The organism is Xanthomonas bromi, from assembly GCF_900092025.1.
Lineage (GTDB): Bacteria > Pseudomonadota > Gammaproteobacteria > Xanthomonadales > Xanthomonadaceae > Xanthomonas > Xanthomonas bromi.
Map to the genome: position 1 here is coordinate 1 of NZ_FLTX01000059.1, position 41,957 is coordinate 41,957.

General features: G+C 63.8%; 33 protein-coding genes and 4 pseudogenes. 23 read left to right on the forward strand and 14 right to left on the reverse strand.

Annotation, left to right across the window (positions count from 1 at the left end; translation table 11 throughout):
• A pseudogene (locus tag XBLMG947_RS17015) lies at positions 1-898 on the forward strand (hypothetical protein); the annotation flags it as partial.
• A gap of 278 nt (positions 899-1,176) precedes the next feature.
• Here XBLMG947_RS17015 and XBLMG947_RS17020 read toward each other — a convergent pair.
• Both XBLMG947_RS17020 and XBLMG947_RS17025 read right to left on the reverse strand, forming a co-directional pair.
• Entirely contained in the window at positions 1,177-2,094 is a 918-nt protein-coding gene (locus XBLMG947_RS17020) for an SMP-30/gluconolactonase/LRE family protein (RefSeq protein ID WP_065469800.1), read from the reverse strand.
• Positions 2,094-2,612, reverse strand: coding sequence for a cupin domain-containing protein (locus XBLMG947_RS17025; RefSeq protein ID WP_065469801.1), 519 nt, complete (start codon positions 2,610-2,612; stop codon positions 2,094-2,096). Before XBLMG947_RS17025 ends, XBLMG947_RS17020 begins: the two co-directional genes overlap by 1 nt.
• Before the next feature lie 162 nt (positions 2,613-2,774).
• Between XBLMG947_RS17025 and glnE the strand changes: the two genes are divergently transcribed.
• Positions 2,775-5,600 carry a bifunctional [glutamate--ammonia ligase]-adenylyl-L-tyrosine phosphorylase/[glutamate--ammonia-ligase] adenylyltransferase gene (gene glnE, locus XBLMG947_RS17030; protein ID WP_065469802.1) on the forward strand — a complete coding sequence of 942 codons (2,826 nt, stop codon included), beginning with the start codon at positions 2,775-2,777 and terminating at the stop codon, positions 5,598-5,600.
• A 46-nt stretch (positions 5,601-5,646) separates the two neighbouring features.
• Here the strand turns inward: glnE and XBLMG947_RS17035 are convergent, their stop codons facing one another.
• Positions 5,647-6,207 (reverse strand): VUT family protein, encoded by a 561-nt coding sequence (locus XBLMG947_RS17035; protein ID WP_065469803.1) that lies wholly within the window; start codon positions 6,205-6,207, stop codon positions 5,647-5,649.
• Positions 6,208-7,077: 870 nt separating this feature from the next.
• Between XBLMG947_RS17035 and XBLMG947_RS17040 the strand changes: the two genes are divergently transcribed.
• On the forward strand, positions 7,078-8,955 hold the full coding sequence (locus XBLMG947_RS17040) for a S53 family peptidase (RefSeq protein WP_065469804.1): 1,878 nt from the start codon (positions 7,078-7,080) through the stop codon (positions 8,953-8,955).
• A gap of 298 nt (positions 8,956-9,253) precedes the next feature.
• On the opposite strand, the pseudogene XBLMG947_RS17045 reads toward XBLMG947_RS17040, so the two are convergent.
• From XBLMG947_RS17045 to XBLMG947_RS17055, 3 genes and pseudogenes are all read right to left on the reverse strand, one after another.
• Positions 9,254-9,767: pseudogene (locus XBLMG947_RS17045) on the reverse strand (hypothetical protein).
• On the reverse strand, positions 9,764-10,552 hold the full coding sequence (locus tag XBLMG947_RS17050; protein WP_167352039.1) for a DUF2145 domain-containing protein: 789 nt from the start codon (positions 10,550-10,552) through the stop codon (positions 9,764-9,766). Before XBLMG947_RS17050 ends, XBLMG947_RS17045 begins: the two are co-directional and overlap by 4 nt.
• A 123-nt stretch (positions 10,553-10,675) precedes the next feature.
• A complete protein-coding gene (locus XBLMG947_RS17055) occupies positions 10,676-11,623 on the reverse strand; it encodes a mitochondrial fission ELM1 family protein (RefSeq protein WP_065469805.1) in 948 nt (315 codons plus the stop codon).
• A 134-nt stretch (positions 11,624-11,757) separates the two neighbouring features.
• On the opposite strand from XBLMG947_RS17055, the gene XBLMG947_RS17060 reads away from it, so the two are divergent.
• The 3 genes and pseudogenes from XBLMG947_RS17060 to XBLMG947_RS17070 form a co-directional block, all read left to right on the forward strand.
• Positions 11,758-12,348: a malonic semialdehyde reductase gene (locus XBLMG947_RS17060; RefSeq protein ID WP_065469806.1), complete on the forward strand. Its 591-nt coding sequence runs from the start codon at positions 11,758-11,760 to the stop codon at positions 12,346-12,348.
• Positions 12,349-12,563: 215 nt separating this feature from the next.
• Entirely contained in the window at positions 12,564-13,298 is a 735-nt protein-coding gene (locus XBLMG947_RS17065) for a YceI family protein (protein WP_083993204.1), read from the forward strand.
• A 207-nt stretch (positions 13,299-13,505) separates the two neighbouring features.
• Positions 13,506-14,682 (forward strand): annotated as a pseudogene (locus XBLMG947_RS17070) (histidine-type phosphatase); the annotation flags it as partial.
• Between the two features lie 68 nt (positions 14,683-14,750).
• Here XBLMG947_RS17070 and XBLMG947_RS17075 read toward each other — a convergent pair.
• From XBLMG947_RS17075 to XBLMG947_RS17085, 3 genes are all read right to left on the reverse strand, one after another.
• A complete protein-coding gene (locus tag XBLMG947_RS17075; RefSeq protein WP_065469830.1) occupies positions 14,751-15,134 on the reverse strand; it encodes a hypothetical protein in 384 nt (127 codons plus the stop codon).
• Between the two features lie 185 nt (positions 15,135-15,319).
• Positions 15,320-16,105 carry a siderophore-interacting protein gene (locus XBLMG947_RS17080; protein WP_065469807.1) on the reverse strand — a complete coding sequence of 262 codons (786 nt, stop codon included), beginning with the start codon at positions 16,103-16,105 and terminating at the stop codon, positions 15,320-15,322.
• Between the two features lie 65 nt (positions 16,106-16,170).
• Positions 16,171-16,707 carry a PadR family transcriptional regulator gene (locus XBLMG947_RS17085; RefSeq protein WP_065469808.1) on the reverse strand — a complete coding sequence of 179 codons (537 nt, stop codon included), beginning with the start codon at positions 16,705-16,707 and terminating at the stop codon, positions 16,171-16,173.
• Between the two features lie 187 nt (positions 16,708-16,894).
• On the opposite strand from XBLMG947_RS17085, the gene mdcA reads away from it, so the two are divergent.
• The 9 genes from mdcA to XBLMG947_RS17135 all read left to right on the forward strand — a co-directional run bounded on the left by mdcA (position 16,895) and on the right by XBLMG947_RS17135 (position 25,382).
• Entirely contained in the window at positions 16,895-18,541 is a 1,647-nt protein-coding gene (mdcA, locus tag XBLMG947_RS17090) for a malonate decarboxylase subunit alpha (protein ID WP_065469809.1), read from the forward strand.
• A gap of 9 nt (positions 18,542-18,550) precedes the next feature.
• A complete protein-coding gene (mdcC, locus tag XBLMG947_RS17095; protein WP_065469810.1) occupies positions 18,551-18,868 on the forward strand; it encodes a malonate decarboxylase acyl carrier protein in 318 nt (105 codons plus the stop codon).
• A gap of 14 nt (positions 18,869-18,882) precedes the next feature.
• On the forward strand, positions 18,883-19,785 hold the full coding sequence (locus XBLMG947_RS17100) for a biotin-independent malonate decarboxylase subunit beta (RefSeq protein WP_181093296.1): 903 nt from the start codon (positions 18,883-18,885) through the stop codon (positions 19,783-19,785).
• The gene (gene mdcE / locus XBLMG947_RS17105; RefSeq protein WP_065469812.1) at positions 19,776-20,480 is read left to right on the forward strand and encodes a biotin-independent malonate decarboxylase subunit gamma; all 705 of its coding nucleotides are present in this window, start codon (positions 19,776-19,778) and stop codon (positions 20,478-20,480) included. The genes XBLMG947_RS17100 and mdcE overlap by 10 nt, the downstream gene beginning before the upstream one ends.
• 2 nt (positions 20,481-20,482) lie before the next feature.
• Positions 20,483-21,124 (forward strand): malonate decarboxylase holo-[acyl-carrier-protein] synthase, encoded by a 642-nt coding sequence (mdcG, locus tag XBLMG947_RS17110; protein WP_065469813.1) that lies wholly within the window; start codon positions 20,483-20,485, stop codon positions 21,122-21,124.
• Positions 21,121-21,990, forward strand: a complete 870-nt coding sequence (gene mdcB / locus XBLMG947_RS17115) for a triphosphoribosyl-dephospho-CoA synthase MdcB (protein ID WP_065469814.1) — start codon at positions 21,121-21,123, stop codon at positions 21,988-21,990. The genes mdcG and mdcB overlap by 4 nt, the downstream gene beginning before the upstream one ends.
• A gap of 229 nt (positions 21,991-22,219) precedes the next feature.
• On the forward strand, positions 22,220-23,140 hold the full coding sequence (gene mdcH / locus XBLMG947_RS17125; protein WP_065469816.1) for a malonate decarboxylase subunit epsilon: 921 nt from the start codon (positions 22,220-22,222) through the stop codon (positions 23,138-23,140).
• An 87-nt stretch (positions 23,141-23,227) separates the two neighbouring features.
• Entirely contained in the window at positions 23,228-24,583 is a 1,356-nt protein-coding gene (locus XBLMG947_RS17130) for an SLC13 family permease (protein ID WP_065469817.1), read from the forward strand.
• A 79-nt stretch (positions 24,584-24,662) separates the two neighbouring features.
• Positions 24,663-25,382 carry a GntR family transcriptional regulator gene (locus XBLMG947_RS17135; RefSeq protein ID WP_065469818.1) on the forward strand — a complete coding sequence of 240 codons (720 nt, stop codon included), beginning with the start codon at positions 24,663-24,665 and terminating at the stop codon, positions 25,380-25,382.
• Between the two features lie 168 nt (positions 25,383-25,550).
• On the opposite strand, the gene XBLMG947_RS17140 is transcribed toward XBLMG947_RS17135, so the two are convergent.
• Genes XBLMG947_RS17140 through XBLMG947_RS17150 form a run of 3 tightly spaced genes read right to left on the reverse strand, consistent with a single transcriptional unit; the run spans position 25,551 to position 28,419 of the window.
• Positions 25,551-25,970 (reverse strand): STAS domain-containing protein, encoded by a 420-nt coding sequence (locus XBLMG947_RS17140; protein ID WP_065469819.1) that lies wholly within the window; start codon positions 25,968-25,970, stop codon positions 25,551-25,553.
• Entirely contained in the window at positions 25,967-26,398 is a 432-nt protein-coding gene (locus tag XBLMG947_RS17145) for an ATP-binding protein (RefSeq protein ID WP_065469820.1), read from the reverse strand. The genes XBLMG947_RS17140 and XBLMG947_RS17145 overlap by 4 nt, the downstream gene beginning before the upstream one ends.
• Positions 26,395-28,419 carry a SpoIIE family protein phosphatase gene (locus XBLMG947_RS17150; RefSeq protein WP_083993205.1) on the reverse strand — a complete coding sequence of 675 codons (2,025 nt, stop codon included), beginning with the start codon at positions 28,417-28,419 and terminating at the stop codon, positions 26,395-26,397. Before XBLMG947_RS17150 ends, XBLMG947_RS17145 begins: the two co-directional genes overlap by 4 nt.
• Before the next feature lie 219 nt (positions 28,420-28,638).
• Here XBLMG947_RS17150 and XBLMG947_RS17155 point away from each other — a divergent pair, with 219 nt between their 5' ends.
• The 8 genes and pseudogenes from XBLMG947_RS17155 (at position 28,639) to XBLMG947_RS24035 (ending at position 39,382) form a co-directional block, all read left to right on the forward strand.
• Complete coding sequence (locus XBLMG947_RS17155) at positions 28,639-29,238, forward strand: hypothetical protein (protein WP_065469822.1); 600 nt, start codon at positions 28,639-28,641, stop codon at positions 29,236-29,238.
• The gene (locus XBLMG947_RS17160) at positions 29,235-30,557 is read left to right on the forward strand and encodes an XVIPCD domain-containing protein (RefSeq protein WP_065469823.1); all 1,323 of its coding nucleotides are present in this window, start codon (positions 29,235-29,237) and stop codon (positions 30,555-30,557) included. The genes XBLMG947_RS17155 and XBLMG947_RS17160 overlap by 4 nt, the downstream gene beginning before the upstream one ends.
• Positions 30,558-30,979: 422 nt before the next feature.
• Positions 30,980-31,981, forward strand: coding sequence for an arabinogalactan endo-1,4-beta-galactosidase (locus tag XBLMG947_RS17165; protein WP_065469824.1), 1,002 nt, complete (start codon positions 30,980-30,982; stop codon positions 31,979-31,981).
• A gap of 509 nt (positions 31,982-32,490) precedes the next feature.
• Positions 32,491-35,178, forward strand: a complete 2,688-nt coding sequence (aceE, locus tag XBLMG947_RS17170; RefSeq protein ID WP_065469825.1) for a pyruvate dehydrogenase (acetyl-transferring), homodimeric type — start codon at positions 32,491-32,493, stop codon at positions 35,176-35,178.
• Positions 35,179-35,332: 154 nt separating this feature from the next.
• On the forward strand, positions 35,333-36,478 hold the full coding sequence (locus XBLMG947_RS21835; RefSeq protein ID WP_245228234.1) for a DNA cytosine methyltransferase: 1,146 nt from the start codon (positions 35,333-35,335) through the stop codon (positions 36,476-36,478).
• Complete coding sequence (locus XBLMG947_RS21840; RefSeq protein WP_083993208.1) at positions 36,475-37,539, forward strand: DNA cytosine methyltransferase; 1,065 nt, start codon at positions 36,475-36,477, stop codon at positions 37,537-37,539. Before XBLMG947_RS21835 ends, XBLMG947_RS21840 begins: the two co-directional genes overlap by 4 nt.
• 54 nt (positions 37,540-37,593) lie before the next feature.
• Positions 37,594-38,556, forward strand: coding sequence for an HNH endonuclease (locus XBLMG947_RS21845; RefSeq protein WP_245228238.1), 963 nt, complete (start codon positions 37,594-37,596; stop codon positions 38,554-38,556).
• Between the two features lie 210 nt (positions 38,557-38,766).
• Positions 38,767-39,382, forward strand: a pseudogene (locus XBLMG947_RS24035) (transposase).
• 66 nt (positions 39,383-39,448) lie between these two features.
• Here the strand turns inward: XBLMG947_RS24035 and XBLMG947_RS17185 are convergent.
• Positions 39,449-40,144, reverse strand: coding sequence for a hypothetical protein (locus tag XBLMG947_RS17185; protein WP_065469827.1), 696 nt, complete (start codon positions 40,142-40,144; stop codon positions 39,449-39,451).
• Positions 40,141-41,517, reverse strand: a complete 1,377-nt coding sequence (locus tag XBLMG947_RS17190) for a hypothetical protein (protein WP_245228240.1) — start codon at positions 41,515-41,517, stop codon at positions 40,141-40,143. Before XBLMG947_RS17190 ends, XBLMG947_RS17185 begins: the two co-directional genes overlap by 4 nt.
• Positions 41,518-41,957 lie beyond the last annotated feature (440 nt).

The window sequence follows — 41,957 nt, forward strand, 5'->3', positions numbered from 1 at the left end:
TTTGCTGCCTGCGCTTGCATTACAGATGCAGCAGTTTTCGATCGCGCATCGCGATGCGCCAACGCGTCCGTTCGTGCAGGGCAGCGATTTGCGCCTGGATCTGCAGACACGCGCCGATGCGCGCAACCTGAGCAGCCTGCGCGATGCCACGCGCGCGCATCTGGTGTTCGCCGATGCCCGCGTGCCGGATCTGCGCGCATACAACCGTTATCTGCCGCAGCAGCAGCTGCGTTTCGATGGCGGTAATGGCGTGCTCAGCGGCGATCTGCAGATCGAGCCGGGCGGACGCATCGGCAAGGGCGGTTTGCGCATCGGTGCGCGTGCAGCGCGGCTGCAGTTTGCCGGTTTGGCATTGCGCGGCGATGTGGAAGCGGATCTGCGCCTGCAACGCGGCGATCTGCGTGCCGAAAATTTCAGTCTCGATGCCAGCAGCATCCAGCTGCGCAATGTCGGATTCACCGGCCCGGACGGACAGCGCCGCGATGGCTGGTGGGCGCGGATCGTGCTGGACGACACGCGCATGCAATGGCGACAACCGGTCGGGGTGGATGGGCGTGTGCGCATCCAGGTGCGCGATCTGGCGTTCTTGATGGCGTTGTATACACGCGACCGTTCGATTCCGGACTGGATGCTGCGGCTGGTTGATGCGGGGCAGGCACAAGTGACCGCACGCGCGCACTGGCAAGGGGAGACGGTCATCGTCGACCGGTTGCAGGCACACAACGAACGCTTTCAGGTCGATGCGCGTCTGCGATTGCAGGGCAGCCAGCGCAGTGGCAGCCTATTGGCACGCTGGGGAATGCTGAGTGCGGCGGTGGGCTTGCGCGGCGATGTGCCCGAATGGCATCTCCTGCGTGCGCCGGAGTGGTATCGCACACAGCCGGAGCTGTTGCGCTGACGGCCGCAGCGCTGGCTCGGATGTGAAGAAAAACACCAGTTCTGTACTGCTTAGTATTGTTTTGCAGTGCAGCGTGCAAGTCGGATTCGGGGCGCGCACTATGCTCCTGCATCCCGACGTGGGGGAGGGAGCAAAGCCCGCTGGCAGTTCGCTGCAAGCGGGCTTTTTATTGCCTGAACGTTGCCGGGTCGAGCGCTCACTCGCGCCAGAGCCTCAGCCAGAAACGCCGGTGACGCTCCACTGCCGGGCGCGCTGCAGTCGCCAGAGCCGAAGGCTTATTACTGCAGCTCCAGCAGCCACAGCGCGCTGCCGCCGGTGATGAACAACCGCCGTTGCTCCAGATCGAACGTGCAATTGGAGGCTGTCTGCGGTGTCGGCACCAGACCGAGCCGTTGGCCGTCGCTGTCGAAGATGCACACGCCGGCGCCGGAGCTGCTCCACAGCCAGCCCTGGCGGTCCACGCAGAAGCCGTCCGGCAGGCCATCGGGAACCACCGCGAAGCGGCGCCGGTGGTGCAGCGCCCCATCGCGCCAATCGAAGGCGGTGATGTCGGGCTCGCCTGAGCCGCCTTCGGGCGTCTGCGATACGTACAGCACGCACTCGTCGGGCGAGAACGCCAGCCCGTTGGGGTGATCCAGGCTGACCATGCACTGCAGGGCGCCGCCATCGGGCGGCAGCCGATAGACGCCGTGATGGTCCAATTCCTGCAGGCCAGGGCAGCCCTGGCTGGGCTTGCGCAGCCCGAACGGCGGGTCGGTGAACCAGATCGCGCCATCGCGCGCCACGATCAGATCGTTCGGCGAATTCAGCCGTTTGCCCTCGAAACGCCCCACCAGCAAATGCGCCCGGCCGTCGACATCGCTGCGGGTGATCGCGCGGCGCCCATGTTCGCAGTGCACCAGGCGCTGTTGCGCATCCACCGCATTGCCATTGGTGAAGGCGGTGGCGTCCAACAGCACGTCCACCGCGCCGTCCTCGCGCCAGCCAAGCACGCGGCGGCCCACCACATCGCTCCACACGAGCGTGCGCTGCGCTTCCCACCAAGCCGGGCCCTCGCTCCAGGTGGCCTGGTCGTAGAGGGTCTGCAGGCGCGCGTTGCCCAGCCGCGCCGCCAGCGCCGCGTGCTGCGAGGTGGGTGGCGGGCAATCGGCCGGCTGGGCTGCACCGGGGCAGCGGACGCGGCAGTGGCTGTCCATCAACGCGGCGCCGGATGGCCGAACGGATGCGCGGTCGCCGCCCCCGGCGATTGCGCGAACTGCACCATCATCTGCAGGCAGGGCGTATCGCCCAGCTGGCCGGAGCGGTGACCGCGCGCATCGGTGGTGCCCTGATCCTGGCCGAAGTGGATGTCGCCAGGACCCATTTCCACGCGTGTGCCGTCGCCGGTTTCGATGAACCAGCGGCCACGCAGCGGAATGACCCATTGCGGGTGCGGGCTTTCATGCCAGTCGCCCACCCAGCCCACCGGCAGCACCGCGAACTGGATGCCGAGCACCTCGCCCGGAAACGGTCGCAACCACTGCGGTGCGGCACCGCCACCCACGCTCTTGCTGCCGAAGCCGGGCAGCTGCGAAAGGTTGAGGCGGCTGTTGCCATCCGGTCCGGTCCACAGATGCAGGAAGGGCAGGCTGGGCGGCACTGCAGGATCGTTGCCATCGGTGTGCAGCGGGATCTGCGAGGGCAGCGACTGGGCGGCCAATGGAGTGGGCGACATGGCGGGGCCTCGTGCGAAAACCGCAGTGCAGCATGGGCGTCGTCAGGGCCGCGTAAGCGAGAGGTTCGAAGCGGCGAAATGCTGCATGCCATGTGGCCATCGCTGTGTGGCATGGCGCCCATGCGTGCACCACCTGTGCGGCAGGGATGCCAGAATCCCGCTATGTCGATGCCTACCGTTGCCCCGTCTCCTGCGCTCACCGCTCTGATCGAGCGGGCCGTGGCGCGTGTCCGTCAATCGCTGCCTGCCGAGCAGGAGTGGCCGGGAGGCGATTTCGATCGGCAGCTTGCGCAGGTCGCACTCGCCAGCGATTTCGCGCTCGACACCTTGGCGCGGCAACCGACGTTGTTGCAGCACCTGGCACACCCCGATCCGCCACCGCTGCCATTACCGCAGCTCGATCCAGCGCAGCCACAGCTGTGGCCTGCGCAATTGCGGCGCTACCGCAGCGCCGAATCCACGCGCCTGGTATGGCGCGATGTGCTCGATCTGGACAACGTGGACGCCACCCTGGCCGGCGCGACCCGGCTGGCCGAAAACTGCCTGCAATGCGGCCTGCACGCCTTGGAACTGCAATTCGACAGTCGCCATGGAAACGTCATCGCCGAAGACGGCAGCGTGCAACGGCTGGTGGTGTTCGGGCTGGGCAAGCTGGGCGGTGGCGAGCTGAATTTTTCATCGGACGTGGATCTGGTATACGCCTATCCGCAGGGCGGCCAATCCGACGGCGCGCGTCCATTGGCAGCAGAAGAATATTTCGCACGGTTGGGCCAGCAGCTGGCCAAATTGCTCGACGAAACCACCGCCGAAGGTTTCAGCCATCGTGTGGATCTACGCCTGCGCCCGTTCGGCACCGCCGGCCGCGTGGCGTTGTCGTTCACCGGCATGGACCAGTATTTCCAGCGCGAAGGACGCGATTGGGAGCGCTACGCCTGGCTCAAGGCACGCGCGGTGGCCGGCGATATCGACGCCGGCGAAGCGTGGCTGGAGACGCTGCGGCCGTTCGTCTACCGGCGTTATCTGGACTTCACTGCGCTGGACGGCTTGCGCGAAATGAAGGCGGCCATCACCGCCGAAGTGGCGCGCCACGATCGTCTGGACGACATCAAGCGTGGCCCCGGCGGGATTCGCGAGATCGAATTTCTGGCGCAATCGCTGCAACTGATACGCGGCGGGCGCGAGCCGAGTCTGCGCGAGCGCCGGCTGTTGCCCGCACTGCAGGCGCTGGTGGCGGCAGGCCAGATCGACCAGGAGAATGGCCAGGCGCTGACCACCGGATATCGTTTTCTACGCCGCCTGGAAAATCGCCTGCAGATGTTGCGCGATGCCCAGACCCACGCATTGCCGCAGGCGCCGCTGGATCGCGAGCGCATTGCGCTGGGCCTGGGCTACGCGGATTGGTCGGCCCTGCTGGACGCGCTGGCGCCGCAGCGCACGCGCGTTGCTGCCGAATTCGCCGAGCTGCTGGCTCCGCGCGTACGGGCCATCGCACCGGACGCGCTGGCCGACTACTGGCGCGCGCTACCGCAGGGCGATGCAGCGCCGTTGTCGGGGATTGGCTTGAACGATCCTGGCGGCGCGCATCAGGTGCTGGCCGACTTTGCGCAGTCGTCCGGCGTGCGCGCGCTGTCCGATAGCGCACGTGCGCGGCTGGATCGGGTGATGCCGGCATTGCTGCATGCGGCCACCCGCGCCAGCCAGCCGGACGCGGCGGTGCGCCGCATGCTCGGCCTGCTGCAGGCCACCTTGCGTCGCACCAGCTACCTGGCCTTGCTCGACGAGCAACCCAGCGCGCTGACACGCTTGGTCGATGTGCTCTCGCGCAGCGCGCTGCTGGCCGAGCGGCTGGCGGCGTATCCGTTGCTGCTGGATGAATTGCTCGACACCCGCATCAGCGGCCCGCTGCCGGATCGCGCAGCGCTGCACGCGGCCTGCACCGACAGCTTGCACATCGACGACACCGAAGCGGCGCTGCGTGAACTCAACGAACATCGGCTTGCACTGAGCTTCCGGATTGCACTGGCCACGCTGGATGGCCGCCAGCAGGCGGTGGAGAGCACTCGGCAACTGGCCTGGCTTGCCGAAGCCGTGGTGCAGACCGTGCTGCACCTGGCGCGCAGCGACATGGTGGCAGCGCATGGACATGTGCCCGGCGGCAGCTTTGCCATCGTCGGTTACGGCAGCTTGGGCGGGCTGGAACTGGGCTTCGGATCGGATCTGGATCTGGTGTTTCTCTACGATCATCCAGCCGAGGTGGACGCCTCCGACGGCACGCGCCCACTGGAAGCCGGGCGCTGGTTTGCGCGGCTTGCGCAGAAGGTGATGGCATTGCTGGCCGCCGAGACCGGCGCCGGCCGGCTGTACGACATCGATGTGCGACTGCGCCCGGACGGCGGCAAGGGCGCGCTGGTGTCCTCGCTTGCCAGCTACCGCGAATACCAGCGCGAACGCGCCTGGACCTGGGAGCATCAGGCGCTGGTGCGTGCACGTGCGGTTGCCGGCGACGCTGCGCTTTGCGATGCATTTGCCCAGGTGCGTCGCTATACGCTGATGCGGGTGCGCGATACCGAGCAGTTGCACGAAGATGTGCGCAAGATGCGCGCCCGCATGCGTACCGAGCTGGACCGCAGCGATGCCGCCCGGCTGGATCTCAAGCAAGGTGCCGGTGGCCTGGTGGATCTGGAATTCGTGCTGCAGGCCGGCGTGCTCGGCTTGGCAGCACAGCACCCACCGCTGCTCGACGCCTGCGACACGCCGGCGTTGATCGACGCGCTGGCGCTCACGCACTGGCTACCGAACGACAGCGCTGCACCACTGCATCAGGCGCATGCAACGCTGGTGGATGCCGGCCTGAGTTGCACGCTGGATTGCCGCCCGCGCCTGATCGCACCGACGCCGGCCATCCAGCAGGCACGTGGCATCGTTTTCAACGCAGCGCGGGTGCAGGGCCTGGCGTTTCCGCTGGGCAAGGATGAAACAGCGCTGTGAGTGCGGTGGCCGGGGCGCTGCTGCACTCAACGGACACGCTGGGGCGTCATCCGGTCTGCGGACGCGGCGCGCTACGCCATAGCAACGCGCGAAATGGGCCGAGCAGACACACGCCCATGCCCAGCTTGACCGCCAGATCGCCGGCAGCCCAGCTGATCCACGGCAGGCCCACGCCCGCAAAGGCGATGCTCCAGAAGAGCGTGGTATCCAAGGTGGCGCTGCAGGTGGTGGCCACGATCGGCGCGCGCCACCAGCTGCCGTTGCGCAAGCGGTCGAACACGCGGATGTCCAGCAATTGTGCCGCGATGAAGGCGCTGCACGAGGCCGCCGCAATCCGTGGCGTCGCCAGCCAGAACGACAGCAGCACCGCCAACGCGAACCCGCACCAGGCCACGGTGCGTGCCGCGCGTGGCCCGAAGCGACGATTGATCAGGTTGCTCACCAGGAACGCCAACGGATAGGAGAACGCGCCCCAGGTCAGCCAGTCGTTGATCGGGTATTGCACCAGGATGTTGGACAACAGCACCACCGCACCCATCGCCAACACAGCCCAGGTCAATGCGCGGGCGGTGAGCGGTGCGAACGCAGGCGACGAAGCAAGACGCATGGCGACATGGTGCTGAGTGGGCACGTGATTATCCCCGCCATGGCGGATGTGGACCAGTGCATCAACGCTGTCGACCGCGACAGCATCGACACGTGACGGCTCCATCGTGCGTTGCGTGCGGGAGGATGCCTGGATGGCCCGCGGCGATCGACTTGGCGCTTGCCTGCGTCGCGTTGGCGGGCACAAGCGCGTGCGTTCGTGGCGATCCACACGATCGGTAACAGCGTCGGCACGCTCTGCCGGCAGACGAGATGGCAAGTCTCTTTGCGGCGACCTGGTGTCCTCATCGGTTGCATGTGCGCGTCACGCACGATCGACCGCATCGTCGGGACGTGGTGATTGCACAGAACAGGGCAGGTCTCACTACAGTGGAGGTGCCGTCGCCGTGTGCATGTGCGCTGCATGCGTAGGTGCATGTGCTCGCGGCGAGCGCGTGCAACCGTTAGACATCGACGCGGCGACGTGTCGTGGAGCATCACTTGTGGCAGGGCCGGCGCGCCTCGCTGGCGGCGACACAATCTCGCTCGCCGGCATTTCGGTAGCGAACATCGCACGTATCGTCACTGCACACGTCGCAGTCGTGATGAACGATGGTCGAGCGTGCAATCCCAGCGATATGCCGATGCCCAGAAAGATAGCCGCTGAAGACAGCAGTGTCGCGATGGTGCACCTCGACAGTTCGCGGCCCTGTTTACCGCATGCAGCAAGGTCATGTCGCAGGTAGCGCGTTCGGGGCAGCCATCGGTCGCGTCGACACATGCCTCGGGTTTCGGTGGGGACATGACGCGCATCGTTGGTCTGCGATCAATCGTGCCCCCCCTGCGCTGCCACTCCGTCCTCGCCTATTCGCGTTACTCCCGGAGAGATACCATGCTTGATCGTATTCGCCGTCGGCCCCTGCTGGCTGTCGCGTTGTCTACCTCGCTGGCCGCAGTCGGCATCGCCAATGCGGCCACGACCGTTCCCGACGCCAGGATTGCCGCGATGACGGCGACCTTGCGTGCAGCGCCGGTGTCCTTCGACGTGCATCTGCCATCGCGCGATCAGGCCGGCCTGGACGCCTTGCTGGCGGAGGTACACGATCCGTTGTCGCCCCAGCACCACAAGTGGTTGTCGGTGGCCGAGTTCCAGCGCCGATTCGGCCCGGAGCCGGCGCAGCTGGCGCAGGTGCGTGCCGCCTTGCAGGCCGCGCATATGCGCGTGGTCCAGCAAGGAGCGACCTTGCATGTCAGCGCGAACGCGGACAGCGTGGAGCGGCTGTTCGCCGCGCCGTTGGTCGCCGATCTGAAGGCCGGCCAGCAGGCACGTCTGGCCGCTGCCGCTCCGCTGCAGCTGCCGGCGGCGCTGCGTACCAGCGGTGCAACCGTCACCGGCCTGACCCGTGGCCTGCCGCCGGCGCACATGAATTCGCGATTGGTGGCCAGCGATCCCAGCAACCGCTATGGCGAGGGCACCACGAGTTATTGGTACAACGATCTCAAGCAGGCCTACGGCTATCCGTCCTACCAGACGATGATCGGTGCGCCAGGGCAGCAACACCGGCTCGACGGCAGCGGCAGCACGATCGCCATCCTGATCAGCAGCGACGTGCTGGATTCGGATATCGCCGCGATGTTCGAGCACGAGCACTTCAGTCGGTATGCCGGCAACCATGCCAATCCGACGCTGTACGCACGCCGCTATGTGGCTGGCGCCAAACCCGGCCTGCAGGACGGCAATGACGATTCGGCGCGCGAGGCGACGCTCGATGTGGACATGGCGCTTGGCGGCGCACCGGGCGCGCATGTGCTGTTGTACGTGGTCCCCGATCTCACCATCGATTCCATCCTGGCAGGCTACCGGCAGATCGTGCAGGACAATGAGGCGGACGTGGTCAGTTCCTCGTTCGGGATTTGCGAGCAGTTTTTCACCGCAGCCTACAACGATGGCAAAGATTTCAGCGCCGTCGCAGGCCTGTTCGATGCGGTCTTCAAGCAAGGCAACGCGCAGGGCATCACCTTCGTCGCCTCCAGCGGCGACAACGCCGGCCTGGAATGCCCGGACGCGGAGTACATGGTGCATGGCAAGAACGGCCGTTACATCCCCAGCGTGGAGTGGCCTGCCGCCAATGCCCATGTGACCGCGGTCGGTGGTGGCAACCTGCGCACCGCCTACAAGAAGGGCAGTCTGGATGCGAGCTACGTCAGCGAAAGCGCCTTTGCCGATCCGCTGAAAGCAGAGGATCCCTATGGCGTCGGCGCACTGCTCAGCGGCGGCTACTGGGGTGCCGGTGGCGGCGTCAGTACGCTGTTCCAGCGTCCGGCGTATCAGTTGCGCGCGCTAGGCGGCACGCGGACCTCGATGCGCACCCTGCCCGATGTGGGCATGCTGGTCGGCGGTTGCCCGGGCATCGCCGTGCGTCCTTGTCAGCAGGGCACCAGCTCGGTGTCCGTCTACTTTGCCGGTGCCATCAACAAGGTGATCGTTACCAGCGTGGCGGCGCCGGAGTTTGCCAGCGCGGCCGCATTGCTCGTGCAGAAGCAGGGCCGGCAAGGCAATCTCAACGACTACCTGTATCGCCTGGCCGCCAATGGCCCGGAGGCCTATCACCGCGGCATCCCCGGCAATAACGGGGTGGTCGGTAACGATGTGCCGATCGCCGGTAAATACAACTACACCACCGGCCTGGGAACCCCGATCGTGCGGTTGATGATCGGTGCGCTGGACGCCGCGCCGGCAGGCATTCCGCGTTCTCCCAGCAATCCGTAACGGGCAGTGTCGCTGTGCTGGCGAGGGGGTTGCCTTGTCGGTGCGGTGAGGGAGCGGTAGAGCGCACAGTGCGTGGTAGTGCTGTGCGCTCTTGCTCCGCTTCGAGGGTTGGGTGCGCGACCGATGGGCGATGCAAGGTCACCGCCGCCCGCAGGAAGGCAACACGCACGCATCGCGACCCGAATAGACAGCCACCCTGGTCCACGGCGGTGGCCGCTGTGGCCCGACGGTTGCCCCGCAACGCGCCCGCCTGCAGGTGATCGCCGTGCAGGCAGCGCTGTTGCTCAGCGCGTTGAAATCACCAGCTGCGGCTGCTGTATAGGCCGCCGCGTCGCTGGTGGGCAGGAACGCCAGGGCCTGGCCTTGCGGCGCATGCACGGTCCAGCCACTGCCGGCCGGGCTGGGCTGGGCTGGAACGACACCATGTCGCCAACCCGAAACCCGGCTGCCGGGTCGTCCTGGCGCGCGGGCCAGCGCAGCATCACGGTCGCCTCAGGCTGTTGCGGATCCTGCAGCCTGACCTCGCGTTCGCCCGCGGGCAAGGTCTGCACCGCGTCGACCCGCATCGGCGGCAGCGTGCCTGCGCGCGGTTGACCGCTGCCATTGCGCATCGCGTCTACTGCCGTCGAGGAGGCAACGAACGGAGAAGCGACCATAGCGCTGCCGACGAACACCGGGACAGACACCGCCAGGGCGGCATAGAACTGCGATTTCTCGGCTGGGGTGGTCATCTCCCCGGCCTGCACGCACGTTGGCAATAGGGTGGCGAGCGACAGAGCAGCGGCAAACCGGGCAAACAGCAGGCGCGTCATGGCGTGGCTCCAGTCGTGGCGGTGGCGTGCGGGATCGACAGCTCCTGTGCAAGGGCGTCGCGTTGATGCAGGAGATCGAACACCGATTCGACGGTGACCACCGAGTAGTTGCCGGAAACGCGCTCGCCGACAGGATGATCGGTGGTGGTGGCATTGGCGGCGACAAAACGTGCGCCCACGCGCTGCTTCACATCCAGATGCAGGAGGCTGGGGTGATACCGCGCCGCTTGCAGCCAGGCCTGCGCGGCGCGGCGATCGCGGATGCCCGTCGGTGGTTGCGCATCGGCTGCCAGCGCCGCGGCCAGCACTTCCAGCACCCACTGGTTGGAGTTCTGATCGTCGGTGGAGAAGGGATAGGCGACCATGCTGTAGCGCGTTTCATGCAGGCGATGCGCGAGCTCGCCGGAGTCGCTCAACACTGCCTGCAGGCGCTGTTGGACCGCGGGCGTCAGGACGCCGACACGCAGATCGTTGCTGACCGCGCTTTCGCCGACGAAATTGCTCAAGCCTTCGACAAAGAGTTGCGAGGCGTCGCTCTTGCAGCGATTGAGCAGGTGCCGCACGCGCCAGCTGCCATCGGCCTCGCGCATGGCAAACGCCAGGTGGCTATGTTTCAGGCCATAACGGCTCAGATCCTGGCCGCCGCGCGCCAGCTGCACCACCTTGGCGTCGGGCAGCGCATCCAGCGCCTGCGCGGTGGAGGCGGCCATGTCGAACATTGCGGCGGTGGCTTGCGGCGATGGGTAACGTGGCGCGCAACGCGGTGCTGCCGCGGTGGCGGCCAGCGGTCATGCGGCGAGTACCAGTAGCGCGATTGCCCGGCGCCGGGGCTGCCTCATCCATCCAGCGTGGATCGTCCTTGTCATATGCATCGTCCTTGTATCGGTGGCCCGCTGCCGGGCCTTGGGTCATGGCAGCAGTCGTGCGCGCACCTGCATGGCGATGCGCTCGGTTTCGTGCACAGGAACGACAGCGACAGCGCCGGCGAGAACTTCATCGACTCGGTGCAAGCGCTGACGTTGCCGCAACGCCTGCAGATAGGTGCTCACGCGTCCGCGTGCCTGTTCGGCAAACGCGGCGGCCACCGGCACGCGCGTGGCGCAGGCTTCGGAGAGCAGGTTGACCGAATCGGCGCTGGCCACGATGGCATCGGCCCAGCCGAGCAGGCCGGCGTAGGGGTTGGGTCCGTCGCGCGCGTCGCACCACAGCAGATGCGGCAGGCCGGCACAGGCCGCGCGCAGTGCAGCGATCGCCTCGCCCGGAGTGCGGCGTGAGGTGGTAACAAGCAGGCTGCCGCCGAGCGTGCGCAGTTGCGCGCTCACGCGCGTGCACAGCGCCGCCAGCGCCTGTGGCGTCCACGCCACCTGCGCGGTGGGGCCGCCGATCAGCAAGGCCAGCCGCGGTCCAGGCAAGCCGCCCACTCCGGGGAAGGCTGACCGCCCGGCGGCCAGCCAGGCATCGTCCACCGGGTGCAGGCTGCCGAGCAGGGTGAGCACGTTGCTGCCGCGCAAGGCGTCGTGCTCGGGCACCACCAGCAGGTCCCAGTGGCGCGGGTCCAGGCGCGGATCCAGGATCTGCACGCTGCGGCTGCCACGGGCGCGCAGCAGCCGGGTGGCCAGCGCCGCCTGCCGGCCGCAGCCGATAGCCAGCGCTGGGGGCTGCTGCAGGTGTCGGCCGAATGCCGCGCCAAACGCCTGCTGCGCGCCGGGCAGCAGACGCGGCGCGGCCCAGCGCCAGGGTGCGTGTGCATGCAGATGGATGGGCTGAAAAGCATCGGGGTGCAGCGCACGCGCCAGTGCCTCGGCCTGACGCGCATTGCCGGCACGGCCGTCGCTCAGCGCCCAGATCACCCCCATCGTTTCAGATCCGACATAGATTTGTTTCAGATTGAACGCGTGTGGCGGCAATCGCGCCACTCTACACTGCGGGTCTTCACACTGGCGCCGACGTCGCAGTCTACCGTCGCACCACCTCTTCTTCTGGAGTGCTCATGTCCGACTCGCTCAACGCCGCCGCACTGGATCAGCTGTTCCGCACCGCCCGCACGCAAAACGCGTTTGCCGACACGCCGGTCAGCCAAGAGGTGCTGCGTGAACTGTATGAGCTGGTGAAGTGGGGCCCCACCGCGGCCAATAGTTGCCCGGCGCGCTTCGTGTTCGTGACCAGCGCCGAAGGCAAGGCCAAGCTCAAGCCGGCGCTGTCCGAGGGCAATGCCGACAAGACCCTGGCCGCACCGGTGACGGTGATCGTGGCGCACGACGAAGACTTCCACGAGAAGTTGCCGTACCTGTTCCCGCATGCCGACGCCAAGAGCTGGTTCGACGGTCCGCGCGAAGGCCGCACCGAATCGGCGTTCCGCAATGGCTCGCTGCAGGGCGCCTACCTGATCCTGGCTGCGCGTGCGCTGGGACTGGATGCCGGCCCGATGTCCGGCTTCGATAACGCCAAGGTGGATGCAGCGTTCTTCGCCGGTACGCCGATCAAATCCAACTTCCTGATCAATCTCGGCTACGGCGACCCGGCCGGGCTGTTCCCGCGCTCGCCGCGCCTGAGCTTCGACGAGGCCGCGCGCTTCGAGTAAGGCGGTGCATGCGTGCGGGGACGCAGCGCGTGAGCCCCCCGGTGCACCGCTTATGCCTACCGCGTTCAAGCGATGCAGTTGGCTGTTCGCCGGCTGGCCGCTTGATTTGGCTCACTGTCTGGACGTACATGGTTTCTCGATTTCCTGCAGTCCTCGTCCGTCTGCATCTGTCCCACCGCGTTGATCCAACGCGTCTCTCATCACATGGAGTTCCAATGAAGACCACCCACACGCTGTTGCTGCCGCTCGCCCTGACCCTGGCCATCGCCGCCTGCTCCAAGCCGGCCGATAACGCCGCCGCTCCGGCCGCTGAAACCCCGGCTGCTGCCACCGCACCGGCCGATGCCGCTGCCACCACGCCGGCCCCGGCTGCGACGCCGGCTGCTTCGACCGCCCCGGCCGTGGAAGTGGCCTCGGGCACCTACACGCTCGACCCGAGCCACACCGACGTGCTGGCGCAGTGGAGCCACTTCGGCTTCTCCAACCCGAGCGCGCACTTCGGCAATGTCGACGGCACCCTGGTGTACGACGCGGCCGACGTGACCAAGTCGACCGTGCAGGTCACCCTGCCGTTGTCCGGCTTGAACAGCTTCACCGCCAAGTTCGACGAACACCTGAAGAGCGGCGAGTTCTTCGACGTGGCCAAGTTCCCGACCGCCACCTTCAAGAGCACCAAGGTGGAAGCTGCCGGCACCAACAAGCTGACCGTCACTGGCGATCTGACCATCAAGGGCCAGACCAAGCCGGTGGTGCTGGACGTCACCCTCAATGGTGGTGGCGAGCACCCGATGAAGAAGGTGCCGGCGGCCGGCTTCGACGCCACCACCACCATCAAGCGCAGCGATTTCGGCCTGGGCCAGTACGCCCCGAACGTCAGCGACGAAGTGAAGATCCGCATCACCACCGAAGCCCTGCAGGCCAAGGCTGGCGGCGCCGCTCCCGCGAAGTAAGCGCGCACCGTCGTGTCACGCAGAAGCCCGCCGGAAGGCGGGCTTCTGCATTTTCGGCGCCGCACTACGCATGCCGCTCGTTTTCCGTCAGTGGGAGAGGGTGCCCGCAGGGCGGGGCTTGGTTGTCGCCTGCCTCCGCCCTTCGCGCACCTTCCCGCGCGCGGGGAAGGGAATGCCGACGGCGGCAGCGGTCGCCACGACAGATGCGCCGCAGCGACCGCGCACCTGCGCCTGACCATCGTGCTGGTGCGGCATGGCATCCGCGCGCCGGCCCAGCCCAACACCGGGCTGGATCGCTACAGCGCACAGCCATGGCCGCAATGGCCGGTGGCAGCGGGCCAGCTGACACCCCGCACGGACGGGGCGGCATGCAGGTGCTGGGCGCACGCTATCGCGCGCTGTTGGCGCCGCCGCTCGGGCTGCCGGCCAGTGGCTGCGCAGGTGCCGAACAGATCGTCACCCTCGCCGATAGCACTGCCCGTAATCACGACAGCGCGCAGGGCGCTGCTGCAGGGCATGGCGCCGGATTGCACGCTGCATTACCAGGCCTTGCAGGAGGGCGAGCGCAACGTCGTGTTCGATGGCGACAAGGCGCCGGCATCGCCGGTGCGGTTGGAAGCCGACACCCGTGCGCGGTTGGCGCAACTGCAGGCGGTGTTGAGCGCCTGCCAGCACGGGTGCTGTGTCGTGCCGCCGCCGGACAGCCTGCTCTACGATCCGGCCACGCGCGACGGCTCGCCGGCCGCCGCCAGCACCCTCAAGCTGGCCGGCGGCCTGTGCGAGAACCTGATGCTGGAGGACGTCGAAGGCTTCGATGCCGCACGGCTGGGCTGGGCCGGGTGGATCGCGCCGCAGTGGCGCAATGGATTGCCCTGCACAACGCCTCGTTCGCCCAGAGCAAGCGTCCGTTGCCGGTCGCCCGCGCGGCGGCGTCCAACCTGCCCGCGCATCTGCTGGCCACCGTGCAGGCAGCCGTTGGGCGAACGCCGTCGGTGGCGGCGCTGGCGCCGCCATCCACCCGTCTGCTCGTGCTGGTCGGCCACGACACCAACCTGGCCACGCTCGGCGGCCTGCTCGGCGTTGACTGGCACCGCAGCGATCGCCCCGACGACTATCCACCCGGCGGCGCATTGGTGCTGGACGTGCTCGAACGCAACGGCGCGCTGTTGCTGCGTGTGTGGACCTTGATGCCCAGCATGGCGGCGTTGCGCAGCGCGCACTTCGATGGCGACGCGCTGGCCTTGTCCACCCTGGTATTGCCGGGTTGTCACGGCCAGGCCCTGTGTCCGTTGCCGGTCGCGCTGGCCTGGCTACGCAAACGTCTCGATCCGGCGCAGTGCAGACGGACTTGCCGGCGCTGCGCTCCTGGCCTGTGGGATCGTGAGCTGGCGCGCATCGCGTGCCACCCAACAAAAGAGGTCCTGACGCTGAGGACCTCCATGATGAGGCGGCTTACCGATAACGCCCTTGCGCTTTGGACACGCCTTGAACCTGCGTGGCTTGCTCCAGCGATAGCAGATACACCTGTACGTGCTGTTCGCCAAATGTCGCGGTTGTATTGCTTGCGATGTTCATCCGGTTGAGCGGATCGCCGGACGCGTCTGCGAAAACCAATGCATAGTTCGGTCCGAACCTGGGGTCAGTCCGAATCATCGAGGCTTTTACACGATAGGTTCTGTTGTCAGGCAGCTTGAAGACAGGAGACAGCTCGCCAGGCATGAGCTGCAGTTCCACATCTCTGCCGCTAAGGTCGCCACGAACTCTGACGTCCAATAACTGACGTTCCGAAGCAACGAGGTGCTGGGTCGCTGGATCTCCATTCTGCCCTGAAGACATGACGAAGGGTGACGCTGCCAAAAGGGCGGCAGTAGCTACTGCTTTCAACAGGCGACGGTGGTTATCTTCTGAACGTTTTTTCATAGTTGCATCTCGCTTCATCCTTGCCCAGGAGGACGGCAGTTGCATGGCCTGCGATTGCTGCATCCCATCTTACGTGAGCTGGTTCAACTCGCAATCACCGCTTAGACATCCGATGCCGCCTTCCAATAGCCCTTGGCACGCACATCGTCCTTGTCCACGCCCAGGTGTTCTTCGAGGAACTTGCGCATGGCGCGCGCGCGCATCGACTCGGCGCCGATCCAGTAGAACGTATCGCCGTCCTCTGGCTCGTAATCGCGCAGGCTGTCTTCCAACAGGGTACTACTGGCAGCATCGAAGCCATTGCGTTCCAGCCAGTTCACCCGGACATCGGCGGCGCTGAGCAGTTCCTGCCGTTCGGCGGCATCGGCGATCTCGATGAAGACCTCGGCCTGCATGTCGGCGGGCATCGCTTCGAGCCAGCGGCCGATCGCCGGCAGCGCGGTCTCGTCGCCGATCAACACATAGTGGTCGTAGTCGTCGGCGACCAGAAACGAGCCACGCGGGCCACCGAGCTTCAGAAGATCGCCGGGTTGCGCTTGCGCGGCCCAACTGGACGCCACGCCGTCCCCATGCAGCACGAAGTCGATGCTCAGCTCGCCGCTTTGCGGGTCGAAGTGGCGTGGCGTGTAGTCGCGCGCGGGCGAAGGCAGCGCGCCTTCGTCGTACCGCGGGCCGTCCGGCGTCATGGTCGGCAGCACGAAGGCGCCGTCGGCGTTTGGGAAAAACAGTTTGACGTGGTCGTCTGGCGCAGCACTGTCGAAGCCGGCCAGTTCGCCGCCGCCGAACACAATACGGCACATCTGCGGGGTGAGCGCCTCGCTGCGCAGCACCTCGACGGTGCGCAGGCGGGGGTCGCGACGGAGTTGCGTGTTGGTGTGTGCAGCCATCTGATGCGATTCCTGAAGGTACCGTGCGGAGGCGCGGCAGGGTGGGTGTGGAGCAGCTGGTTCGCTCAGTCGCCGTCCTGCTCCATGCCATCGGCAGCGGCATGCAGTAACGCGGCAATCCGCTGCGTCTCTGCGTCGCTCCACTGGCCATGGCGCGCGAACAAGCCATGCTTGATGCGATGAATCGCCTCGCGAATCGGTGCCGGCGTCTGTGACTTGATCAAGGCGCGCGCGCGCTGATGGGGGCGGGCCAGGGCGGCGTCGAGCGCATCGCGTTGTTGCGCAACGTAATCGCTGCCAGCGGCAGTGACCCGATAGCGCTTGCGGCCGGCGTCCAGATCGGTGTGCACCCAGCCGGCAGCTTCCAGCTGCGCCAGCGCCGGATAAATCGTACCGGCGCTGGGCGTGTACAGCCCTTTGAAGAGCGCGGTGATCTGTCGCATCAACTCGTAGCCATGGCGCGGGCGTTCGGCGATCAGGGCGAGCAACAGCAGGCGCAGATCGTCGTGCTCCAGCGGCCGCGTCCGCGCGCCGGTGCCGCGACCAGGGGCAGGCGGTGCGTCGAGCTCAGCCAGCGAGGAAGTGAAGGCGTGCTGTTTCATTCGATATATCGACGCGTGGCGAAACGATATATCGACGTTTGCCGATCCACAAGCGCTTTCCTACGGTGTGGCTGGCTGTTCATCCGACGACAAGCGCAGATGCTGCAATGCGACTAGACACCCATGCACCTCATAATTACGATGTAATTAATTTGACATTACGGGTCTGGCCCGGCGAGGCAGAGGCATGAGTCGACAGTGGGACACCCAGGCCGAAAGCCGGCGTCAGCGCTTGCAGCGTGCCGCCGCGCTGGCGCCGCAGGGGCGCGTGGTGGCTGCCGACGCTGTGGTGGCGTTGCTGGAAGCGGTCATCGAACCCGGCGACCGGGTGTGCCTGGAGGGCAACAACCAGAAGCAGGCCGATTTTTTGGCGCGCTGCCTGACCGAGGTGGACCCGGCGCGCGTGCACGACCTGCACATGGTGCAGTCGGTGTTGTCGCTGGCCGCGCATCTGGACGTGTTCGAACGCGGCATCGCCAAGCGCCTGGACTTTTCGTTCTCCGGCCCGCAGGCCGCGCGTCTGGCCGGGCTGGTGAGCGAAGGCCGTATCGAGATCGGTGCCATCCACACCTATCTGGAATTGTTCGGCCGCTACTTCATCGACCTCACCCCGCGCATTGCGCTGATCACCGCGCAGGCCGCCGATCGCCACGGCAATCTCTACACCGGCCCCAATACCGAAGACACGCCGGTGATCGTGGAAGCCACCGCGTTCAAGGGCGGCATCGTGATCGCGCAAGTCAACGAAATCGTCGACACCCTGCCGCGCGTGGATATTCCGGCCGATTGGGTGGACTTCGTGACCGAAGCACCCAAGCTCAATTACATCGAACCGCTGTTCACCCGCGACCCGGCGCAGATCTCCGAGATCCAGGTGTTGATGGCCATGATGGCCATCAAGGGCATCTATGCCGAATACGGCGTGGACCGGCTCAATCACGGCATCGGCTTCGATACCGCCGCAATCGAGTTGCTGCTGCCAACCTATGCCGAATCGCTGGGATTGAAGGGCAAGATCTGCCGGCATTGGGCGCTCAATCCGCATCCGGCGTTGATTCCGGCGATCGAGTCGGGCTTCGTGCACTCGGTGCATTCGTTCGGCTCCGAGCTGGGCATGGAGAACTACATCGCCGCACGCCCGGACATCTTTTTTACTGGTGCCGACGGCAGCATGCGCTCCAATCGCGCGCTGTCGCAGACCGCCGGTTTGTACGCCTGCGACATGTTCATCGGCTCCACCTTGCAGATCGATTTGCAAGGCAATAGTTCCACCGCTACGCGCGATCGCATTGCCGGCTTCGGCGGTGCGCCCAACATGGGCTCGGATGCGCGCGGCCGTCGGCATGCCAGCGCCGCCTGGCTCAAGGCCGGACAAGAAGCGGCACGCGCCGGCGAGATGCCGCGTGGGCGCAAGTTGGTCGTGCAGATGGTGGAAACCTTCCGCGAACACATGGCGCCGGCGTTTGTCGACACGCTCGATGCCTGGGAACTGGCCGAACGCGCCAACATGCCGCTGCCGCCGGTGATGATCTACGGCGACGACGTCAGCCACGTGCTGACCGAAGAAGGCATCGCCAACCTGCTGTTGTGCCGCACGCCGGAGGAGCGCGAACAGGCGATCCGTGGCGTGTCCGGCTATACCGCGGTGGGCTTAGGGCGCGACAAGCGCATGGTCGAAAACCTGCGCGACCGCGGCGTCATCAAGCGGCCGGACGATCTGGGCATTCGTCCGCGCGATGCCACGCGCGACCTGCTCGCTGCGCGCACGGTCAAGGACCTGGTGCGCTGGTCCGGCGGGTTGTACGACCCGCCGAAACGTTTTCGCAATTGGTAAGGGCACAGCATGGAAACCCTGCGATATCGCTTTGATGGCCAGCGTGGTGCACGCGCCGGGCTGGAACATGCGCTGGTCGGCGTGGTCGCCTCCGGCAACCTGGAAGTGCTGGTCGAGCGCGTGCCGCTGGATGGCGCGATGGAGATCGAAATCCTGACCGTCGCACGCGGCTTCGGCACGATCTGGCAGGCGGTGCTGGATGATTTTGCTGCACGCCATCCCTTGCGCGATGTGCGCATCAGCATCAACGATGTCGGCGCGACGCCGGCGGTGGTGAGTTTGCGCCTGGCACAGGCAGTGGATGTCTTGCAGGGGGCCGACGCATGAGCGCCACCGTTCCCATGACCGAGCGCAGCTACTACGAGGCCGATGCGCGCGAACGGATCGATGGTCTGCTCGATGCCGGCAGTTTTCGCGAATTCGTCGGCCCGCGTCGCCGCCTGATCAGCCCGCATCTTGCGCAACTTGAGACACCCGGCGCCTTCGATGATGGCATCGTGGTGGGCGAAGGCACGTTGCACGGCCGCAGCGTCTTGATCGCCGCGCAGCAAGGCGCCTTCATGGGGGGCGGCGTGGGCGAAGTGCACGGTGCCAAACTCACCGGCCTGCTGGAACGCGCGGCAACCACGCAACCGGTGGCAGTGCTGTTGCTGCTCGACACTGGCGGTGTGCGTCTGCATGAGGCCAATGCCGGGCTCATCGCCATTTCCGAAATCATGCGTGCCACCTTGAATGCACGTGCCGCCGGCGTGCCGGTGCTGGCGTTGATCGGCAGCGGGAACGGTGCCTTCGGTGGCATGGGCATCGTGGCGCGCTGCTGCAGCGCGGTCATCATGTCCGAAGAAGGCCGCTTGTCGCTGTCCGGCCCGGACGTGATCGAAACCGTGCGCGGGGTGGAAGAGTTCGATGCGCGCGATCGTGCCCTGGTGTGGCGCGTGACCGGCGGCAAACATCGCTACCTGCTTGGCGAAGCGCAAATGCTGGTGGCCGACCGCATCGGCACCTTCGCCGACGCCGCGCTGACCACGCTCGACGTACTCGACGAAGCAACGGGCGACGCCGCATTGCAAGCGTTGGAACAGGCCCAGCATCACTTGGCCGCACGTATCGCTGCCTACGGCGAGTGTCGCGACGGGTTGGACATCTGGAAGCGCCAAGGCATCGTCGATGCAGAGCGCCTGCCGCTGCTGGACACCGAAGCCTTTGTTGCCGCGACTGCAGCCCGGAGCGTTCCATGGAACTGAATCGCCTGCTCGATCAGCTGTTTCCGCGCGGTCATGTCATCGCGCGTAACGACGATGTGCTCACCGGCAGTGCGACCACCGCCGCCGGCGAGGTCACGGTGATCGGTACCGCCAACAAGCTCGAAGTGGGGGTCGACCACGCGTTGGCGTTGGCTGCCACCGTGTTGGCGAGCACACGCGCACACCCGCAGCGACCGATCGTAATGCTGGCCGACACCGCCGGGCAACGGCTGGCACGGCGCGATGAATTGCTCGGCATCAACGGTTATTTCGCGCACCTGGCACGTGCATTGGATCTGGCACGCAAGCGCGGCGCGCGGCTGGTCACGCTGGTCTATGGCGAATCGGTCAGCGGTGGGTTTCTGTCGTTCGGGTTGATGGCCGACCATATCCACGCACTGCCCGATGCGCAGATCCGCGTCATGGACCTGCGCGCGATGGCGCGTGTGACCAAACAATCGATAGACACCTTGCAGGCGCTGAGCAAGAGCTCACCGGTGTTCGCGCCTGGCGTGGAGAATTACGTGCGCATGGGCGCGGTGGAATCGTTGTGGGATGGCGATCTGGCCCAGGCACTGCTCGATGCACTGGCCGCGCCGGCCGACGGGGACCAGCGCCGTGCACTCGGCGCGCAACGCGGCGGGCGCACTCTGGCGCGCGATGTCGCTGCCGCCGTGGCCGCGGGCGAGGTCTGAGCATGGCGCCCCGCCACGCCCTGGTGTGGTTGCGCGACGATGCGCAGTGGCAGGCCATCACGCCTGGCGCACAGCCACGGCTGCAGCAGTGGTTCGCTGCCGGCTTGCCAGCAGTGGTGGCGCGTGGCGATGGCAGCCAGGCGGCAGGCACCCTGCGGCTTGGTGTACCGCTGCCACCCAGCGAGGGCAAGCAGCGCTTGGCACTGCAGGCGCACGTGGCCGAGATCGCACGTTGCACCGCGCCGCTGGCACTGGATGCGGTATTGACGCACGCGCCCGACGCGCTGCAGCCGGCATTGCAGGCCTTAGACATTGATGCCCAAACGCAATCGCTGCACGCGCGCGTCTTCGGCAGCTTCGCCTGGCAAGCCTTGACCGGCCTGGCATATGTGCATGCGCAATCGGATCTGGACCTGCTGTGGTCCATCGAAACCCCCGAGCAAGCGCGCGCGGTGGTGACGCTAGTGCAGCGCTGGGAGCAGCGTCATGGGCTGCGTGCCGATGGCGAGCTGCTGTTGCCCGGCGACAACGCGGTGAACTGGCGCGAATACGCCAGTCACACGCAAAAGCTGTTGGTGAAGTCCAATCAGGGATGCCGACTGTTGCCGCGCACTGCGCTGTTTCCGGTCTGGAGTGCGGCATGAAGGCACAGCTGCACGCAATGTCTGTTGTCGATACGCCTGCGACAGCGCGCGATGTGGCACGCCAGCTCGGCCGTCTGGCGGTTGGCGCCCTGCATGCGGAGCTGGCCTGCGCGCCCAAGCCGGGCTTGGTGACGCGGTTCGACAGTGGTAGTCACACCGACATGGATGCATCCACCTTTGTGCGTAGCCTGTTCGCGGTGCGTGGCTATTTTGTGGCCATCGCGCAAGCCGGCATCGAGCACGCGTCATTCGAGCGCCTCCGTCAGCTGGGCATCGAAGCCGAGTCCGCGATGTTGCGCGCCACGTGCGGCATCAATACCCATCGCGGTGCGATCTTCAGCCTGGGCCTGCTGACGGCGCAGGCGGCACGCTTGCGTGCTGCGCATGGGCAGCGACCCACGGCAAAACAGGTGTGCGATGGCGTACGCATGTGGCGCGATGCGTTGCTGGCCGCACCACTGAACCCGCATAGCCATGGCCAGCGCGTGCGTGCGCAGTACCGCATCGGTGGTGTGCGCGAACAGGCCGCCGCGGGATATCCATTGCTGCGCGAGATCGCACTGCCTGCGTTGCGCAGCGCGCTTGACGGTGGCGCCACGCGTGACGCGGCGTTGGCGCAGACGCTGATGCAGCTCATCGCCACAGTGGACGATCTCAATCTGCTGCATCGTGGTGGGTGCGACGGGCTGGCGTTTGCCAAAGCGCAGGCAGCGGCCTTCCTTGCCGACGGAGGCATTGCGCAACCGCAGTGGCGCGCGCGTTTGCGTGCGATCGGCCGGCAGTTCGTCGCGCGCCGCCTGAGCCCTGGCGGCAGTGCGGATCTGCTGGCCTGCGCTTGGTTCCTGCATCGGCAGGAGATGCGATGAGCCGGGTTTGCTCGATCGCAGTCGACCACACGCTGCATTCGCCGATACAAGGCGGCACTGCATTTTTGCTGGCAGATGCAGTGAATGCTGTGCTTCTGCCAAACGCAGTAGACATCGCACGCTTCCCATCGATGAAAGCCGGCATCCAAGCGTCCAGGCACATCGGCCGTACAACCGACCACGGCAGCGTGCGCGCCGGACAGTCCTACGCCATCAGGCAGGCCGCCGCATGAGTCTGGCCGTGCTCTGCCCGGGCCAAGGCGGCCAGCACGCCGAGATGTTCGCGCGCGTTGCCGATGCACCTGCGGCAACCGCCGTCATCGCCAGCGCACAGCGCGTGCTTGGCACTGCGCCGCAGACAGTTGCCGCGGATCCGGGTCGCTACGCCAATGCCATCGCACAGCCATTGGTCTGCGCAGGCACGCTGTCGCATTGGCAGGCACTGCGTGCGCAGTTGCCCACGCCGCTGCTGGTGCTCGGTTACAGCGTTGGCGAGCTGGCAGCGCATGCGGTGGCTGGCAGCATGTCCATCGACACCTGCCTGCAGCTGGCTGCAACGCGCGCACGGTTGATGGATGGCGCCAGCCCGCCACAGGCAGGGCTGATGGCAGTCGTCGGGTTGCCGCTGCGCGTGCTCGAAACGCTGTGCCAGACGCATGGCGCGGCACTTGCCATCATCAACGGCGATGACCATGCCGTGCTCGGCGGCCCGCGCGATGCATTGCAGGCGCTTGGCGACGCTGCAACAGCACAGGCAGCGCGTGTCACGCTGCTGCCGGTGAGCGTGCCGGCACACACGCCATGGTTGAGTGCGGCTGCCGAGGGCTTCGCCACTGAACTGGCAAACGCACAGCTCATCGCACCCACGCTGCGCGTGCTGGCAGGTATCGACGCGCGTGCGGTCAACACGCACGCCTTGGTGATCGAGACGTTATCCAGGCAGATCGCACAGACGCTGCGCTGGTACGACGTACTGATGCAAGCCGCCGAACGCGGCGCACGCGTGTTTCTCGAACTCGGGCCCGGCAGCGCATTGGCACGCATGGTGCGTGAGGTATTGCCGGAGTGCGAGGCGCGTTCGGTGGACGAATTCCACAGCACCCACGGTGTTGTCGAGTGGGTCGTTGCTGCGTGCGAGCGCGCGGCATGACGGTCCGGCAGGTGCTGCACACGGTGTGACCCCAGGGTGGCGGGCGGCCATCCGTGCTGTACGCGTATCAGGTGTCTGGGAGGGCGCATGACCCCGCAAATTGCAACGATTCTTGGCTTGGTGATCATGTTCATCGTCGCCACCGCCTTGCCCATCAACATGGGCGCGGTGGCCTTCGCGCTGGCGTTTATCATCGGCGGCGTGTGGGTGGGACTGGAGGGCAAGGAGGTGCTGGCCGGCTTCCCCGGCGACCTGTTCCTCACCCTGGTCGGCATCACGTATCTGTTCGCCATTGCGCAGAAGAACGGCACCATCGATTTGCTGGTGCACTGGGCCGTGCGTGCGGTGCGCGGACGCATCGTCGCCATCCCCTGGGTCATGTTTGTCATCACCGGCCTGCTGACCGCCTTCGGCGCGCTGGGACCGGCGGCAGTGGCGATCATCGGGCCGGTGGCGCTGCGGTTTGCCAAGCAGTACCGCATCAATCCGTTGATGATGGGCTTGCTGGTGATTCACGGTGCACAGGGCGGCGGCTTCTCGCCGATCAGTGTGTATGGTGGCATCACCAACAAGGTCGTCGAAAAAGCCGGGTTGGACGTCAGCGAGATGGCGGTGTTTCTCACCAGCCTGGGTTTCAACCTGATGATGGCGATCATCTGCTTCTGTGCCTTCGGTGGGCTGAAGTTGATGCGTCGGCAGGAACTGTCGCTGGCCGATGCGCAGTACGTGCCCGTTGCCGGCGACCAGGCATCGCACCGCGGCTTCGCGATCGAAGGCCATGGCGCGCTGGTGGCGCCGGGCGGCGGCACCTTGTCCACCGATCCGCTGGCACTGGAGGCGGTGTCCATCACCCGCGACCGCGTGATCACCTTGATCGGCCTGCTGGGCCTGGGCGTTGCCGCGCTGATCTACAACCTCAACGTCGGCCTGGTCTCCATCACCGTCGCGGTGGCATTGGCGCTAATCTCGCCGAATGCGCAGAAAGGCGCGGTGGATGGCATCAGCTGGTCCACGGTGCTGCTGATCAGCGGCGTGGTGACCTACATCGCCGTGCTGGAAAAATCCGGCGCGGTGGACTACATCGGCACTGGCGTGTCGCACATCGGCGTGCCGCTGCTGGGCGCGCTGTTGGTCTGCTATGTGGGTGGCATTGTTTCCGCATTCGCCTCGTCCGCGGCCGTGTTGGGCGCCACCATTCCGCTGGCGGTGCCGTTCCTGATGCAGGGCCACCTGGGTGCGGCCGGGGTGATTTGTGCGTTGGCCGTGTCGTCCACCATCGTCGATGTCAGTCCGTTTTCCACCAACGGTGCGCTGGTGGTGGCCTCGGCCGCCAAGGAAGAACGCGATGACCTGTTCCGCCGCTTCCTGGTGTACAGCGGCCTGGTGGTGGTGTTGGGTCCGCTGGCGGCGTGGCTGGTCTTCGTGGTGCCGGGCTGGCTGTGATCCGGCCGGTACGCCACAGCAACGCGGGGCGCCCACGTAGAATGGGCGGCCCTGCCCCGATGCTGACGACCAGCCCTCCATGACCGTGGCCCCTGATTCGCGCGCCTCCAAAAAGCGCGTGCCGTTGTACGAGGAAGTGGCCGAGCGCCTGCGCCAGAAGATCTACGACTACGCGTTGCCGCCGGGCGAATGGATCGACGAGCCGGCGCTGGCTGAAGAACTCGGCATCAGCCGTACGCCGCTGCGCGAAAGTCTCAAGCTGCTCGCGGCCGAAGGCCTGGTGCAACTGGATGCCGGCCGCGGTAGTCGGGTCACGCGGCTGACGCTGGAGGATCTCAACCAGCTGTTCCCGGTGATGGCGATGCTGGAAGGCCGTTGCGCGCACGATGCGGTCAAGCGCATCGATGCGGCCGGTGTGCAGCGGCTGGAAGCGCTGCATGCGGCGATGGAAGCCGCCTCGGCGGCCGGCGATGTGGCCGAGTACTACCGCAATAATTACCTGATCCACGAAACCGTGCAGCAGTACGCCGGCAATCCGTGGTTGATCCGGGTGACGCACGATCTGCACCGCATCTTGAAGATGCATCGCGGCCGCCAATTGCTGACGCCCGGGCGCATGGCGCAATCGCTGGCCGAACATCGCGCACTGATGGACTGCGTGCGACGCGGCGATGCCGAAGGCGCCGAACGCACCATGCATGGGCATCTGCTGAGCCAGGGCCAGGCATTGGCAGCGTACGTGGCGTCGGGAGGGATGTTGAACGTGCCGGCGCCGTTGCCGCGGGTGGGCGGGGTGTAGCGTTTAACAGCGCTGCGCGCCACTCGCATGATGTGCAGCTGGCGCGATGGCGCTGGTCAGAGTGCCGTCGAAATCAAAGGCAATCGGTGCGCGCAGGGCAGGGCGTCAGAGCCGAGTCACAGGTATGCGCGCACCGATGCACACATGGGCGCGCAGGCAATGCCGCTCTCACGCTTCAGCGAAATGCGGCACGATCGGGGTGTCGCCCTGCGCGCTCTGTTCGATGACCTTGCGCTGCATCGCAGACAGGTATGCGTCGAGCTCTTCGGTGGACGCGAACACATCGCTCAGCGGCACCGCCTTGACCATGTCGAAGACCTTGCGGATCTGCGGTTGCGGGTTGCTCACCAGCACTTTGCCGTGGCGCGTGGCCAGCGCCTTGCGGGCCTTGAAGATGCAACGGATGCCGGCGCTGGAAATGTATTCAAGCGCGCTGAGATCCAGCACCAGGGTGGTGATGCGCGTGCCCAGCAACGGCGACAGCGCCGTGTCCAGGTCCTGGTAGGTGTGGGTGTCCAGCCGCCCGGTCAGGATGACGTGTTGACGGGTGTCTTGCGGCGGATCGATCTGAATGGCGAGCGTAGTCATGACAGAACCTCGGGAACAGGAGCGTACGGGTGGAGCAGGGTGACGCGTACCACGTTGTATGCCCCATCGCGGCGGTAGTCGATGTGATCAGCGAACTGATGCACCAAAAACAACCCCAGACCGCCGATCGGGCGTTGATCGAGCTCTGCAGCCAGGTCCGGTGCAGGAATCGTGCGCGGATCGAAGGCGTGTCCTGGATCGTGCAACTCAAGCACCAGTGCCTGCGGGTCCAGTTGTAGTTGCAGCCGTAACGGACGCTCCACGGCGCAGCCGTGGACGAGGGCGTTGCAGCCGAGCTCTTCAATGATCAGCCGGACCTGGCCGATGCGCTCGGCAGCCATGCCCTCGCGCATGAGCGAATCTTCCAGCGTGTCGCTGACATAGGCGAGATCGTCCAGCGACGGGGCAATGGCCAGCTCGAGCATCATCGGTCGATTGCCTTGCCGGGATTGCCCCGGGCAGCGTCTTTGTTCTTTCCAGCATGCTCCTGTCGCAGCCGAATCGCCAGCAGCGTGATGTCGTCGTACGGATCGGCCTGACCGGTGAAGTGGGCAATATTGGCGATCACCAACTCGCACTGCCGCGCTGCAGTGCGGCGCGGATCCAGCGCCGCCAACAGCCGCTGCAGCCCATAACTGGCACCGTGCTCGTTGATGGCTTCGGTCACTCCGTCGGTATAGCCCAGCAGCGTCTGGCCGGCAGACATGCGGCCCTCCAGCACCGGATAGGACGCCTGCGGCTCGATCCCCAGCGGCGCCCCGGTTTCCAACGGCAGCGGCCGCACCTGGCCATCGGTATCGATCAGGACCGGCGGTTCGTGCCCGGCACTGGCCAGCCGGTAGTCGCCGCTCAGCACGTTGATCACCCCGCACAGCACGGTGGCGAACATGCAGGTCTCGTTGTTTTCGGCCAGTCGTGTAGAAGCGGCAATCAGGATGGCGTCCGGGCGCGTGTGCCGGCGCGCAGCGATTTCCAGCACGCTCACCGCACGCGCCATGAACAACGCCGCCGGCACGCCCTTGTCCGAGACATCGCCCACCACGAACCACAACAGGCCAGGCTCGGTTTCGATGAAGTGGTAGAAATCGCCGCCCACTGCCTTTGCCGGCTCCAGCCACGCGCAGGTTTCCAGATGCGAACCGGCGCGGTCGAAGGTGCGCCCGGACGGCAGCATCGCCTGCTGGATCTCGCGCGCAATCTGCAGCTCGCTCTGCATGCGTTCGCGCGCGGCGGTCATCTCGCCGATCTCGGCGATATGGTGGCGGATCGCATCGCGCGCGCTGTCGAACGCGCGCGCCATCACGCCTACTTCGTCGTTGCGTTCGATGTGCGGCAACGGGTACTCGAATTCGCCGCGGCGGAAATGCTCGGCGGTATCGGTCAGCTCTTCGATCGGCCGGGTCAACGTGCGCGTGATCCGCCGCATCAGCCACCACCACACCACCGCGCCCAGCAGAGCCGCCAGCGCTACCCAAGCGGCCAGCCAGTTCAGGCCGGCCAGCACATAGCCTTCCGAAGCCGACAACACGAATGTCCAGCCGCTGCGCCCCACTGCCGCGCTATGGGTCAGGAAGCGTTCGCCATCGGGCGCGGTGTGCGTAAACGAAATCGGCTGGCCGGCGGCGATCGCGCGTTGCAACGGCCGCAGATCCGGTCGCGAACGGGTCACGTAAGCATCCAGCGAATGGTGCAGATTGAGCGCGGGGTCGGGGCTGAAAACCAGCATGCCTTCCGGCGACAGCAGCATCGGCTGGATGCCGATATCGTGTGGCAGCTGGTCGATGATGTCGCGCAGGTGCTGCAGCGGCAGGTCCACGCTCACCATGCCCACCGGCGTCGCATCCGGCGCATCGCCGGGCCGGCGCAGCGGCAGGTTGTAGCTGGTGTACAGACCGCCGCCGTTCGTCTCCATGGACGGCTCGGACCACCATGCGCGGCCCTCGTGCTGGGTGCGCAGGTACCAGGGCATGGCCCGATAGTCGTAGCCCAGGTCCAGCGCGGATTTCTCCGTTACGCGCGTGCCGCTGCGATGCACAGACCAGACAAATCCGCTGTCGCCGGCCTTCTGCGTGTGCGGCTGGATGATCAGGCGCGCCGCACCGATATCCGGGTCGCCGGTCAGCGTGGCCAGGAGCAATGCCCGCAGATTGAACGGCTGCAGTCCCACGCCGCTACTGCTGGCCGCCAACGTGCGTCCGCTCACCTGCACCGAATCGAGCAGTGTCGCCAGGCTGCGCGCGGTCTGCTCGGTCAAGCCATCCACCTCGCTGCGCGCCGCCTCCACCAGCTCGGCGCGCGCACCCAGGTAGAACACCGTTCCCAGCACCGCCAGCAACACCACCAGCACGGCGGTGGCCGCCAGCAGCACGCGTACGCGCAAGCTGTTGCGCCATGGAATGCGCGCAGCGACCGATCTGTGTTGCGGCAGTGACCGCGGACGATTGCGAATGGCACCTCTCCCTGGAAGCAGCTGCGCTCGATGATGGCAGCTTTGCTGTCATGCACAACCATCTAGAGCAGCCTCACCCTCACCTGGCCTCGATTAACCGGCTCAATGCGAGCGGACTAGATTGGCCCCCACCTGCCACGGAGGCCGGCCTTGCGCCAGATTCTGACCCCAAGCCTGCTGGCCCTTTTGCTTACGGCCTGTCACCCCCCGGAGACCAGCATGACCCAGACCCATTCCCCCGCCACCGAGGCCACCGCAGCAGCCGACGTGGAGGCGGGCGGCCGCGGCCTTGCCAAGTTGAATCCGAGTCCGCGTAAGGCTTACGAGGTGACGCTCACCCTGGACAAGGCGCCTGGCGCTTTCGGCCTGGTGCAGGCTGCGGCGCAGTACGACGTCAGCAACGAAGCGGAGTGCGGCAAGATCCAGCCGGAGACCGGTGCCGCCGGCCGCATCACCAGCCAGGAAGATGTCGCGCTCAAGAAGATCTCCGACACCGAATACCGCGGCACTGTGTATCTGGATCTGATGCAGGACGAAGACTATTACGGTCGCGGCGTTTGCCGTTGGGAATTCAGTGGCGCCAGCGTGTTGCTCAAAGCCACCGGTGCCGAAGAAGAAACGCGGTTCTTGTCGTTTATCGAAGCCAAGACGGTGACCACGCAGCAGGCGCTAACGAAGTATTACTGGAAAGACGGCTATCCGCGTTCGGAGTCCAAGAGTTTTCCGGACACCGGCGAACTCAGCCCGGAGAAGTTCAAGCCTGATATTCGCGAGAATCTCTTCACTATCACGTTGGCTGCCAAGGAAGTTGCGCCATGAGTATTCCGTCAACCCAATATGCTGGTCTCTCCGATGACGTTTATAAGAATCGTGCGGTAGGTCGCCGCGCGCCCGGGCACGAAGAAATCGTCACGATCGAAGGGCAGCGTTACGCCGTTCTCGATCATGTCAACAATAAATCCAACGGTTACCAGGGCACGATCTACCGCCGCGAAAGCAGCGGGGACATTGTCGTCGCCCATCGAGGTACCCAGGGCGCAGTCAATGACATTCTGACCGACGCGACCATGGTCACCCCGCGGACCAACCCGCAGGCCGCCGATGCGCTTGCGCTGACCAAGAATGCGATGGACATTGCCAAGGACGTCGGCAAGCGAACCGGGCATCAACCAGAAGTCACCGTTACCGGCCACTCCCTCGGCGGTGCGCTAGCGCAGATGACCGCGCACCATTACGACCTGAAAGGCGAAACCTTCAACGCCTACGGCGCAGCGAGCCTGAGCTATCGCATTCCGGAAGGCGGCAATAGCGTGATCAATCACGTGATGGCATCGGATCCAGTGAGTGCAGCATCGCCGCATTTCGGGCAAGTGCGCATTTACGCCAAGCCTGACGAAATCGCCACCTTGAGCGGTGCCGGTTACAGTAACAGCAAGGCCAATTTTTTGATTCCGGATTACCCACTGGTTGCGGCCGGCAGCTCGCTCGGCGCGCACAAGTTGGGCAACTTCCTCGGCGAGCATTCCGTGCTCAAGGATCCCAACGCCCGCCCGCTTGCCGAGCAGAACAAGCGCATGATCGACGAGTACCGCGGCGACATAGATGGGCTGCGCACCGGCACCACCATTCTGACGCGTAGCGCGCGCGGTTTTGGCCAAGACGCCATCGACGCCATCCGCGGCCCGCTCGCTCCGGGCGAGCCGGCCAAGCGCGACGCGCGCGCGCATGGCAACGACCACACCTTGCTGCGCATCGATCAGCCCGGGCACGTGGGCAACGCCTTGTTCCAGGATGCCCAACGCGGCGTGCATGCGCAGGACGCCCGCGCCGGCCGCTCGCCCGATCAACAGAGCGCGCAGTTATCCGGTTCGCTCGCATCGGAAATGCATGCGGCTGGTGGCCAGCGCATCGACGCGGTGATGATGAGCCCGGATGCGGCGCGAACCTTCGCGGTACAGGGCCGCGTGGACGACCCGGCGCAGCTGCGCGTCAGTGTCGAGACAATGACTGCGATGAATACCCCGTTGGAACAGAGCAGCCAACGTGTCGCCGAAAACGCAGCGCGCCAATCGGTCGCGTTGGAGCAGCAACAGTCGCAGACCCGGCAACAGCAGCAGGGCGCACGCGCTTTGGGTTGAGTGGGGGAGTGAGTGCGGCTGTGCAGTCGCGGCAGATGGGCGCGCAGTGAGTATCAAGTGCACTTTGCTGCGATGCGCCTGGCCTGCGCGTCACGACCATCGAAGGTTGCATCAGCGCGCCGGGCCTGCCCGGCGTTTTTGCGTTCAATCGCGCAGTCACGCGCAGGCTTGCTGCTGCACCCGCACAACACCGCACCCGCAGCGCTGGCGTCGGTCAATGTTTTCCTGCGTGGAGATATGCCGCAACACGCTTGCACCTATAGCGGCCTTAACCGGGCTGTACTGCCGTGCTTGAATCGCCACCGTTTTGCAGCGATGCATGGCGCAGCACTTGTCATGCCACGCTTTTGCATACGAGGCAATGCAGGGCAATCAAGCACGGCGCCATCCGGCGCGACATCCACCGATCGAGGAAGCGTTTCATGACCATTTTTCGCATGCACTACCACCGCGTGCTGCTCGTGTTGCTGTTGTGTCTGTGCAGCGCCGGCGTCAGCGCGCAAGGCATCGCCAAAGGCGCGGACGTCAGCTGGCTCAACCAGCAGGCGGCGAACAATCCGCCGCAGGTCTTTCGCGATGCAGCGGGCAACACCACCGACTTCATCAAGCTGTTCAAGGATGTCGGCGGCAACGCCATTCGCTTGCGCGTGTGGGTCAACCCGGCGGGCGGCTGGAACGATGGCCGCGACACCCTGGACAAGGCCAAGCGCGCCGCGGCCCAAGGCATGCGCATCATGATCGACTTCCACTACAGCGACAGCTGGGCCGACCCGGGCAAGCAGACCAAGCCGGCCGCCTGGGCCGGCCACTCCGTCGCCCAGCTCACTACCGATGTCTACAGCCACACCCAGGGCATCCTCCAATATCTCAAGGACAACGGCATTGCCGTCAGCTGGGTGCAGGTGGGTAACGAAATCAACAGCGGCATGCTGTGGAACGAGGGCAAGACGCCCAACTTCGCCACCCTCGGCCAGTTCATCAACAGCGGCTACAACGCCACCAAGGCGGTGTATCCCAACGCCAAGGTCGTCGTGCATCTGGCCAATGGCGACGACAACGCCAACTTCCGCTGGTTCTTCGACAACCTGCGCTCGGCCGGCGGCAAGTGGGACGTCATCGGCATGTCGCATTACCCCCCCGTCGGCAGCTGGCAGGATTACAACAGCCGCCTGGACACCAATATGCGCGACATGATTGCGCGCTACGGCAGCGACGTGGTGATTTCCGAGGTCGGCATGGACTGGCAGCAAGCGGCCACCACCCGCGCCATGCTCACCAACCTGCTCACCCGCAGCAGCAACATCGGCTCGCACGTCCTGGGCGTGTTCTATTGGGAACCCAACGCCTACCCGGGCTGGCAGGGCTACACCCTGGGCGCAGTCACCAGCGACGGCAAACTGACCGAAGCCCTGCAGGCGTTCTGACCAACGCGCTCCCCCCGTGGGAACGCACCCGGTCGCGACAAGGCGTTACCGCTAACGCCGTCGCGCCCGGGGGCGCTCCTATGGGCGAGTGTCAGCGCCGCGCAGCGTAATCGCTATCTCGGCGGTGCTGCCCGCCGGGAATGTCTGCCGAAGACAGCCGGCTGCAGCAACAAACCGCACCAACGCGTAGGAGCGCCCTGGGGCGAGAATGGCCTTGCCGGTAACGCCGTCGCGCCCCAGGACGCTGCTGCGGGTGCACTTTCACCGATCCATTCCGCGAGCACCCGGGTAGTCGGCAATCGCCTGCCGCTGCCCCTTCATCCTTTGGTCGTACAGCGACCGCGCCGCCTGCACGGCACGGCACCTGCGACCAGCTCATCCACGCACGACACCATCCCATTCCATACGCATCCGTAGCGAGGAATGGCAACAGGTGCGTGCGGTACACTTGGGGGTTCACGAATTCACGATGTCGACACACCCGCGGGGTGTGTCCCCTGGGAGCGCTAATGAACTGGTTGAACGAAGTGCTGCATAACGATCCGAACCCGCTTGAGACCCAGGAGTGGCTCGAATCGATCAAGGCCGTCATCGATGCAGAAGGTCCTGAGCGCGCCCATCAGCTGCTGGAAGGCATGGTCGAACAGACCCGTCGCGCCGGCGCTTACCTGCCGTTCTCGCCCACCACCGAGTACGTCAACACCATCTCTCCGGCCAACGAGGCCAAGAACCCCGGCGATTCCGCGCTGGAGTGGAAGATCCGCTCGATCATCCGCTGGAACGCCATGGCCACCGTCGTGCGCGCCAACCGCAAGCCGGGTGACCTGGGTGGCCACATCGCCTCGTTCGCGTCCAGCGCCACGCTGTACGACGTGGGCTTCAACCATTTCTGGCGCGCGCCCTCGGACAACCACCCGGGCGACCTGCTGTTCGTCCAGGGCCACAGCGCCCCGGGCATCTACGCCCGCGCCTTCCTGGAAGGCCGCATCAGCCAGGCTCAGCTGGACAACTTCCGCATGGAAGTGGACGGCCAGGGCATCTCCTCCTACCCGCACCCGTGGCTGATGCCCGAGTTTTGGCAGACCCCCACCGTGTCGATGGGCCTGGGCCCGCTGGCCGCCATCTACCAGGCGCAGTTCATGCGCTACCTGGAAAACCGCGGCCTGATCGAGAAGTCCGACCGCAAGGTGTGGTGCTTCATCGGCGACGGCGAGAGCGACGAGCCGGAAACCCTCGGCGCCATCGCGCTGGCCGGCCGCGAAGGCCTGGACAACCTCATCTTCGTGGTCAACTGCAATCTGCAGCGCCTGGACGGCCCGGTGCGCGGCAACGGCAAGATCATCCAGGAACTGGAAGGCGTGTTCCGTGGCGGCGGCTGGAACGTCATCAAGCTGCTCTGGGGTGGCTATTGGGACGCCCTGCTGGCCAAGGACACCGACGGTGTGCTGCGCAAGCTGATGATGGAAACCGTCGACGGCGAATACCAGAACTGCAAGGCCTTCGGCGGCGCCTACACACGCGCCAATTTCTTCGGCAAGTACCCGGAGACCGCGGCCATGGTCGCCGGCCTGTCCGACGACGACATCTGGCGCCTGAACCGTGGCGGCCACGACCCGCACAAGGTGTACGCCGCCTACCACCAGGCCGTGAACACCACCGGCATGCCCACCGTGATCCTGGCCAAGACGGTCAAGGGCTACGGCATGGGCTCGGCCGGTGAGGCGCTCAACCCCACCCACCAGACCAAGAAGCTGGACGATGCGGCGGTCAAGCACTTCCGCGACCGCTTCAACATCCCGGTGACCGATGCCCAGCTGGAAGACGGCCAGGTGCCGTTCTACCACCCCGGCGAAGATTCCCCGGAAGTGCAGTACCTGAAGGAGCGTCGCGGCGCGCTGGGCGGCTTCCTCCCGCAGCGCCGTCCCAAGGCCAGCAAGTCCTTCGTCGCGCCCACGCTCGACAAGTTCGAGCGCCTGCTCAAGGACAGCGGCGAGCGCAGCTATTCCACCACCATGTCATTCGTGCAGAGCCTCAACATCGCCCTGCGCGACAAGGAGCTGGGCCCGCGCATCGTGCCGATCGTGGCCGATGAAGCGCGCACCTTCGGTATGGAAGGCATGTTCCGCCAGATCGGCATCTATGCCCCGTTCGGCCAGAAGTACAAGCCGGTCGACGCCGACCAACTGATGTACTACCGCGAAGACCAGACCGGCCAGGTGCTGCAGCAGGGCATCAGCGAGCCGGGCGCGATTGCCTCCTGGATGGCCGCCGGCACCAGCTACTCGGTCTCCGACGTGCCGATGCTGCCGTTCTACATCTACTACTCCATGTTCGGCTTCCAGCGCGTGGGCGACATCGCCTGGCAAGCCGCGGACATGCGCACGCGTGGCTTCCTGCTCGGCGGCACCGCCGGCCGCACCACGCTCAACGGCGAAGGCCTGCAGCACGAAGACGGCTTCAGCCAGGTCATCGCCGGCTCCATCCCCAACGTGCGTAGCTACGACCCGACCTTCGGCTTCGAAGTCACCGTCATCATGCAGCACGGCATGAAGGCGATGATGGAAGACCAGATCGACGAGTACTACTACATCACCCTGATGAACGAGAACTACGCCCACCCCGGCATGCCGGACGGCGCAGCCGAGGGCATCATCAAGGGCATGTACCTGCTGAAGGACGCCGGCAAGCCCAAGAAGGGCGAGCTGCGCGTGCAGTTGCTGGGCAGCGGCACCATCCTGCGCGAGGCCATTGCCGCGGCCGAGCTGCTGGACAAGGACTTCGGCGTCACCGCCGACATCTGGTCCTGCCCCAGCCTCAACGAAGTGCGCCGCGACGGCTTCGCCGCCGAGCGCTGGAACCGCCTGCACCCGGAGGCGGAACAGCGCAAGCCCTACGTCACCCAGCTACTGGAAGGCCGCCAGGGCCCGGCCATCGCCGCAACCGACTACGTACGTGCCTTCGCCGACCAGATCCGCGCCTTCGTCCCGATGACCTACACCGTGCTCGGCACGGATGGGTTCGGTCGCTCGGATACGCGTGCCAACCTGCGTCGCTTCTTCGAGGTCGACCGTTACTACATCGCGCACGCGGCGATTGCCGCGCTTGCGAAGGATGGGAAGATGACGGGTAAGGATGTGGCCCGGGCGATCAAGCAGTACAAGATTGATCCTGAGAAGGCGAATCCTGTTGGGGTTTGATTGATCCTGTAGAGTTGCTAGTTAGGTGCTCTGACATCATCCCGCTGCACCGGCGCCCACTTGGCCTGAGCCAAGTGGGCGCCCTATATTTAGGGTGGTCAATCTCAGTATCTGAGACATGAAAGTTCTTAGATGTTCCGCGAAGCGCACACTAGTGCTTAGCTATCAAGTGGTTTTGAGATTTATTGCGATGCCAAAGAGAAAAATAAAAGTCATTGATCTATTTGCCGGGGCGGGCGGATTAGGGGTTGGCGCTCATCAAGCTGGTAGTGAAGTCGTTGCTAGTGTTGAACTAGACTCGACTGCTTGCCAAACACTTCGATTAAATTCCCAGATGCATGGAAAAATATTCGAAACTGATGTGTCGGATCTCTCTGCCGACGATCTCTTGAAAGCGGCCGGCGTTACCGGCGATGACCTCGTCATAGTCGTAGGTGGACCTCCGTGCCAGCCATTTTCTAAAGCGGCTTATTGGACGGATACGGGCGAAGATGCTGCGTATAGGCGTGCTCGTGCAAACGGAGTGGCCGTAGCAAAGCCTCTTGTCAATATGAAAGTTAAAGAAGATGCACGGCGCGATCTCGTTAAAGAGTTTTGGCGTATCGTTCAACAATCCAGTGCCGATGGTTTCGTTTTTGAAAACGTCCCTAGCATCAAGCATCCAAGAAATAAGCCGGTATACGATGCTCTAGTTAAAGTAGCTAGAGACGGCGGTTACTTTGTTACAGAACTGGTTGTTAAGGCTGTCGAGTACGGTGTAGCTCAGGCGCGCGAACGAGTAGTTGTTCTTGGTTCTAAAGTGAAGCCTCCCAAGGTTCCTTCTATCACTCACTCCGCCGATGAGGATCTGGGCCTCCTGCCAATCGTGTCCACAGGAACTGCGCTAGCTCCGTTTGCGGGAGCAGAACATTTTGAGCCGGAGGAGGTCGTCATCGGTCGCTGGGCTAAACACCTTGAAGAGGTGCCTCCGGGTTGGAACTACAAGGCTCATACAGCTTGGGCAGGACATCCCTCACCAACGTTTGTGACTGAAACTAGGTTTTGGAATTTCCTCTTGAAGCTGTCTCCCGACCGTCCATCCTGGACGATTGCTGCAAGTCCAGGGCCTTGGACTGGGCCATTTCATTGGACTTCTAGAAGGTTGCGCACTGTCGAATTAGCCGCGCTGCAAGGGTTTCCGGACGGTTATGTCGTTGCTGGAAGTCGAAGAGATAGGGTTAAGCAAATGGGAAATGCTGTTCCTGTACCGGTTGCGAAGGCAATGGTAGCTAGTGTTATGGCCTCGTTGGAGGGTTCATGAAAGGGAAGCCATTGCCCGCATTGAATTGCATTAGTCTTTTTTCTGGCTGTGGTGGGATGGATCTGGGTGTTGAGGCCGCAGGATTCAAAGTTCGTGTCGCCACAGATGCAGAACCTCTCTGTGGGAAGACATATATTAAAAATTTCCCTGGTGTTCCATTTGTTGTTAAAAGGATCGGGGAGCTCAGCACTGCCGAGCTATTGGATGAGGCAGGTCTGAAGTTTGGTGAGGTTGATTTACTCATTGGCGGGCCGCCATGTCCGGCGTTTTCAAAGAGTCGGTTCTATTTGACGGAAAAACCCCGGGCGCTTGATGATCCAGTCGCCAAAGAGACTGTGGGCGGATATCTCCGTGTTCTAAAAGAGGCTAGGCCTAAAGCGTTTCTTCTAGAGAACGTAAAAGGTCTTGCCTACGGAGTGCATAGAGAAGCGCTTGATCACATTCTTTCGTGCGCAAAAAAGCTCGGTTATCAGACGTCTGTTAGCATAATAAATGCGGCGGACTACGGCGTCCCTCAAATTCGAGAACGATGCCTCGTTATGGGCTACAGGGGAGACCTGCCCGCACCTCCGCTTCCGACCCACGCCAAGTTGCCATCTGGATCGCTATTGCCTTGGATGACTGCAGGGGCAGTTCTTGCTGATCTCGATACCGAGGAGATGGCCTCCTTGGAGGGCCATTTTGCAGGAGGGAAGCATCACGAACTACTTTGTGCAATACCTCCTGGCGAAAATTACCTTTTCTTCACTAAGGAACGTGGTCACCCCGACCCGCTGTTTAAGTGGCGATCTCGCTACTGGTCATTCCTTTTGAAGCTGGGTCATGACCTCCCTTCTTGGACAATTCAGGCGCGTCGATCAAATAACATGGGTCCATTCCATTGGCGGAGTAGAATTCTAAGAATTGAAGAAATTAAGAGACTTCAGTCCTTCCCGGACTCGTTTCTTCTCGAGGGTACAATTGAGCGGCAATGGCGGCAGATCGGAAATGCAGTGCCTCCGTTAGTGGCGGAGCATTTCGGTAAAGCTCTGTTTGAGCGTATCATTAAGGATGTCAGGTAACTGCGCAATCGCCATGTTTGATATTTAGGGGGTAGTATGGCCGGTTTTGGAATATTGAGCGCTAATCAGCTGTTGTCTTTGATATGTGATTCCATCTATACGGCTGGCTGGAGTGTTTTCGTCAGTGACGCGGACAAGCCATTTGGGCTCGTCCTGAAGAGGCCGGGGCGTGAAGGATCAAGCCTTAGGATCTTCATCTGGAACTGCACGCATGGTGGCGGCGCGGCGCGCGCCGCCGACGAGTTTAGAATTCAATTTACAGGGTCTGTCCCCGCTTATAGATTCGGCGAGACGGCGCTTCTTCTTGGATGGTACGCACCATTTGGTGTGTTTGCGGCTTGGGATATTGGAAGGCATCAGGGGCAGGACTCGGGATCTCCCTCCGCTCAGATTAGGGAGGAAATTCTTCGAGGCGCGTATAATAATGGATTTGCTGTGGGTGAGCGCGCCAACGGCGAGATAGTTGCAGCGTTCAGGCCGGAGCTTCTGGCGGAGTATGCGATGAATTCGAATGCTATTCATAACGGCCGAATTCAGGAGCTCAACGCCCTCAATGATTTTAGGCATGTTGATGTCCAGGAAAACGGCGAGCCAGCGGGGCGCGAACGAGTTACTTCGACGATAGTGAGGGCATACCGTGAGGCTGACTTTAGTCGGAGGGTATTAGCAGCATATTCGTCTCGATGCGTAATGTGCGGAGTTCAATTGAAGTTGATTGAGGCCGCACACATTGTTCCCGTCGCAGCGCCTTTTAGCACTGATTTTACATGCAATGGGATTGCTCTCTGCGCTCTTCACCATAAGGCCTATGATTCAAATCTAGTGTCAGTTGCTGAAGATTACTCAATTGAGATTAGCAAAAATAGAGTCTATGAGTTGCAAGGTATGAATCTTGGTGGCGGAATCGAGGTTTTCGTTGACGGGCTCAATCGATACATAAATTTGCCCGCAGACAGGCGGGACTATCCATCGGTGGAAAACATATCAAAGTCTCGACAGATTAGGGGCTGGCGTTAAGGGGCGAGTTCTAGGACGAAAGGAGACGGAGGTAATTAAAGCAAGCGGCTCGTACAGGCCCGCGGGGATGTCTGCTAGCAGGCCTGCATCGCTTCCGTCAGGCTGAGGTTTTCTTCTTGAGCAGGAGGCCCCACCATGCCGCGTCAGCCGCGTCTGGAACTTCCCGGCGTTCCGATGCATGTCGTTCAGAGATGCGTGAATCGATGAGCGATCTTCCTGGACGATAAGGATCGGCATCACTATTGTCTGCTACTCCGCGCGGTCTGCGAGCGCTTTGCTGTGCAGGTGCATGCGTTTGTGCTGATGGACAACCACGTGCACCTGCTGGCCTCGGCGGATAAAGCTGGCGCGGTGTCTTCGGTGATGCGGCTCAGCAGCCAATCGTATGTGCAAGCTTTCAACGTCAGGCACCGGCGCAGCGGAACCCTGTGGCAGGGGCGGTTCAAGTCCTGCTTGGTGCAAACCGAACGGTATGTGCTCACGGTCTTGCGCTACATCGAACTCAATCCGGTGCGTGCCCGCATGGTGGCATTGCCAACCGAATACCACTGGTCAAGCGTGCACACGCATCTGGGGCGTGCGAAAAAGCCAGCTCATCACGTTGCACGAGATCTATTTGCATCTTGGTTGCGATGCAGCTGAGCGGGTGTTTGTCCATGCAAAATGGCTTCATGCGGGTCTAGCCCGAGAGGACGAACATTCAATCCGCCTCCACCTCCTGCAGGAGCGCGCCTTGGACGACCCGCGCTTCCAGGTAATGGTGAAACTTGCATTAGGCAGACCAACGAAGTGCAGCCCGCGCGGCCGGCCTGCCGGGAAGATCTAGGTGGGTTAATTGCCTCCGTCCCTCCAAATTCAAGGGCCCCAGCAGATATGCCATGGCCCCCTCTAATCACTTACCCAGTGCCTGCATTCGGGTGCGCTCCAATTCCTGCTTGAGCACGAAATTTTCGTCCCGCTCTGTTGGACTTGTTGAACTGGCAATGCTTGCGCTCTTGGCACTGGCGCCTGCAGACATTCCAGCCTGTTTTTCAAGCACATCTAGGCGCTTCAAGTAGTAGTCGCGATGCTGTTTGCTTACATCTTGCAAACCAATCGAATTGAGTTCGAGCAATCGCTGCTCCTTTGGACTGGGTAACGAGCCCTCGTACCGATCAATGAAGCGGTCTACGACCAAGAGCTTCTTTGGTGAGCCTGGCTTAGAAATGATCCGCTGATCCAGATCATGCATGTTTGTCCCGTTGCTTCGATAGATCGTAACGACCGCACTGCCTGTTCGCGCTGTAATGATGGCGAGATTGTTGAAGAACAGACGGCCGGAGTAGTCAACCAGTGCAACAAGCTCCAAGGTCCCATCACCATCCAGGTCAATGAACTTGGCTTCGCCAACTGTGGGTTGCACGGTGTCGCCATCAAGGTCGTATTGGACGATAAGCCTCTCAGCGACCCTAGCAAGGTCCGGTGTTTGATTGAGCTTTGCGGCCTGGGATGATTGCCAAGTCAAGGGTTGGCCAAGATCGGCGCTCCAAGCGACGAGTGGGGCGGAAGAAACTATAACGAGTGCGAGTAGCAAGACGTTCACCTTCATTGGATTTTCGACCTCACTTCATTTGTGTAATTCACACCCGTCGGGTTGTTCTGGGTGTTGACCACCCAGTTCCAGGAACCACCAGTGTTCACGGCTCGGTAATACTGATTCTCCAGGCCCGACGCGGCACCAGGGCCGTAGAGTGTGACAGCCATACTCTCAAGTTCCACTCCGGTTAGCTCGCGAATACCCGGGGCTGCGGTGCGCATGCGAAGGTAAAGACGCGCTGCTATACGCATCTTCTCTCGAAAGAGCGTGTCTGCAGAGGCTGTATTTTCGATCCAACTCCATGCGTTAAAGACGCCTTGTGAGCCAGTAATTGTGCTGCCTGAGGTTGCAACTTGCATCAGCCCTACATGGCTTCCGCCATCGTAGCTTTCTGTCGGCCATAGACCTGCGTGACCATACTTCGTGATCTGCGTGAACTGATGGTAGTTGCTTTCCTGGGTTGCAATGCCTGTGTAAAGACGCGGAGTGGATCCGCCGGTGTAAAGCGAAACCAGGCGCGTGGTGATCGTGTCATTCGGGATCTGACTGCCCAAAATGTAGACATACTCAACCGGGCATGCTTGCGCTGCGCTGGTCGAAGCTGCGACCTTCAAGCGTCCGCCCCGCGACTGATAGTAGAGCTTGTGCGTAGCAGTGCCATTCGTGGTGAAAGTGCTGGTGAGGCCTGGCATTGACCGAGGTGTGGATGTGTCGTATTCCAGCTCGGCGGTCCAGTTCACAGTGCCGGTTGCCGCGCTACCTGCTGCAGTGAAGCTAATATCCTTAGACCGTGTCTGGTTCTGCTGGTCAAGCTGGAACTCTGCATCTTTGGTTGGAATTGAAATGCGCAATGCACTGCCGCTTTGAGCGCTGAATTGCAGATTGTCGATGGCAAAGCCATTTTGATCACCGCCCGCGTCCGCAATTTGGAAGGAGTGCGTGCCTGCGGGCGCAGTAAAGGTCACAATCCCGGTGGACTGGTTGCGTGCTGTGCTAAGAACTGCACCATTGATGTCGCGAAACTCGACCACGGTGGAGGCTACTTGATCGAAGTATCCAGCTTGGAAGCTTAGTGAGGTTGCAGTCAGCTTCGTAGCAGGATTGCTGGGATCAACCAGTTCGGCAACGATCGGGCCCTGGAACTTGGGCGTGCCAGACAATACAGGTGAGGTTGGATTGGAGCTATCGGACACAATTTGCGCTGCCGGACTTGCAGGAAAATTGAAGCCTTTGCCTTGATACTGCGTGGTAATGGTAGTTCCAACCGGAAATTCACTGAATGCCAGTTGTGCGCTCGTTGAGGCGCACTGTTGTGCGAAACCTGGCCCAGCCACGCCTATTGTCATAGCGAGAAGCGAGATACGGCTACGATTGATTGCAGTCATTTTCATCCATTTCCTTTGGTTGATTGGTCCTGCTCTTGATCTTAGGCGGCGAGACGGTATTGACCTCCTTTGAATGGGTAGAAAGATGACATGCAAGGACAGCCCTTCCGTGTGCGACGAAAGTTAGAGCGTCGGGTCTGTGGGCGCGTTATGTGCGTCATACAGTCCTTATGAACAGGCCGCTTTGCTGCGTGCTGGAGGCACTTCCTGTGTATGGCGTTCCGCCTCGTGCGGCGCCATCGGTGCTGCATACGCCATCGCTGCGATCAGAGCAATACCCTACTCTGGCAACTTATGAAATTAGAGCGTGTTACAAGCTTGAGGTTGGCGCGGCTATCGTAAATGCGTGAAGCCACCACACCCGTATCCAACCGACGTCTCCGATGAAGAGTGGGCCTTCGCAGCACCCTACTCGACAAAAATGGGGCCAAATTCTTAGG

Excerpts from the sequence above, each read along its gene's own strand:
- XBLMG947_RS17130 (WP_065469817.1), top strand. The coding sequence starts at position 23,228 with ATGACCCCGCAAATTGCAACGATTCTTGGCTTGGTGATCATGTTCATC.
- XBLMG947_RS17135 (WP_065469818.1), top strand. The coding sequence starts at position 24,663 with ATGACCGTGGCCCCTGATTCGCGCGCCTCCAAAAAGCGCGTGCCGTTG.
- XBLMG947_RS17100 (WP_181093296.1), top strand. The coding sequence starts at position 18,883 with ATGACCGAGCGCAGCTACTACGAGGCCGATGCGCGCGAACGGATCGAT.
- XBLMG947_RS17075 (WP_065469830.1), bottom strand. The coding sequence starts at position 15,134 with ATGTCTTCAGGGCAGAATGGAGATCCAGCGACCCAGCACCTCGTTGCT.
- mdcA (WP_065469809.1), top strand. The coding sequence starts at position 16,895 with ATGAGTCGACAGTGGGACACCCAGGCCGAAAGCCGGCGTCAGCGCTTG.
- mdcB (WP_065469814.1), top strand. The coding sequence starts at position 21,121 with ATGAAGGCACAGCTGCACGCAATGTCTGTTGTCGATACGCCTGCGACA.
- mdcH (WP_065469816.1), top strand. The coding sequence starts at position 22,220 with ATGAGTCTGGCCGTGCTCTGCCCGGGCCAAGGCGGCCAGCACGCCGAG.
- XBLMG947_RS17035 (WP_065469803.1), bottom strand. The coding sequence starts at position 6,207 with ATGCGTCTTGCTTCGTCGCCTGCGTTCGCACCGCTCACCGCCCGCGCA.
- aceE (WP_065469825.1), top strand. The coding sequence starts at position 32,491 with ATGAACTGGTTGAACGAAGTGCTGCATAACGATCCGAACCCGCTTGAG.
- XBLMG947_RS17025 (WP_065469801.1), bottom strand. The coding sequence starts at position 2,612 with ATGTCGCCCACTCCATTGGCCGCCCAGTCGCTGCCCTCGCAGATCCCG.
- XBLMG947_RS17060 (WP_065469806.1), top strand. The coding sequence starts at position 11,758 with ATGTCCGACTCGCTCAACGCCGCCGCACTGGATCAGCTGTTCCGCACC.
- XBLMG947_RS17040 (WP_065469804.1), top strand. The coding sequence starts at position 7,078 with ATGCTTGATCGTATTCGCCGTCGGCCCCTGCTGGCTGTCGCGTTGTCT.
- XBLMG947_RS21840 (WP_083993208.1), top strand. The coding sequence starts at position 36,475 with ATGAAAGGGAAGCCATTGCCCGCATTGAATTGCATTAGTCTTTTTTCT.
- XBLMG947_RS17190 (WP_245228240.1), bottom strand. The coding sequence starts at position 41,517 with ATGACTGCAATCAATCGTAGCCGTATCTCGCTTCTCGCTATGACAATA.
- XBLMG947_RS17055 (WP_065469805.1), bottom strand. The coding sequence starts at position 11,623 with ATGGGGGTGATCTGGGCGCTGAGCGACGGCCGTGCCGGCAATGCGCGT.
- glnE (WP_065469802.1), top strand. The coding sequence starts at position 2,775 with ATGTCGATGCCTACCGTTGCCCCGTCTCCTGCGCTCACCGCTCTGATC.
- XBLMG947_RS17145 (WP_065469820.1), bottom strand. The coding sequence starts at position 26,398 with ATGATGCTCGAGCTGGCCATTGCCCCGTCGCTGGACGATCTCGCCTAT.
- XBLMG947_RS17085 (WP_065469808.1), bottom strand. The coding sequence starts at position 16,707 with ATGAAACAGCACGCCTTCACTTCCTCGCTGGCTGAGCTCGACGCACCG.
- XBLMG947_RS17155 (WP_065469822.1), top strand. The coding sequence starts at position 28,639 with ATGACCCAGACCCATTCCCCCGCCACCGAGGCCACCGCAGCAGCCGAC.
- XBLMG947_RS17080 (WP_065469807.1), bottom strand. The coding sequence starts at position 16,105 with ATGGCTGCACACACCAACACGCAACTCCGTCGCGACCCCCGCCTGCGC.
- XBLMG947_RS17165 (WP_065469824.1), top strand. The coding sequence starts at position 30,980 with ATGACCATTTTTCGCATGCACTACCACCGCGTGCTGCTCGTGTTGCTG.
- mdcC (WP_065469810.1), top strand. The coding sequence starts at position 18,551 with ATGGAAACCCTGCGATATCGCTTTGATGGCCAGCGTGGTGCACGCGCC.
- XBLMG947_RS17020 (WP_065469800.1), bottom strand. The coding sequence starts at position 2,094 with ATGGACAGCCACTGCCGCGTCCGCTGCCCCGGTGCAGCCCAGCCGGCC.
- XBLMG947_RS17160 (WP_065469823.1), top strand. The coding sequence starts at position 29,235 with ATGAGTATTCCGTCAACCCAATATGCTGGTCTCTCCGATGACGTTTAT.
- XBLMG947_RS17065 (WP_083993204.1), top strand. The coding sequence starts at position 12,564 with ATGAAGACCACCCACACGCTGTTGCTGCCGCTCGCCCTGACCCTGGCC.
- mdcE (WP_065469812.1), top strand. The coding sequence starts at position 19,776 with ATGGAACTGAATCGCCTGCTCGATCAGCTGTTTCCGCGCGGTCATGTC.
- XBLMG947_RS17140 (WP_065469819.1), bottom strand. The coding sequence starts at position 25,970 with ATGACTACGCTCGCCATTCAGATCGATCCGCCGCAAGACACCCGTCAA.
- mdcG (WP_065469813.1), top strand. The coding sequence starts at position 20,483 with ATGGCGCCCCGCCACGCCCTGGTGTGGTTGCGCGACGATGCGCAGTGG.
- XBLMG947_RS17185 (WP_065469827.1), bottom strand. The coding sequence starts at position 40,144 with ATGAAGGTGAACGTCTTGCTACTCGCACTCGTTATAGTTTCTTCCGCC.